Source organism: Bradyrhizobium sp. Leo78, from assembly GCF_059512425.1.
The window spans coordinates 1-55,157 of the sequence record NZ_JCAMOT010000047.1 but is presented as its reverse complement, the minus strand read 5'-3'; the positions used below and the strand labels follow the sequence as shown (position 1 = coordinate 55,157).

Here is a 55,157-nt window from a genome sequence, read left to right as displayed (position 1 = left end):
GACGCCGCGCATGCGATGTCGCCGGTCGGCGGCGTCGGCGTCAACCTGGCGGTGCAGGATGCGGTCGCGACCGCCAATCTGCTGGCGGCAAAGCTTGCGGGCGGCTGCCCGACCGAGGATGAACTCGACGCGGTACGCAAGCGGCGCGAATTTCCGATGAAGATGACGCAGACGATGCAGACCATCGTGCAGAACAGGATCATCAGCACGGCGCTGGGACCCGCCAATCAGCCAGTCAAGGTTCCGCTGGCGGTGCGGCTGGTCACGGTGATGCCCTGGTTGCAGGGCATCACCGCGCGCTTCGTCGGGATCGGCGTGCGTCCCGAACATGTGCAGTCGCCCGCGCTCTCCTGAATCAGCCCATGATCGAATAGCCGCCGTCGACGGGGATTGCGGTGCCGGTGATGAAATCGGAAGCCGGCGACGCGAGGAACACCGCGATCCCCGAGAGATCGTCGATATCGCCCCAGCGCGCCGCCGGCGTGCGCGCCAGCACCCGCTCATGCAGCCCGGCGATCTCGCTGCGGCCGCGCCGGGTCAGGTCGGTGTCGATCCAGCCGGGCAGGATCGCGTTGATCTGGATGTTATCGGCCGCCCAGGCGCAGGCACAGGAGCGCGTGAACTGCACGATGCCGCCTTTGCTCGCGGCATAGGCCGGCGTGAAGCTGGCGCCGAAGATCGACATCATCGAGCCGATATTGATGATCTTGCCGCCGCCGGCTTCTTTCATCGCCGGATGGACCGCCTGCGAGCATAGGAAGGCGCTGGTGAGGTTGGTCGCGATCACGCTGTCCCATTCGCCGATATCGAGCTCATGCGGCGGCTTGCGGATATTGATGCCGGCGTTGTTGACGAGGATATCGATTCGCCCGAACTCGGCTTTGACGCGCGCCACCATGTCGGCGACGGCTTTGCTGTCGGTGACATCGGCGGCGATCGCAACGGCCTTGCCGCCGCGCTGCTTAAGTTCGGCGACCGCGGCCGCCGACTTCTCTTCGTTGCGGCCGACGACGGCAATCGCAGCGCCGGCATCCGCCAGCCCGCGCGCCATCCCAAGCCCGATTCCACCATTGCCGCCGGTGACGATCGCAACCTTGCCAGTAAGGTCGAAGAGGGGCGTTCCCATTGTTGTTTTCCGCTTCTGTTGTCGAGATTGAGGGAAGATGCCGACTGGGGCGAGGCTTTGCCAGCCCCGGATGTCGCAGACGTGCCGGTCTTGCAACGAACCCCAGGCGCAAACGCAAAAAAAGCCCCGGGCGATGCCGGGGCTTCTGCCTGCCAGTTCAGCAGAGATCAGTACCTGCCGACGACCGGGGTACCCCAGTTGAAACGGTAGACGATCGAGGTGCTGATGGTCTGCACCCAAGGCTTGAAGGTCGTCGAAATTCCCGTCGGTGTGCCATCAAGGAACGATGAGGGCAGAGAGATGCGGTCGTAGAACGCGGAGCGATATTCGGTCTTCATGAACCAACCAGGTGCGCTGATGCCGAAGATATCGAGGTTGTTCTCAACGCCGCCACCGACGAACCAGCCGTCACGACGGAACGAAGGAGTGGTCGCACCGACCGGGTTTCCGGCGAGATCGGAAAGGGTCGTGCCCGACCATTCCGAACCCGAATAGCCGCCGTTGACATAGGAGTAGACATTCGGCGCAACCAGATAGCCGAGGCGCACACCGGCCGCATAGCTAGTCCGAAGCTTCACACGCCCCTCGACCTGGTCGATCGGGTCGGTCAACGAACCACGAAGGCTGCCGAACTGGCCGTCGGCGAACACGCCGGCAACCCACCGGCCGTTGAACTGCCAATCGTAGCCGATACCAACGGTACCGAACCAGCCGTCGCCGCCGAGCCGCGTGTCGCGCGACAGCGGAATCGCGCCAACGGTGGTTTGAACGTTGCTGTCAGCATCCCACAGACCGCCGCCGCCACCGCCGAAGACATAGAAGCCGGTCCAGTTATAGACGGGGGCCACCGGCGGCGGCGCCTTCGTATACGGCCGAGCGCCAAGATCAGCCGCCGAGGCCGACCCCGTCAGTGCTGCAACCGCCGCCACAGCGAGTGCCAATTTCTTCATGTTCAAATCCCCAACTTGCATGACGAGCGCCTGACGGCTGCGTCGATTCCATTCCGTAGCTGCACAAACTATAGCTATTTCAACCAGGAATGCTGTTGCGGGACAGGCACACTTGCCTGAAAACGCTTCGGTTCGTCTTCGGCCCGGAGCGGTGGGCGTGCCGCGGCAGGTTAAAAATCTGCCGCGCGTACAGAGGGTTATTCTGGAAAGCGATGGTTAGACGTCAAGCAGGTCGTCGCTGGCAAATTCAGCCTTGTCCGAAATGAAGGCGAACCGCGCCTCGGCCTTGGTGCCCATCAATCGCTCAACCGAATCGGCGGTGCCCTCGCGGTCATCGGCAAGCAGAACGACCCGCAGCAGGGTGCGCTTGGCCGGGTCCATCGTGGTTTCCTTGAGCTGCGCCGGCATCATCTCGCCCAGGCCTTTGAAGCGGTTGACCTCGACCTTGGCGTTGGCATTGAACTCGCTCTTGATCAGCGCATCCTTGTGCGCGTCATCGCGGGCATAGACCGATTTGGAGCCGTGAGTGAGCTTGTAGAGCGGCGGTACCGCCAGATAGAGGTGCCCTTCGTCGATCAGCCGCGGCATCTGGCGGTAAAAGAAGGTGATCAGCAGCGACGCGATATGGGCGCCGTCGACGTCGGCGTCGGTCATGATGACGATGCGCTGATACCGCAGGTCCTCTTCGCGATAATGCGCACCGGTGCCACAGCCGATCGCCTGCACAAGGTCGCTGAGTTGGACATTGCCCATCAGCTTGTCCTTGCCGGCAGAGGCGACGTTGAGGATCTTGCCGCGCAGCGGCAGCACGGCCTGCGTCTTGCGATCGCGCGCCTGCTTGGCGCTGCCGCCGGCTGAGTCGCCCTCGACGATGAAGAGTTCGGAACCTGCAAGTCCGGCGTCGGTACAATCGGCGAGCTTGCCGGGCAGGCGAGCCTTTTTGCCGGCGGTCTTGCGTGCAACCTCTTTCTCCTGGCGGCGGCGCAGCCGTTCCTCGGCGCGTTCGACCACAAAATCAAGCAACCTGTTGGCCTGCACCGGATTGCCCGACAGCCAGTGATCGAACGGATCCTTGATGGCCTGCTCAACGATGCGCTGGGCCTCCGCGGTGGCCAGCCGGTCCTTGGTCTGGCCCTGGAACTCCGGCTCGCGCACGAACACGCTGAGCATCACCGCGGCGCCGACCATGACGTCTTCCGAGGTGACCGATGCAGCCCGCTTGCCCTGGCCGACGCGCTCGGCGTGATCCTTCAGGCCGCGCAGCAGCGCGCTCCGCATGCCGGATTCATGGGTGCCGCCATCGGGGGTCGGAACGGTGTTGCAGTAGGAGGACAGGAAGCCGTCGGCGTCCGCCGTCCAGGCCACCGCCCATTCGCAGGCGCCGTGGGCGCCGTTGCGGCCCGACTTGCCGGAGAAGATGTCCGGATGCACCAGCGTGTCGGCATGGATCGCGGCGGCGAGGTAATCCTTCAGGCCGCCGGGGAAGTGGAAGGTTGCCTCCGCCGGCACATCCTCGACGCCCTTCAGGAGTTCCTGGTCGCAATGCCAACGGATCTCGACGCCGCCGAACAGATACGCTTTGGAGCGCGTCATCTTGAACAGGCGCTGCGGTTTGAATGTGGCCTTGGCGCCAAAGATGTCGGTATCGGGCTTGAAGCGGATGCGCGTGCCGCGGCGGTTGCTGACCTTGCCGAGGTCTTCGAGCTTGCCCTTCGGATGGCCGCGCTCAAACGTCATGCGGTGGAGCTTCTGGCCGCGCGCCACCTCGACCTCAAGCCGCGAGGAGAGGGCGTTGACCACGGAAACGCCGACGCCGTGCAGGCCGCCCGAGGTCTCGTAGACCTTGGAGTCGAACTTGCCGCCCGAATGCAGCGTGCACATGATGACTTCGAGCGCGGATTTCTTCGGGAATTTCGGGTGCGGATCGACCGGAATGCCGCGGCCGTTGTCGGTGACCGTCAGGAAACCATCCGCGGTCAACTCCACCTCGATGAAGGTGGCGTGCCCCGCCAGCGCCTCGTCCATGGAGTTGTCGATGATTTCGGCGAACAGATGGTGGAGCGCCTTTTCGTCGGTGCCGCCGATATACATGCCGGGCCGCCGGCGGACCGGTTCCAGCCCTTCGAGCACCTCGATATCAGCAGCGGTATAGTCAGCCTCAGCGGAACCCGACCGCGCAGCGACCTTCAGCGGCGCCCGGCCCTTGGGTTCGGCACCGGCGAACAGGTCGTCATTGGATTTGGTTTTTGCAACGGGTTTCAGCGATTTGGACATGGCTCTTCATAGATTGCGCAAACAGCGCGCAGCGAATCAGTCACTCTGACTATGACACGGATAGGCTTAAAAAGTGACCGCCGGGCAGCGGCAATCGATGCCTCGCCCGGCGGTCACAGAATAGATAGGGACTCTCGATCAGGCGCGCGAGGTGCGGAACACGATCAGAGCAAACAGGGCCATGGAGCCGACCACCAGCAATGAGCCCACGACCGGAGCGATCTCGAAAGAGGATCCCTTAAGGAGCACGATGGCCACGCCCGCGGGGAACAAGATCGCGCCCAGAATGTGCATCCAGCCCTGGATCCGGGCCAGCATCGTCGCCCCCGCGGCCGGAATCAGGTGGTAATAGAGCCCAAACAGGAACAAAAGCACGCCGCCGACGAGATTGAGATGGGCATGCGCCGGCGCCAAAGTGAAGTTTTGCTGGATACCCATGGCGATGCCGCCCAGCATTCCGAGCAGCAGAACGACAGCACTCACGCACATCATCAACGATCCAATCATCAAAAACCCTCATCTTGTGGGAAAACGCCGCGGCCATGGGGCCGGGAACTGAAATCACGCCGCTTCCTTCGGCTTTGTGACTTGATTGTCACGCAAGGGGCTGGCTTACCTGTCCTTAGGCTATGAGCCCGCAGAAAGGTTCAAGCCACCTGAGCGGGGCGGGGAAGGCGTTCATTATATGGAAGAATTTGCGCGTGCCGTGGCCGATTTCGTGCGCGACCACCAGGCTTGGGCCGCGCCAATCGTCCTCGTGCTGGCGTTCGGCGAGTCGCTCGCCTTTGTTTCGTTGCTGATCCCAGCCTGGGGTGCGCTTGTCGCGATCGGTGCGCTGATCGGGGTGAGCGGTATTAGTTTCTGGCCGGTCTGGATCGCCGGCGGCATCGGCGCGGCGCTCGGCGACTGGGTCTCCTATTGGTTCGGCTACCGCTACAAGGAAAAGGTCGCGCAGATGTGGCCGCTATCGCGCTACCCGGAGATCCTGCCGCGCGGCGAAGCCTTCGTACGCAAATGGGGCGTGCCCAGCATCTTCATTGGCCGCTTCTTTGGACCCTTGCGTGCCTCGGTTCCGCTCGCGGCCGGTATCTTCGAGATGTCATATTGGCCATTCCAGATCGCCAATTTCATCTCCGCGCTGGTGTGGTCGGCGGTGCTGCTGCTGTTCGGGGACGTGATGGCGCGCATCGCCGAGTGGTTGTGGCGAACGGTGTGAGACGTGGAATAAGCGCCTCAGGCGGGGGTTAGCTCCGTCGATACTGGGCGCTCCATTTTCCGGTAGATTGGGTCCTTGCAGGAAGCCAACGCGGAAATACCGCGACCATCGTTTCAGTGGGAGAGCATCATGGAAATCACACGTCGTCATGCCCTCGCGGGCGCAGCCGCTATTGCTGCTGCGCCACTGTTGCCGAACGTTTCCGCACAGGCCGCGGCGCCACTCGCGGACAAACAGGCGCCGAGCTTCTACCGCTACAAGGTCGGTGACATCCAGGTCACCGTGGTGTCCGACGGCAAGAACGTCTTCAAGCTGGAAGACTCCTTCATCACCAATGCGAAGAAGGAGGAAGTGAACGCGGCACTGGAAAAGGCGTTCCTGCCGCGTGACGTCTTCACGATCCATTTCGCCCCGCTCGTGATCAACAGCGGCGGCAAGCTCATCGTTCTCGACACCGGCAACGGCCCTACTGCCAAGGTCAACAGCAAGGGCGCCAACGGATTGTTCATCGACAACATGACGGCTGCGGGATTCGATCCCAAGGCGGTCGACATGGTCGTGATCTCCCACTTCCACGGCGATCATGTGAATGGCCTCTTGACGGCGGACGGCACGCCGGCGTTTCCGAACGCCGAGGTGCTGGTGCCTGCGGTGGAATGGAAGTTCTGGATGGACGATGGCGAGATGAGCCGCGCTCCGGCCGGTCGCATGCAGGGTCTTTTCAAGAACAACCGCAGCATCTTCGAGGCGAGCCTTCAGAAGAAGGTGACGCCCTACGAATGGGGCAAGGAGGTCGCGCCGGGACTGCTCGCGGTCGAGACCGCTGGCCACACTACGGGCCACACCTCCTACGTGTTGTCGTCCGGCTCGGGTAAGGTGTTCATCCAGTCCGACGTCACCAACAATCCGAATCCGTTCGCGACCAATCCGGGCTGGCACGCCTTCTTCGATCAGGACGCCGACATGGCCGAGAAGACCCGTCGCCGGGTCTACGACATGGTGGCCGCCGAGAAGCTGCAATTGCAGGGCTTCCACTATCCGTTCCCCGGCCTCGCCAATATCGAGAAGGACGGCAATGGCTACCGGGTGATCCCGGCGCCGTGGAATCCGGTGATCTGAATTGGTCCCACGCTCGTCATTCCGGGGCGCGCGCCTTTAGCGCGCGAACCTGGAAGCTGGAGGTTGCGGCGCGCGATTCCGGGTTGGACGCTACCGCGTCGCCCCGGAATGACGGCGTTGCGCCTTGACGATCAGGCCCCACGCCCCTATAGCCTCACGCATGATCCACGTTGCGACCAATTCCATCGCCCGCCGCCGCCGCGCTTGCGCGGTGTGGGCGGTCGTCTGCGTTTAAGATCATCGCCTCTGCCGCCGGATCACCTCCCGCGGCATCTTTCCTCAAAAAAGAAACGCGGTCGGTCTGGCGGCTCCTAGCCATCTCCGGAGTTCGACATGTATACGCCACCGCCGTTCAAGCCCGACCGCGCCGCAAGTCTCGCCTTTGCGGAAGCGCGCGGGTTCGGCCTTGTCTGCGCCTGGGACGGCGCCAAGCCGATCGCTTCGTCGCTGCCGTTCTATCTGTCCTATGCTGCCGACGGGACGCCGCGCGCGGTGTTTCATCTTGCCCGTCACAATCCGCTGATAAAGCTTGCGGGGACTTCGTCCTGGCTGCTGGCCGTCACTGGAGCGGATGCCTATGTGTCGGCGGATTGGTACGTCTCGCGGGATCAGGTGCCGACCTGGCTCTATCAGGCTGTGCACCTGAGCGGTCCGGTGCGGCCGCTATCGGATGATGAGCTTGCGGTGCAGATCGATACGCTCAGCGCCAAGTTCGAGAACAGGCTGTTGCCGAAGAAGCCGTGGACGTCGGCGAAGATGACTGCCGCGCGGCTGGAGGCAATGAAGAAGGCAATCGTGGGCCTTGAGATGACGGTTGAAGAGGTCGAGGGTAGCTTCAAGCTCAACCAGCACAAATCCGAAACCGACTATGCAGCGGTGGCGGGCGCGCTCGCCTCGCAGACCGATGCCGGCGCGCAGCAGATTGCGCATCTGATGCGGAAAGCGCGGCCGCAAGCCTTTGCAAATGAACCGAACACGCTCGAAAGGAGCGAGCCATGAGCCTCTCTGACGTCAAGCCATCCCCGACCGTCGGCAGCTCCGCAAAGCCCGCCGTCTTCGTCGACGGTGCCAGCGGAACAACGGGCCTCGGCATCAATGAGCGGCTTCGGCTGCAAAACGACGTGGTGGTGAAGAGCATTGCCGAAGAAAAGCGCAAGGACGCAGGTGCCAAGCGCGCGCTGATGGAGGAGGTGGATCTGGTGATCCTCTGCCTGCCGGACGACGCCGCGAAGGAGACCGTAGCGCTGATCGACAGTATGGGCACAGCGGCCCCCCGCGTGCTCGACGCGTCGACGGCGTTCCGCGTCGCCAGCGACTGGGCGTACGGCTTTCCGGAGCTCGCCCCGGATCAGGCGGACAAGATCCGCACCGCCCGGAAGGTCTCCAACCCCGGCTGCTATCCGACTGGCGCGATCGCGCTGCTCCGCCCGCTGGTGGATGCTGGCGTCCTGCCGGCAGACTATCCGATCACCGTCAACGCCGTCAGCGGCTATTCCGGCGGCGGAAAGTCGATGATCGCAAGCTTCGAGGATGGCACCGCGCCAGCCTTCGAACTTTATGGTCTCGGCTTCGAGCACAAGCACGTGCCGGAGATGCAGCTCTACTCGCGGCTGACGCGCCGGCCGATCTTTGTGCCGTCGGTGGGCAACTACCGGCAGGGTATGCTGGTGTCAGTGCCGTTGCAGCTCGAGACGCTGCCGGGCAAGCCCGGCGCGGCCGACCTTCACGACGCGCTGGCGAAACGCTACGCCGGAAGCCGCTATGTCTCGGTCATGCCGCTTGAGAATGAGGCTGCCAAGAGCGGGCGGATCGAGCCCGAGGCGCTGAATGAGACCAATAGGCTCGAACTGTATGTCTTTGCCAGCGACAAGCACCATCAGGCGGTGCTGGTCGCGCGGCTCGACAACCTGGGCAAAGGTGCCTCGGGCGCGGCGGTGCAGAACATGCGGCTGATGCTGGGGCTCGCTGAGGCCTAAGCCTGAAGCGGGCGACACTGTTCCCGTCAGCGTGACCGCGTTGCGCACAGCGATGCGGTCACGATTCTGCCGGAGCGACATTGGACGATCGGCACAATAGGGACGCGCTCAAAGGCTCACCAGAAAACTGGATGAGGTCAGTTGCCGCAGATGAGGGCGCGCGCCCGCGATCCGATGGCTGTCGCGCACAGGACGCATCCTGTCTGCGTACGCTTTTTGCGAACACAATGCGCAAAAAATGATGCTCGTACGCAACGCTTTGCAGTGCAAGACTTCCTATTGCCTTGCAATCCAGTGGTCGCGAGCGCTCCGCAAACACGGAGATGAAGCTGGCTCGCAGGCTCAGCTTGCCGTTGTGGTGACGACGATGGCTACCCGACGGTCGGCTGAATCATTTCCAGTCCAAAGGGGCAGGCATGCGGACCGCTACACTCATGAAACAGTGCCTTGCTATCTGTGTGATGGCCTTGTCGGTCATGGGTTCGCCAGCCCAGGCGCTCGATAAGGTTGTTTACGGCCTAAACTGGGTGCCACAAGGGGAGCACTGCGGGTTCTTCCAGGCCCAGGCCAAGGGCTACTACAAGGACGCAGGCCTCGACGTCGAACTTCGTCCCGGCAATCCAAACGTCAATATGCCCCTCATGGTCGCTGCCGGCGAAATCGACATGGGCATGGGGTCGAGTTTCACAACGCTCAATCTGGTCAATCGGGGCGTTAAGGCCCGTACGGTCGCGGCATTTTTCCAGAAGGACCCGCAGACGCTGGTGGCTCATGCGGGCCAGGGCGTTTCCACCCTGCAGGACGTGAAGGACCGGCGGATCATGATCGGCCAGTTCTCACGAAACGAATTCTGGCAATTCCTGAAAGCCAAGTTCGGCTTCTCGGATGATCAACTGGCGGCCTACAGCTATTCGGCTGCGCCGTTTCTTGCCGATCCCAAGGCCGTGCAGCAAGGCTATATCACCGAAGACGCCTTGCTGCTCGGCAAGGCCTTGCCTGCACCGCCCGTATCGATCCTGCTTGCCGACTATGGCTACGACAATTATGCGACCACGATCTTCGCCACCGACGCCTATATTGAAGGTCATTCCAACACCGTTCAGGCCTTCGTCGATGCAACCCGAAAGGGGTTCGAAGAATGTATGACGGGTGACGCCGCACCGGCCATGAAAGCTATCCTCGCCGTCAATCCAACCGGGGGAGAGGAACTGTTCCGCTTCAAGCTCGATCAGATGCGCAAGCGCGAGCTTGTCCTTGGGGGCGATGCCGACAGGCTGGGGATTGGCGCCATGACCGACGAACGCTGGACCCGCTTCTTCGACACGCTCGCCACGGCAGGAGTCTATCCGAGAACGCTCGACGTGAGATCCGCCTACACGCTGCGATTCAGCAACACCAAATGACCGCTCGACCACCTGATCTGTTTGCCGAGAGATTTCGATGCCTCAGATGACTCTTCCCATCGTCGATATAGCCCCCTTCGTCCACGGTGACGATGCGGCCCGCCAGAAGGTCGGACTGGCGTTTGGTCATGCGTTCGAAAGTATCGGTTTCGCCGTTGTGGTCGGGCACGGGGTGCCGGAACAGCTCGCGAGCGACACCTATGGCGCTGTGAAGGATTATTTCGCGCAGTCCATGGCGACGAAGCTGCAGAATACGGCACCCGAGAAGACCAAGGGGCGCGGCTATCTGCCGATCGGAATCGAGAGTGTCGCCAAGACCCTGTCGGGCGAAACGCCGCCTGACCTGTGCGAGGCCCTGGTGTTTGCGGCTCCGCACCGGGAAGCCCACAGCGGCCGGCCGAATATATGGCCCGCCAGTCCGGTCGGGCTTCGAGACTTGGTTGAAGCCTGGTCGGCCGAGATTATGACGCTCGCCGCCCATCTCACGCGTCTTTCGGCGTTGGCCCTCGATCTGCCAGAAGACTATTTCGCGTCCTCGTATGCCGATCCATCGATCACGCTGCGCTTTGTGCATTATCCCGATCAGCCGCAACCGCCTGCGCCGGGTCAATTGCGCTATGGCGCCCATCATGACTACGGTGGCCTGACCATCCTGCGGCAGGACGAGGCGCCGGGCGGTCTCGAGGTCTGTGATCGCGACGGGACATGGAGCGAGGTTGGCGTCGTCCCGAACTCCTTCGTGATCAATGTCGGCGATCTGATGTCGCGATGGACCAATGGCCGCTGGCGCTCGACGCTGCATCGGGTATCCAACCCCGATCGCAGCCTCACAGGCTCGACCGCGCGCCTCTCCATGGTGGCCTTCACGGGACCGAACGAGTCGGCCGAAGTCGCCTGCCTCCCGACTTGCGTCGATGCGGAGCATCCCGCGCTGTACCAGCCCGTGTTGGCTGGCGACTACATTCGCGCCAAGCTGACGGCATCGATGGATTTGAGCGTGAAGCCCGAGGCCAGGCCACAGCCGTGAAGCACTGTAATCAGAACGCCCTGAAGATCGCCAGCGCGAGCACGGCTTGCGCGAGGAAGCCGATGACGAAGGCGAGGGTGCGGAACACCGGCAGGCCGAGCGTATAGACGATCAGGTGCGCGACGCGGGACCAGAAATAGACGGCGCAAGCGAGCACGGTCCATTTGGTCGAGTAGTCGATTGCGTTGAGGATCAAGACCAGCGGCGCGAAAATGATGAGGTTCTCGACCGCGTTGTCATGCGCGAACATCAGCCGGTTCGCCCAGTCGGCGTGAGGCTTGTCGTTGCGCGACGGATTGGCCATCGCGCCGGCGAGGCCGCGGACCTGGCAGCGGTTGATGGCGTAGGGAATCCACAATATTCCGGTCAGGATTACCGTCAGCGTCAGCCAGAACAGTTCGCGCGTCATTGGTTTCCCCTCGGTTGAGCTGCGTCCCGTCTGGAGCCTGATGGTTTTTCTGCTCCGATGGACGCTTGATTATACCGAAGCGGCGCGCCTCGCGCTATGCGCGAACCCGGACATAGCTGCCGGGAGCTTCTTCGATCGGTGGCAGTGCCTCCGAGCCGACCGCGCGCGCAGGCACTGTCTCGGCATCGATGCTTTCCAGCCATTCGCGCCAATCGGGCCACCACGATCCCGTGTGCTCTTTGGCGCTCTTCAGCCAGTCGGAAAGCTTGGCGTCCTTGATGTTGTCGTTGGTCCAGTACTGGTACTTGTTGGCCGCAGGCGGGTTGACCACGCCGGCGATATGGCCGGAGCCGGACAGCACATATTTCACCGGCCCGCCGAAGAATTGCGATCCGTACAGCACCGATTCGGCCGGCGCGATGTGATCCTCGCGGGTCGCGAGGTTGTAGACCGGCACCTTCACCTTGGAGAGATCGAGCAGCGTGTTGTCCAGCACCATGGTGCCGGAGGAAAGCCGGTTCTCCAGATAGCAGTTGCGCAGGTAATAGGAATGGTTCGCCGCCGGCATCCGCGTCGCGTCGGAGTTCCAGTGCAGCAGGTCGAACGAGGAGGGCGGCTGCCCCTTCAGGTAGTTGCTGACGACATAATTCCAGATCAGGTCGTTCGAGCGCAGCATGTTGAAGGCGATCGCCATCTTGCTGCCCTCGAGCACGCCACGCTGCTCCATGTCGCGCTCGAGCGCGGAAATCTGGTCCTCGTCGACGAACACTAGGAGGTCGCCGGCATGAGTGAAGTCGACCTGCGCGGCGAAGAACGTGGCCGAGGTGACCCGCACCCGGCGCTTCTCGGCGAGCCAGGCGAGCGTCGCGGCCAGCAGGGTGCCGCCGACGCAATAGCCGACGGTGTGAACCTTCATCTCGCCCGTCACCTTCTCGATGACGTCCATCGCGGTCAGCGGTCCTTCGGTCATGTAGTCGGAAAAGGTCTTCTTGCCGAGATCGCGATCGGGATTGACCCAGGAGATCACGAACACGGTCAGTCCCTGGTCGACGCACCATTTGATGAAGGACTTCTCGGGCCTGAGATCGAGGATGTAGTACTTGTTGATCCATGGCGGCACGATCAGGAGCGGTGTGCGCAGCACCGTCTCCGTGGTCGGCGAGTACTGGATCAACTGCATCAACTCGTTTTGATAGATCACCTTGCCCGGCGTGGTTGCCATGTTGACGCCGACCGCGAGGTTGGTCGGGTCGGACTGGCGGATCCGCAGCGTGCCGTGGCCGGCCTCGATGTCCTCCGCCAGCATCTTCATGCCGCGAACGAGGTTGTCGCCGTTGGTCTCCATCGTGGTGCGCAGCACTTCCGGATTGGTCAAAACGAAATTCGACGGCGCCAGCGCGTTGGTGATCTGCTGGACGTAGAACTCGGCCTTTTTGCGGGTGTGCGGGTCGATGCCCTCGGCGTTGCGTACCAGCTCCTGCGCCCATTGCGTGGTGAGCAGATAGAGCTGCAGGATGAAGTCGAAGAACTGGTTCGACCGCCATTCCGGGTCGGCGAAGCGCTTGTCGCGCGGTGCGGGATCAATCGCGGCCTTGGCTTCCTGGCCGGCCATGCGGCGGGCGGCTGAGCCGAACAGGTCGAGATAGGCCTTGCCAAGCTTGGTCTGCAGGTCAGCGGCCCGATCCTGGTCCGAGAGCCAGTATTCGGCGACCGCGGTGAAGGTCTTGATCACCTCCGCAAACTCGCCTCCCGCCTTGTCCTTGATGTCAGCGTTTTCGCGCGGCTTCAGATAGGCCGCAAGCGCCTGGCCGGAGCTCTCCAGCGCACGCGCAATGTTCATTGCGAAGGCTTCGCCGTCGAACTTCTTTGTGGCCTGGGTTTCGAGGGTAACGTCGCTCATGCAGTGGACACTATCGCTTCAATTGAGCCGCGTCATCGCGCGGTGCGGCAAGCAAGATGTAGGATTTCTCTAGGTTTTCGCATTGTTGCACTGCGACAAATTCCTCCCAGTTCCGACACATTGAAGCCGCATCAATCGGATTTGTTGTTCACGACTTAATCGTTTCGGGCGACAATGGTTTGAACGGTTAGGGCAGAGCCGAAGCGATTAGACGATTTGTCGCTGCAAAGCTCGTACCAGTGATTGGTTACCGGCAAGTGGGGACTTCCGGACGTATGCGTATCGATCGAATGAAAAGGCTGCTCGCGGTCGGCGCGCTGCTCGGGTGCGCGGTTGCGCTTGGCGGCTGCTCCACGTCGATCGCGGATCTTCCCGGCGTCGGGGTGCCAGCCGATGCCCCGGCGCGTCCGAAGGAGGCCAGCGGCTATCTTCCGGTGCACGATATGCCGCCGGATCGTGAGGAGGCGCCGATGAAGCCGGCGGAGCAGGCCAAGATCGAGGCCGAGCTGAAGGCCGCACGCGACCGCCAAGCCACGGCCGCACAAAGCGCCGGCAAGTGAAGCGGCAGCAAGCTAATCGCTGGCGCTGCCACCGCTACATGCTAAAAGAACCTCAATTCAACCGCATATCCGGTCGCCGAGCCCAGATTTTGCGTCTGGAAACGCTCTAAGTCATTGATTGGGCGTAATTTCCGGGCCAAACCGGGCTTGGTCTCGGCAAACCGCGTAAACGCGCGCGATTCTGCCGTGCCGGTCGTCGGAGCAAAGGGCCCATGGAAGAGTTCTATCGCATTCGCCGTCTGCCGCCTTACGTGTTCGAGAAGGTCAACCAGGCCAAGGCAGCGGCGCGTAATGCCGGGGCCGACATCATCGACATGGGCATGGGCAACCCGGACCTGTCGACGCCGCCCCATGTGCTCGAGAAGTTGAAGGAAACCCTCGGCAAGCCGCGGACCGACCGCTATTCGGCCTCGCGGGGCATCAACGGCCTTCGCAAGGCGCAGGCTGCGTATTACGCGCGGCGATTCGGCGTGAAGCTCAATCCGGACACCCAGGTGGTGGCGACGCTGGGCTCGAAGGAGGGCTTTGCCAATGTGGCGCAGGCGATCACCGCGCCCGGCGACGTCATCCTGTGCCCGAATCCGAGCTATCCGATCCATGCCTTCGGCTTCCTGATGGCGGGCGGGGTGATCCGCTCGGTGCCGTCGGAGCCGACGCCGCAATTCTTCGAGGCGGTGGAACGGGCGATCATCCATTCGATCCCGAAACCGCTCGCGCTCGTGGTCTGCTATCCCTCCAACCCGACGGCCTATGTCGCCGATCTCGACTTCTACAAAGACCTCGTCGCCTTTGCGAAGAAGCACGAGATATTCATCCTGTCGGATCTCGCTTACGCCGAAGTTTATTTCGACGACAACAATCCGCCGCCTTCGGTGCTGCAGGTGCCGGGCGCGATGGATGTCACCGTCGAATTCACCTCGATGTCGAAGACCTATTCGATGGCCGGCTGGCGCATGGGCTTTGCGGTCGGCAATGAGCGTATCATCGCGGCGCTGGCGCGGGTGAAATCCTATCTCGATTACGGCGCCTTCACGCCGATCCAGGTGGCCGCGACCGCGGCGCTGAACGGGCCGGACGACTGTATCCGCGAAATGCGCGAGACCTACCGCCGCCGGCGCGACACGCTGGTAGAGGCGTTCGGCCGCGCCGGCTGGGATATCCCGCCGCCGCAAGCTTCGATGTTCGCCTGGGCGCCGCTGCCGAAAGCGTTCGAGGATGTTGGCAGCATGCAGTTCGCAACCCTCTTGGTGGAGAAGTCCGGCGTGGTGGTGTCGCCTGGCGTTGCCTTCGGCGAGCACGGCGAAGGCTTTGTCCGCATCGCGATGGTGGAAAACGAGCAACGTATTCGCCAGGCCGCGCGCGGTGTGCGCCGCTTCCTTGAAAGCGGCATCGAAACGTTGCACAACGTGGTTCCTCTCGCCAACCGGCGTTAATCTCCTCCGGCAGGTCTGTTTGCAATGGTCGCACCGCTGAAAGTGGGCATAGCGGGGCTCGGCACCGTTGGCGCCGAAGTCGTCCGTCTTATTGAGCAGCAGGGTGCCGCCTTGGCGGCGCGCAGCGGCCGCGGCGTGCGCGTCGTCGCGGTCACCGCGCGTTCGAAGAAGAAGCGCGGACTCGATTTGCGCGGCATCGACTGGGCCGAAAGCCCGCAGGCGCTGGCCGAGGATTCCAATGTCGATTGCTTCGTCGAATTGATGGGGGGCGCCGATGATCCCGCCTTCTCGGCGATCGAGACTGCGCTGAAGGCCGGCAAGTCGGTGGTGACAGCCAACAAGGCGCTGATCGCCAAGCATGGGCTGCGGCTCGCCAAGGCCGCGGAGCAGCATGGCAGCGCACTGAATTACGAGGCCGCGGTCGGCGCGGCCATTCCCGTGATCAAGACGCTGCGCGAGGGGCTCTCCGGCACCAGCGTCAATCGCGTTTACGGCATCCTCAACGGCACCTGCAATTACATCCTGACGCGGATGGAGCATGAGGGACTGTCGTTTGAGGAATGTTTGAAGGACGCGCAGCGGCTCGGTTATGCCGAAGCCAATCCGTCCTTTGACGTCGACGGACACGACACCGCGCAAAAGCTCGCGATCCTGGCGAGCCTCGCCTTCGGGACCAAGGTCGCGCAAACCGCCGTCTATGTCGAAGGCATTTCCTCGATCACGCCCGAAGACCTGCGTGCGGCGGAGGAACTCGGATATCGCGTCAAGCTGCTCGGCGTTGCGGTGCGAACTGCAAAGGGCATCGAGCAGCGCGTGCATCCCACCATGGTGCCGAAATCTTCGTCGATTGCCCAAGTGATGGGCGTCACCAATGCGGTGACGATCGACGGTGAGGGCATTCCGCCGATCACACTGGTCGGGCCGGGCGCCGGCGGGGCGGCGACCGCGTCCGCCGTCGTTGCCGATATCGCCGACGTCGCGCGCGGTATCCGCGCAACGCCGTTTGGCCGGCCGGTCGACAGCCTGCGCGCGACGACAAAGGCGCCGATGGAGCGCCATGAGGGCGGGTATTACATCCGCCTTCTGGCCCGCGACCACGCCGGCACCGCCGCGACCATCGCAACGCGGCTTGCGGAACAGAAGATTTCGCTGGAATCGATCGTGCAGCGCCACCGCAATGACGGTGATGTTAACGGTTCGGCCAAAAAAGCTTCACCGGTTCCTGTCATTCTGATTACCTATGCGACCAGTGAAGATGCGGTTCACCGGGCGCTCAAGGCCGTGCAGCGCGACAGGGTCATCAGCGGTCGCCCGCAGGTGATCCGAATTGAGAAAAATTAGTGTGCGATAGCGAACGCCTTCTACGTTAGATGATTGAATGCGGGCGAGGGGCCCGAAGGCTGAAGGAGTGCAGAGATGTCGACCCATATTTCCGTCCCGCCGCAACTTTTGCTCGAGCGCATTCTCACGCTCGAAATCGTGCGGGTGACGGAGCGGGCGGCGGTGTCGGCCGCGCGGCTGCGCGGCCACGGCCAGGAGAAGGCGGCCGACCAGGCCGCGGTCGACGCGATGCGCCGCGAACTCAACAAATTGCCGATCGAGGGCACCATCGTGATCGGCGAGGGCGAGCGCGATGAGGCGCCGATGCTGTTCATCGGAGAAAAGGTCGGGCTCAATGCCGGGCCGAAGGTCGATATCGCCGTCGATCCGCTGGAAGGCACCACGCTCTGCGCGAAGAACATGCCGGGCGCGATCGCCACGATGGCGATGGCCGATGGCGGCACGCTGCTGCACGCGCCCGACGTCTACATGGAGAAGATCGCGATCGGTCCGGGCTACGACAAGAACGTGATCGAGCTTGACGCGTCGCCGGCCGACAACATCCAGCGGCTCGCCAGGGCCAAGGGCGTGCCGGCATCGGCGATCACAGCTCTGGTGCTCGACCGTCCGCGCCATGCCGACATCATCGCGAGCATCCGCTCGACTGGCGCCGCCGTGCGCCTGATCACCGACGGCGACGTGGCCGGCGTGATCCACACCACCAACCCGGACGAGACCGGCGTTGACATCTATATGGGCACCGGCGGTGCCCCCGAGGGCGTGCTGGCCGCGGCAGCGCTGCGCTGCATCGGCGGCCAGATGCAGTGCCGCCTGATCCTTGACAGCGAGGAGAAGCGCGAGCGTGCGCACAAGATGGGCATCACCGATCCGAAGATGATTTACGGCATCGAGGACATGGCGCGCGGCGACTGCTTGTTCGCCGCCACCGGCGTCACCACGGGCTCGCTGCTGACGGGCGTCAAGTTCAAGAAGGACACGATCGAGACCGAGACGGTGGTGATGCGCTCGGTCACCGGCACCGTGCGCTACATCAAGGCGGAGCACCGCCAGCTCGAGAAGTTCCATCTCGATTGAGGATACTCCTTCGTCATTCCGGGGCGATGCGAAGCATCGGACCCGGAATGACGGCGTCAGAAACAAACGGGAGGCGAGCATGGCCGATCTTTCGGCGGTGAAGGCGCTGGTGTTCGACGTGTTCGGCACCGTCGTCGACTGGCGCACCAGCCTGATCAACGACTTCACGAAGTGGGCGAAGACGCGCGGCATCGAAGCCAACTGGTCCGCGCTGGTTGACGGCTGGCGCGCGGTCTATGTCGCCTCGATGGACGAGGTGCGCAAACATCCCGAACGCGGCTATGTCATCCTCGACGTGCTGCACCGCCGCTCACTGGAGAAGCTGGTCGAGCAGCAGGGCATCAAGGGATTGACGGACGTCGACCTGCATTACCTCACCACGGGATGGCACCGCCTGCATCCCTGGCCCGACAGCGTAGCGGGGCTGGCGCGGCTGAAGGCGAAATACATCATCTCGCCGCTCTCGAACGGCAATGTCGCACTGCTGACCAACATGGCGAAGTTCGCAGGGCTGCCCTGGGACCTCGTTATGTCGGCAGAACTGTTCGAGCACTACAAGCCTGATCCCGAGACATATCTTGGCGCCGCGAAATTGCTGTGCCTGCCGCCGGAGCAGGTGATGATGGTGGCCGCGCACAACGGCGATCTCAAGCATGCGCAGCAGAACGGCCTGAAGACCGCCTTTGTGGCGCGTCCGACCGAATACGGCCCGCTGCAGAAGGTCGACTTCGAAGCAACCGGCGACTGGGATATCGTCGCCAAGGATTTCGGCGCGATCGCCGATCGGATGGGTTGCTAGCTGAGCAGCTCGTCGCGAAAAGCCAAGAAGAGCGCCACGCAGAAAGCCCTCAGCCTGAGGAGGCCGCGCAGCGGCCCTCTCGAGGGATGGGCCGCGGGCGAGATCGGGGCCTCATGGTTCGAGACGCGCTGGCGCTCCTCACCATGAGGGGACACCACACCGATCTAGGCCTAGGAAGCCGCCCCGCAGAGAATGACGCCGTACCAGCCGAGACCCTTGTAGGTCTCGTAGCCCGGCGTGGCGTGGAAGGCGACCAACGCGCCGGAGCGGTCGTGGTAGAAGCCGCTGCGCTGGCCGCCGAGTGACAGCGAGACGTGCTCGGTCAGAAGGCCCTTGCCGTCGGATGCCGCGATCACCCGGAAATGGGAATCGACCAGCAGCACGCGCGCTTTATCGGCGGCGCCGACGCGCACGCCCTGCACGATGGCGCGTGCCTGCGGCTCCCAGTCGAAATGGATCGCGAGCACGCCGGTCGGCTTGCCATGGGCCTTGCCGCCTTCGCGGACGCTGGCGCAATAGGTCGCGACTTGCGCGTTGCCGAGCAGCGGCTGGCACTCGACGTCGCCAGCGACATAGTCGTCGCCCGAGCGCAGGTCGCGCGCCTGGCGAAACCATTTTGTGGCCGCGACGTTCTGGCCGATCACCTTGAAGCGATCGGCGCGCCCGTTGGCGAGCACGTTGCCTTCGAGATCGCAAAGCCAGAGATCGAGGTAGACGGTGTACGCGGAAAGGATCACGCCCAGCCGCTCGGACGTGTGCGCGACCACCGCCGGTTGCGGTGACGCAGCGCAGTCGACGACGGCAGAATCGGTCGCCCACCAGCGCACATCGCAGGTGCGTTCATAGAGGTTGCGGTCGATCAGCTCGATCGCGTTCAGCGACAGGTCCACCATGCGCTCGCCGCGCGAGCGGTCGGTCATGCGCTCGATCGAGCTCATGAGACTGCCGGTGCGCCGCGTTAGTTGCGTCTCGAGCTCGCGCGCGATGGTCTCGACCTGCTGGCCGACGCCGCGCACTTCCTGCGCCACCACGGCAAAGCCCGCGCCTTGCGCGCCGGCGCGCGAGCTTTCGATCAGCGCATTCAGCGCCAGCATCTTCATCTGGTTGGTGATCTTCTGGATCGACCTGGTCTTCTCGCAGGCGATCTGATTGACCTCCGCGGTCAGCCGCGCGATCAGCGCCGAAATGTCGGATTCATCGTCGATGTCAGGCGAGACCGCCGATTCGCTCGCGATTGATTTCGCGCGCGGGAGCGCGATGGACATAGCCGGACTTCCCTTGCATTAAGCCTTTGACCGCTTCCTGCGGACGGAACGGAACCAAAAAATCGCACATCAAACACGCGTCCTTTTTCGGGGATTTCGGCTAACATCGGCTTAATTTTCCGAAATTGCCACCTATGTGGGACTGCACTTTATTTGGGCACTCCGCCGTTTCCCGTTGTGAATCCCTCTCCTGACACCGCCCGACGAAGGCCTCGACACCCCCGCAAGCCAATTCCGCAACGTCCGTCTCCTGCGAAAAGCGGGCAAAACCGCCTGGCAGCGCTTCGCGATCGCCCGCTCAGGGTCGAGGATGGCAGCTCTGATTCGCTCTCATGCGAGCGCCACTCGTCGTCGGGATCGTTATGACGCTGCAGACCGCCATCCTGCCCGTGGAGATGCCGCCGGCCTTTCTCGGCGTGGCGCGCTCGCTCACGGGCAAATTCTGGCGCGACCGTTTGGACGCGCGGGGAGCGGCGCGCGCGCTCGCGATCGCGCAGCGCCACCAACTGCCGGAAATGCTGGCGCGGGTGCTCGCGGGTCGCGACGTCGCGATCGATGATGTGCCGGATTTCCTCGATCCCACCATCCGCAAATTGATGCCGGATCCCTTCACCGTGACCGAGATGGAGGCCGCGGCAAGGCGGATCGCGGATGCGGCGATGCGTAATGAGAAGGTCGCGGTCTTCGGCGACTACGACGTCGACGGAGCAACCTCGGCGGCGCTGCTCACCTGGCACTTGCGGCATTGCGGGCTCGATCCGCTGATCCACATTCCCGACCGCCTGTTCGAGGGCTACGGCCCCAACAGGGAGGCCGTGCGCGCGCTTGCCGCCAAGGGCGCGACGTTGCTGGTCACCGTCGATTGCGGCACCACGAGCCTGGAGCCGCTGGCGGAGGCGCGGCGGCTCGGCATGTCCGTGGTCGTGATCGATCACCATCAATGCGGCGAGGTGCTGCCCGAGGTGGACGCACTGGTGAATCCCAACCGGCTCGACGATCTCTCCGGCCTTGGTCATCTCGCGGCCGTTGGCCTCGTGCTGGTGACGCTGGTCGCGGTGAACCGGGAATTGCGCCAGCGCGATTTCTGGACTTCGGAAATGCCGGAGCCGGATCTCTTGGGCATGCTGCATCACGTCGCGCTTGGAACGGTGGCTGACGTCGCGCCGCTGATTGGGCTCAACCGCGCTCTGGTCGCCAAGGGGCTGATCGCGCTGCGCCGGCGCGACCATGTCGGGCACACTGCGCTGATGGATGTGGCCCGGCTCAACGGCCCGCCGGAGGCCTGGCACCTCGGCTTCATGCTGGGACCGCGCATCAATGCGGGCGGGCGGATCGGGCGCGCCGACCTCGGCGTGCGGCTACTTCTGGAATCCGACCCCTCGGAGGCGGCACGGATCGCGGCCGAACTCGACCGCCTCAACAGCGAGCGGCGCGTCATTGAGCAGGCGGCCGAAGCGCAGGCCGAGGCGGAGGCGCTGGCCTCGCTCGGATTGGAGGACAAGGGCGCCGTCATCGTCACGGCCGCCGAGGGCTGGCATCCCGGCGTCGTCGGCCTCGTGGCCTCGCGCCTGAAGGAGAAATTTGGCAGGCCGGCCTTCGCCATCGCGCTCGAGCCGGGCGGCATCGGCACCGGCTCGGGTCGCTCGATCGGCGGCGTCGATCTCGGCAAGGCGGTGCGGCAGGCGGTGGCGGACGGCCTGCTGCTCAAGGGCGGCGGCCATGCGATGGCCGCAGGCGTAACGCTGCGAAAGGAGAAGCTCGCCGAGTTCCGCGCCTATCTGGAAAGCGTGCTCGCCGCCGACGTCGCCAATTCGCGTCACGAGAATGAATTGTTCATCGACGGCGCGGTGAGCGCTCGCGCCGTAGCGGTGGAATTTGCCGCGATGCTGAACCGCGCCGGCCCGTTCGGCAGCGGCAATCCGGAGCCGGTGATCGCGCTGCCGTCGCACCAGCTCGTCTATGCCGATGAAGTCGGACAGGCGCATCTGCGACTGCGCTTCAAATCGGGCGACGGCGCGATCGTGAACGGCATGGCCTTCCGTTCCGTCGGCCAAAAGCTCGGCAATGCGCTGATTCAAAATCGCGGCCAGCCGCTCCATGTCGCGGGCTCCCTTGCGATCGACCGTTGGCAAGGCAGCGAACGTGTGCAATTGCGTGTGCTCGACGTAGCGGTCCCCGATCAGGGGCCCGCGGTGATCAGATAAGAAAACAGTCGGGGAGAGCACATGGCAGGACAGGTGGAAGGCAAGGTGGCGCTGGTCACCGGCGGCGCCTCGGGCATTGGCGCGGCGGTCGCGGAATTGCTGGCGCAGGAGGGCGCCACGGTCGTAGCGACCGATATCGACGAGCTCAGGGGACCGGAGCTCGTTACCGGCGTCAACAAGGCCGGCGGCAAAACGGTGTTTCTGCAACAGGACGTCACCAGCGAGGCACGCTGGGCGGAGATTATCTCGGAGATCGAGAAACGGTTTGGCCGGCTCGATGTGCTGGTCTCCAATGCCGGTATCGGCATCTCCGTGCCGTCGATCACCGACATGACGCTCGCCGACTGGCGCCGGCAGACCGCGATCAATCTCGACGGCGTTTTCCTCTCGGTGAAATATTCTCTGCCGCTGATGCGCAGGAGCGGTGGCGGATCCGTCATCATGATGTCCTCGCTCGCGGGCCTGCGCGGCGCGGCGGGCCTTGCCGGATACTCCGCGACCAAAGGCGGCGTGCGGCTGCTTGCGAAGTCTGTCGCGATGGAATGCGCCGCTGCGGGAGACGGCATCCGCGTCAACTCGGTCCATCCCGGCATCATCGACACTCCGATCTGGAGCAAGATCCCGACGGAGGCGACGGGGAACCGTGCGAACGCGCCGATTGATCCCGAAGAACGTGCGAAGATTGCAACCCCGCTCGGCCGCGCCGGTCGGGCTGCGGAGATCGCCAGCGGCGTGCTGTATCTGGCCTCCGATGCGTCGCGCTACGTGACCGGGACTGAGCTTGTCATCGACGGCGGCATGAACGCGGGTGCGGTCGCGCGGCGACCATGACACCTGCGTCATTGCGAGCGCAGCGAAGCAATCCATCTCTCAACTCGCGGCGACGTGGATTGCTTCGCTGTGCTCGCAATGACGGTTGCGCTAATTCCCCTGCCGCAACCGCGCCAGCACCTTCAGGCCGCCATAACCGTCGGCCGGCAACAGGCTCATCTTGGTCTGATAATCCCGGATCGCCTTCATGGTGTCATTGCCGACGCGGCCGTCGGTGCCGCCGGTATCGAAGCCGGCCTTTGTCAGTCGCGTCTGCATTTCCTGCACCTCGGCGAGCGTCAGCGCCCGCTCGGAGCCGGGGAAGGGATGGATGAAGGGCGGCCCGCCGAGGATGCGGTCGCCGAGATGGCAGATCGCCAACGCATAGTTCATTGAGGGATTGTAGCTGCGCACGGCATAGAAATTCGGACCCAGCAGGAAGGCGGGGCCGCCCACGACCGGAATCCATAGCTGCGCCGATGCATTCGGCTGCGGGAACGGCTGGCCGTCCGCGCGGGTCACGCCGGCGCTGGCCCAGGCCGCGTAGGTGCGGCTGCCGCTCATGTTGCCATTGGCCCGCACTTCATAGCCCCAATGTTGCCCGCGGTGATATTTGCCGCGGTTGACGAGGTATTTCGCGGTCGATCCGAGTGCATCGTCCGGCCGGCCGAATGGCGAGACCTTGCCATCGCCGTCATAGTCGAAGCCGACATTGAGCCACACTTCCGGCATCCATTGCGAATGCCCCATGGCGCCGGCCCAGGAGCCGCGCATCTCCTCCGGCGTGCTCCAGCCGCGGTCGACGATCCTGAGCGCGTTGATCAGCTCGGTCTCCCAATAAGCCTTGCGACGCGGTTCGTTCCAGGCGAGCGCGGCAAGTGAAGGGAATACCGGCTTCATGTGGTTCTGCTGCACCAGCGGATCGCCGTAGGCGGATTCAACGCCCCACAGTGCCAACAGCGTGCCGCGCTCGACGCCAAAATCCTTCTCGATCCGCGCGAACAGCGCCTCGTTCTTCGTGAGCGCCTCACGGCCATTGATGATGCGCCAGTCGGAGACGCGACGGTTGATGTATTGCCAGATCTGTTCGTTGAATTCCGGCTGCTTCTGCATCTGCCGGAACACGCTCATGTCAGGCTCGATGCGGCCCATCACGCGGGTCCAGGTCGCCGCCGAGATTCCCTTGGCGAGCGCGCGGGCGCGGAAATTGTCGCGCCATTGGTCAAAGCCGGGTGGCGCGGCGAGCGCAGTGAACGGGCCGGCAAGTAGGGTGCCGGCCGCGATGCTGCCCTGCAGGAAAGCTCGGCGGGCGGGGGATTTCAAAGAATCAAGTTGCTTCATGCTGCCAATCTAGCGGCGCCATCCAAGGACACAAAAAGTCACATCGCCGCGGGAACCTAGCTATCCTGCAGCTCTGTGGCGATTTTGGACAGCCAGCGCCGCACGATCAGTTCTGCCCTGGGGTTGAGCCCCTTGGTCAGCCGCCGGTCCACGGCATGGGCGTGACGCCGGCATTTTTCCAGGAGCGCGGTTCCGCGCCTGGTCAGCGTCCATTGCAGGACGCGGCCGTGAACCGGATGCGGTGTCTTCCGGATCGCGCCATCGCGCTCGAGATTGCGGATGATGACGCCGACGGTCTGCGGCGTCAGCAGCGCCACCCGCGCGAGATCGGCGCCGGACAGCCCGGGATAGGCGCGCAGCATCGTCAGCACGACGAACTGTGGCGGGGTAACGCCGAGCTTTCCCAGCGCCCGCTCCATCGTCAGCCGCGTCGCCGCCTGGGCCTGCCGCAGGAGATAAGCGAGATAGCCTTGCTCGCCGCGCTTGCCTTGGCCGGGTGGTGGTGGGCGGATGATTGCAAGTGCCGGATCTGTCTCGGCGGGCGCTTTCCGGCTCCGAGTGGGATTTTTCGATTTTTCGATTTTTGATGTCTTACGAACCGTGCCGGTGGACCGTGCAGTCTTGCGCGCCATATCAGTGCTCTTATAATCTATCAGCATACTGATAACATGAGGCGAAACTGATGTCACACGCGAGAGCCGAATACGCTGACTTTCAGAAGCTTGCACCCGATGTCTACGATGCGGTGCGGGCGCTGGGTCAGATGGCGGCCAAGGCCGGGCTCGACAAGCAGCTACTTGAACTGGTCAAGCTGCGCGCCTCGCAGATCAACGGCTGTGCCTTCTGCGTGCAGTTTCATATCCTGCAGGCCGAGAGCCTCGGCATATCGGCCGACAAGCTCAACCTCGTCGTGGTCTGGCGCGAGGCCCCGCAATTTTCCGCGCGAGAACGCGCTGCGCTGGCATGGACCGAAGCGCTGACGAAACTCGGCGACGGCGTGAGCGACGAGGTTTATGCTGAAGCGCGCGCGGAATTCTCCGAGCCGGAACTGAGCTATCTCACCTCGGCGATCGCGGCGATCAACGTCTGGAACAGGTATGGCGTCGCCTATCGCTGGACGCCGCCGACACGGAAGCCGCCCGCGGTCAGCGCGTCGTGAATCCGAAGGCAAAGGGGGCGAATAACGTCTTTCTCCAAAGGAGAACAACATGGCATCAATGCTCGCGACAATCCCTCCCGCACCGACGCGGCCGACTTCGCTCGCGGTCATTGCCGGTCTTGCCTGTGCCCTGGTCACCGCAAAGACATTGCCTGCGATGATGGACACGGTATCCAGCGCCATCGCGCCGCTTTGCGCGAATGCCGCCGAGGGATCGCCGCTCGACAAGGTCGAGCCGATCGGCTCGTACGCCCTGCCAAACGTGCCGGGCAAACGTGTCACCATCGTGCGCGTGTTCTACGGCCCCGGCGGTTTCACGCGCCCGCATCGGCATGCCGGCTCGGTGACGGCCTATATCACAAAGGGCGAAATCCGCTCGCAACTCGGCGGCGGAGCGCTTGAGACGTTCAAGGTCGGTCAATCCTTCTTCGAGCCGCCGGGCTCGACGCACCTGGTCTCAGCCAATGCGAGCAACACGGAGCCGGCGGAGTTGATCGCCGTGTTCGTGGCCGACGAGGGCGCGCAGCTCACGACACTCATTGAGTAACGGAGGCCTAACGCCGTCATTGCGAGCGAAGCGAAGCAATCCACGCCTCCACAAGTGGCGAAATGGATTGCTTCGCTTCGCTCGCAATGACGTGGAAAGAGCGTGCCCCGCACGCGAAATCTTCCAGCGCCCTTGTCCGCCTACGATTCGAGTCTAGTTGCCGCCGCCTTCCTGCGGATCGAGACGCTGGATCACGTCCTCCGGCTGCGCATGTGCTACTGCGGCTGCTGCCGGCGGTTCGGGGCCGATCTCGCGACCGCGGCCACGGACCAAGCGTTCATAGGCTGAGACCAGCGTGGTGTAGGGATTGACCCAGAGCCAACCGTCGCGCGTGAACACCTGCACGTCGAAATGCAGGTGGCGCGTGGTGCCGTTGGGATGATCGAGATAATTCGAGACCACGCCGATCTTTTCGCCTTCCATGACGCGGCGCCCGTTGAGAAGGCTGTCCGCATCCATCGCCGACGGGGTCATATGCATGTATCGGAAGCGAATATGCTCGGTCTGGGTGTTGACCTGCAGCGTCGCCCCCTGTTGGCCTCGCGAACGGATCACGACGCCATCGCGCACAGCAACGATCGCCTGTCGCTTGGGATCGCAGGGTTCTCCGCTTTCGTTGTCGCGCGGGCAGGGGCCCGGGCGGATATCCTGCCCCTGGTGGCCAAAGCCGTTGGCGCACTGGCCGACTTCGAAACTGCGCGCCTCGCAAAAGCTGTCCTGCCAGGGATATTGGTCGGCGCGCCTGCCGAACGATTGCGAATGGATGAAGGCCGGCGCTTTCGCCAATGGGAAGCGGATCTGCGAATAGACGGTCAGGTCGGTGCGGCCACCCTGCTTGTGGTAACCGCTGTTGGCGACGATGTCGCCGCTTGGCCGATAGGTGAACTCAGGTGAAACAGCGGCCGGCCGTTCGGCGCTCACGGAGGCGATGTCCCGCCGCAGCCGCGAGGGTTGGCCGCCGGCGATGCGCAGCGCCTTCAGGAAGCGTTCGGCGACCGGATAGGCCTCGCGGCAGGCCAGCCGTCGCAGCCGCGGCGTGCTATCGAGGCAGTGGATCGAAACCACATAGGGTACGCCGAAGCGGGTGAAGGCATAGCGCACATAGCCTTCGCGGATGAAGCGTCGGATATCAGGATATTGCGCCGAAAGCGATTTGACCGGTTCGCCTTTGCCGCCGAGCCGATCGTTGAGATCATAGAGCAGCAGCGAACCGGTGATATGCACCTCGATCGGTCTTGCATAAGTCCGCTCCGGCATTGCGTTGCCTGCGCCCGGCTCAAGTGTGAACATCGCATCATAACCGGCCGCTCCTGCATGGAAGAGATCGGCCGGACGGAAGTCCGCCTGATAGCGCGACACGGACAAGCTCTCCGGCGTGCCGCTCCGCCGCGCTTCGAGATAGGTTGCGGTATCGAACGGCAAGAGCACCGGGATCGGGCTGCGGCCGATGCCGGGGAATAGCTGCGAGATGATCGCGTTCAATTGCACCAGCGCGGGCCGTGAGCGCGGATCGTATGAAGGCACGCGGCGCTGGCTCGCAAATGTGAAGTTCGCAGCGATCGAAGGCTGGCTATTGATCTCGGCGCGAAGCTGATCGAGCACCGCGCGCCATTCGACGCGCACGGCCGAGATCGAAGGGGTACGGAATTCGTCGGCAGAAGCGGCGAGGGGGTTGGCGAGAAGCGACGCGAAAGCTGCCAGCCAAGGTGCCACAAAGCAGACAGCTTTCACTTTCAACGCGTCGTCCCCCGGCGCGGTACCCCCTTAGCTCGATTGGCTAATCCTTCGCGCGTTCGACGTATGAGCCGTCTTCGGTCATCACCACAATGCGCGTGCCGGTCGAGATATGCGGCGGCACAGCGGTGCGAATGCCGTTCGACAGCACGGCCGGCTTGTAGGAGGAGGAGGCGGTCTGGCCCTTCGTCACCGGCTCGGTCTCGACGACCTCCAGGGTGGCGCGCTGCGGCAATTGGATCGCGACCGGATTGCCCTCATGCATCGAGAGCTTCACGGTCATGTTTTCCTGCAGATACGGCGCGGATGACCCGACGATGTCCTTCGACACCTGGACCTGGTCGTAGGTCTCGCCATTCATGAAATGGAAGCCGTCGGCGTCCTCATAGAGGTAGTTGAAGTTGCGATCCTCGACGGTCGCCTTCTCCACCTGGTCGGTGGTCTTGTAGCGTTCGGAGACTTTCACCCCGTCGCCGATGCGACGCATTTCGATCTGACTGACCGGGGTTCCCTTACCGGGATGGATGTTTTCGGCGGAAAGGACAACGTAAAGCTTGCCATCCTGCTCGATGATGTTGCCCTTGCGGATGGAACTGGCGATGACTCTCAAAGTGGTTTTCCTGAATGGTTCGGCCGCCGGCTCGGCTCGGCTGATGCGCTCGGCGGCCTGGCGGCAGTTTCGGGCTGCAACATACTGATTTGCCCCCGAGATGCCAGCCTTTTGCGGCCGGTTTCGGCAGGTTGCTGACAGGTGTGGCGTCCTCTACGAGGTGTCAACCGCGCGAACGGCGGGCCGGAACGTGGTGCCGCCCCGCTCTATGGACAACACATTCACCGTCAGGCATCAAGGGGTCGCCGGACGTCGAGGAAATCGAGCGATTTCAATGAGATTTACCGATTTTCTCAACTTGTTAATGGATAACCCGACGCATCGCGTGAAGCGTCCTTTGGCAGGAGCGCAGCCATGAGCGGCGTCGACCGCCCGTCCGCCTGGTGGAATCCAGCCCGGCACGCCGACAGAAAACCGTTTCTCGAGGCGCGGAGCGCCGTGACGAAGGCGGTGCGGGCTTGGTTTGAGGGGCGGGGATTCCTGGAAGTCGAGACCGGCATCCTGCAGATTTCGCCTGGCAACGAGACCCATCTGCATGCGCCGCGCACGGAGTTGACGCGGGCCGATTGCAGCCGCGTGCCCCGCTACTTGCGCACGTCACCCGAATTCGCCTGCAAGAAGCTACTCGCGGCGGGTGAAACAAAGATCTTCGAGTTCGCGCGCGTGTTCCGCGACCGTGAACGCGGTGACCTCCATTTGCCCGAGTTCACCATGCTGGAATGGTACCGCGCCAATGATGATATCGACGCCGTGGTGACCGACACCCTCTCGATCATCGCCGAGGCCGCGCACGCGACGGGCATCAAACAATTCTCGTTTCGTGGCAAGACCGCAGAGATCGGCGGGGTGCCTGAACTGCTGACGGTCTCGTCCGCCTTCGAGTGCTTTGCCGGGATCGATCTCCTGGCGACCGTCGTTGACAGCGAGGGTGACCGCGCGGCGCTAGCGGATGCGGCGCGGGAACGGGTACGGATTGCCGAGGATGACACTTGGTCGGATATTTTCAGCAAGGTCCTGGTCGAACACGTCGAGCCGCATCTCGGTCTGGGGCGCCTGACCGTGCTGTCCGACTATCCGATTCCGGAAGCTGCGCTGGCGCGCGCGGAACCGTCCAATCCGCGCGTCGCCGAGCGCTTCGAGGTCTATGCCTGCGGCGTCGAACTCGCCAACGGGTTTGGCGAACTGACCGATGCCGCCGAGCAGCGCCGCCGCTTCGCTGCGGCCATGGACGAGAAAGAGCGTCGCTACGGCGAGCGTTATCCGCTGGATGAGGATTTTATTGCCGCCGTCGGCGAGATGCCTGAGGCGAGCGGCGTCGCGCTCGGCTTCGACCGGCTGGTGATGCTGGCAAGCGGCGCGCTAAGGATCGACCAGGTGGTGTGGACGCCGCCGGCAGGAGAGACATGAACCGGATCGACCGAAAGCTGGCCGCAACCCTGCGCCAGCCCGCCGAACTGATCGAGCGCGGCCTTGCGCGGCAGGAGGCGCTTGCCGATCTGGAGCAGGTCGCCGCGCGCTACGCGATCGCGGTGACGCCTGACATTGCGGCGCTGATCGACCCGAATGATACGAACGATCCGATCGCGCGGCAATTCATCCCCGCCGCGGATGAACTCGTGACGCATCCCGGCGAGAACGCCGATCCGATCGGCGATGATGCGCATGCGCCTGTTCCCGGCATCGTGCACCGTTATCCGGACCGGGTGTTATTCAAGCTCGTGCACGTCTGCGCGGTCTATTGCCGGTTCTGCTTCCGCCGCGAGATGGTCGGGCCGGGGAAGGCGACGGCGCTGTCGGAGGACGCCTACCGCAATGCGCTCTCCTACATCCGCTCGCAGCCGGAGATCTGGGAGGTGATCCTGACCGGCGGCGATCCGTTGATGCTGTCGCCGCGGCGGCTCGCGGAGATCATGGCCGATCTCGCTGCCATCGATCACGTCAAGATCATCCGCCTGCACACGCGCGTGCCGGTGGCTGATCCGGCCCGTCTCAATCCAGAGATGGTCCGCGCGCTGCGTGTGGAGGGCGCGACGACCTGGGTTGCGATCCACGCCAATCATCCGCGCGAACTGACGCCAGAAGCGCGCGCCGCCTGTGCGCGGCTGGCGGATGCCGGCATTCCCCTGGTGAGCCAGACCGTGCTGCTCAAGGGCGTCAACGATGATGCCGCCACATTGGAAGGCTTGATGCGGGCCTTCGTCGAATGCCGGATCAAGCCCTACTACCTGCACCACGGCGATCTCGCGCCCGGCACTGCGCATCTGCGCACGACCATCGAGGAGGGGCAGGAACTGATGCGATCGTTGCGGGGCCGCGTCTCGGGCCTGTGCCAGCCCGACTACGTGCTCGACATTCCCGGCGGCCACGGCAAAGCGCCGATCGGGCCGGGCTATTTGACGCAGGACAATCTCTCGCAGCGTGAAGGAGTTAATGAAACACGCTACCGTGTCGTCGATTATTGCGGTGACGTGCATCTCTATCCACCTAAGGTGTGAGCGCAGATGCAGTAATATCGACGCGCCTGAACGGGCGCGATAAAGTGTGTCGAGAGGCAGGAGAATCAGGATGCGGAAAACAATCTTGTCGATGGCACTTGTGACCCTGATCGGTGCGCCTGCCTTTGCGCAGGGTGGAACCACGACAGTGCCGAAAAGCACTCCCGAGACCAGGCCGATTCCGGAAGCGCCGGTCGGCCACCGTCAGCCGCGCCGCGGCGATGTGCCGAGCGAGAACAATATCAACGACCCGAACAATCCGGTGAACAAGGAAGACGCCGCCCTTGATCGCAAGATCAAGAGCATCTGCAGGGGTTGCTGAGGCGAGCCGCCGGGTGTTGCGTCGCCCAGCGGCCCGTAGCCACAAGCGTCTAGGCCAACCGTTCCCGGACATCGCGGCGCTCTGCCTTGCGGCGTGCCTCGACCGCATCGGCAAGCACGTTGAGCGAGGAAACCGTCGTCTCCCAATCGATGCAGCCGTCAGTGATGCTCTGACCGTAGGTGAGCGCGACCCCCGGCACCACGTCCTGCCGCCCGGCGACCAGGTTGCTTTCGATCATCGCGCCCATGATGCGCGTCTCGCCGCCGGAAACCTGGCCGGCGATGTCGGCAACGACCAGCGGCTGGTTCTCCGGCTTCTTGCTGCTGTTGGCGTGGCTGGCGTCGATCATCATGCGCTGGTTGACGCCTGAGCGCGCCAGCTCGCTTGCTGCGGCATCGACGCTTGCCGCATCATAGTTCGGCGCGCGGCCACCGCGCAGGATGATGTGGCAGTCTTCATTGCCGCTGGTCGCCGCGATCGCCGAGCGTCCGCCTTTCGTCACCGCCATGAAATGGTGCGGGTGGGAGGCCGATTTCACGGCGTCAGAGGCGATGCGCACATTGCCGTCGGTGCCGTTCTTGAAGCCGACGGGGCAGGACAGGCCGGAGGCGAGCTCGCGGTGGATCTGGCTCTCGGTGGTGCGCGCGCCGATCGCGGCCCAGCTCACGAGATCGGCGATATATTGCGGCGTCGTCATATCAAGGAATTCGGCGCCCGCGGGCAGGCCGAGATTGTTGACGGCGGAGAGCACGCTGCGGGCGAGCCGCAGGCCCTTGTTGATGTCGAAACTGCCGTCGAGGTTGGGATCGTTGATCAGCCCCTTCCATCCGACAATCGTGCGCGGCTTCTCGAAATAGACCCGCATCACGATCTCGAGCCGGTCAGACAGCGTCTCGCGCAAGGTGGCGAGGCGCTCGGCGTAATCGATGGCCGCTTCGGGATCGTGGACGGAGCAGGGGCCGACGACAACCAGGAGGCGGTCGTCCTTGCCGTTCAGGATGGCATGGATGGCGTTGCGCGCCGCCATCACCACCCGCGTCGCCGTCAAGGTGCGCGGGATCTCGCGCATCACCTCTTCGGGCGTACTCAGCTCTTTCAGTTCTCTAATGCGAAGATCGTCAGTGGTACTCAACACGGCGGGCTCCTTTTGATTTTTGAACCTGCCGGCCAACAAAAAAGCCGCCAGGTCTGGCGGCTGTTCGGACGTCTTGCTGCAATTTCACTAAATTGAGCGCGATCCTCCCGCCGCCAGCGAGCTGTCGTAGCTAAAGTACCAAAAATAGCTGGTGGCAGCGTTGATCATGGGTGGGTCTATAGCGGAAGGATTCCGCCTTGTCACCTCCAAAGATTCGGTTCTGATTCAATCAGAACCGATCTTCAGTTTCTTATTTTGACGCGTTTTCTTCACGCGAACCGGTATCCACTTCGCTCGAAAACGCTCTAAATCACGGGTCGGTGCTGTGGGCGGCGAGCGCCATGCCGATCAGGCTGGCGCCGCCGAATAACAGATTGAGGCCGACCAGGAGCCCAAGCGCCCATTCCGCCGAGCCGGGCAGGCCGGCGACGATGATGAAGGCGATCAGGATGTCCATCAGCCCTGCGATCAGGAGCCACGACCAGCGCCCGGTCAATTCGCGCCGGTGCTCCAGCGCATACATGATGGTGGCGACGCCCTCGGCGACGAAATAGGCTCCGACCACGATGGTCAGCGTCAGCACGCCCTGCATCGGCCGCGCCAGCAGGATCAGGCCGGCGAGCACGGCCAGCGCCGCCGAGATCAGCGACCACCAGAAGCCCGGCATCTCGCGCGCCCAGTAGGTGACGATCAATCCGCCGATCCCGGAGATCAGGAACAGCCAGCCGAGGAAGATGGTCACGGCGAGGCTCGCGAAGGCCGGCACGATCAACGCGGCGAGGCCAAGAACCACGAGCAGGATGCCTTCGAACAGGAAGGCCTTCCAATGCGCCTTCACCGTGGCGTTCACTTCGGACTGCAGCTTGTCGAGGTTATCTGGAAGGGTCATCGCAGCTCTCCCGGCGGGTGCCTGATTGCACGCGATCCTAGAGCGTGTCCGGTTCTGATTATATCAGATTAGCCCGGCCCCGGCGCCGACGAAAAGCCCTCCGATGTCGTGCGAATTCGATTTCGCCCGAAGATGTAAATCGCGGTGGTCGCGATCAGCAGCGCTATACCGATCACAATGGAGATCGCCGCGACCGGGACCAGGATCGCCGCCGCATTGTGCTCGGGATTGATCAGCCAGCGACGGATCGACGTCAGCACGAAGGCCAGCCCGAGAAAGCCGGCGCCGCTGCCGAGGACGAGCACGGCCCACATCCGCCGCAACTGGCTCAGCCGTTCACGCGCGAGCGCGGTGCGCGGGGCATGATGGCGGCCGACCCGGTAGATCAGGCGGATGGCGAAGCCGATCGAGCTGAACCCGATCAGGACGCTCGCCGAGCCCAGGACCATCCGCAGCGTGGAGCCGAGATCGCCGCCCCGCTGCAGGGTCAGGAGCGGGAAGTCGAACGCGGCATGCAGCAAGACCGGGGCGAGCAGCACCATGCCCCAACTCGACAAGCGCGCCCAGGCGCGGTTCTTGCGGTGCGCGCCGAGCGCGGTGCCGGAGCGTGCGATCGCGACATAGGCGCCGGCGATGATGCCGAGCGCGCCGTGAAACGGCACCGTGAGCACGCTGCGCAGCACGGCGAGCGCGCGCCACATCTCGGCGTGCTGGACCAGGTAGGCGAGATTCTCATAGGCGGCGAAACCGAGCCCTACGGCGGCGCCATAGACCACCGGGTCCATCGGGTCGGCGGAGGCGCGGCGCCGCCGGGACGACACGGCGATGATCACCGCGATCTTCACGATCTCTTCAGGGAGGGCGACGCCGAACAGCGAGCGCACCACCAACGTCATCCAGGGGTTTTCCGGTATCGCCAGCAATGCGTTGAACGGCGCCCGCACCAGCCCAAGCAGCGAGATGCTGGCCGCGCCGAGCACGAAAGCGAGCCAGACCTGTCCCGGCGGGCCCGGGCGCTCGTCGGCGGCGATGACGAGCCAGAGCATCAGAAGCGCCGGCGCAATGGCGGCGGCACCGATGACGGTTGGGAGAGACTCGAGCAATAGCATCTGCGGGTAATCAAAACCGGGTACGAGTAAGGAAAATGGCCACAAAGCCAGCGCTTGGCAAGGCAACGTAACCGCTTTGCGATGGGTTCGGCGCGCCACATTCACGGCTTTTTGTCGCATGGCACGGTCGGTCGTTTCCGGTGTCGAGCCGGGATCCCGCAGTCCGTAGGATGGGTAGAGCGGTTGACAGGACGCCGGATACTGGATGCCCCGCCGGAGCCTGTCATCGGGCTCGCCAAAGGCGAGACCCGGTGGCGGGGCATGACGGTAGAGTTTGGTGAGAGGATGTGAGTTCGCATTCTCGCGGCGCCATGCGTCCGAGCTTTGGTTTACTTTCCACCCTCCTCGAAACACAGAGGGCGCAGGGAAAGCCGGGTGCCGGCTGCACCCATGGGTCCCGTGCAACAAAAAGCACGGGGGTAGGACCACAGGTTTAACCGAAGCATTCCGGCTTTCCCTGCGCGATGGTGTTACGGTTTCCTTCGTGCTCTCCTCGGTGACCGGGCTTTCTTGCCACCGTGGTCCTTAGGGATGTTTCCATCCCCCAGGACTTAGCGCCAGCGTCGGGGCGCCAGGACCACACGACTTCGCCGTCCGCGAGTGCCACGCTCGTCAGTCGTGATACTCTCGTCCACCGCATCTCACCGCAACGTTCGTGACGATCGCGAGCCGCCCCTCATCCGCCGTGAGACGCGCGGAGTTAAATCACTGATTTGCCCGACGGGTTAAGTGATTTATTTTTCGCGTGACGGGTGGACAGACTTTTGGTGATTTGCCCGTCGGGTTGCTATGTCGCGCTCAAGCCAACCACATCGTTATTGCGAGCGGAGCGAAGCAATCCATAGCACCGCAAGCAGAAGCATGGATTGCTTCGCTCCGCTCGCAATGACGGGGGCTGTCATTCCGGGGCGATGCGAAGCATCGAGCCCGGAATCCATTTCTCCGCCACCGCCTGCGGCTCAATGGATTCCGGGTTCGCGCTGCGCGCGCCCCGGAATGACGGAGAGTGGGAAGTCCGTGGCGGGCTCTCACCGTGCGAGCAATCGGCGGCACGTCTCGACAAATACTTTCGCGCCGATGACGATGTCGGCGTCGTCGGTGTTCTCGCTCCAGTGATGGCTGATGCCGCCGATCGAGGGCACGAACAGCATGGCTGATGGCATGATGGTGGCGAGGACCTGGGCGTCATGGCCGGCGCCGCTCGGAATCCGGATCGACTTGCCATCGGCAAAGCGTGCGCTCGCGGCTTCGATCGCGTCCTGGAACGCGGCATCCATCGTCGCCGGCGCGCCGGTGCGGATGCGCTCGACCTCGACGCTGCAGCGGCCTGCCGCCGTGACCTCGGCGGCCATGCGGCGCAAATGCGCTTCCAGACGTTCGATCATGCTCGGATCGTCGTCGCGCATCTGGAACAGCATTTCGGCGCCGCCGGGAATGATGCTGGGCGCGCCGGGATCGAGCGTGATGCGGCCGGTGGTCCATACCGTGCGCCGTCCGCACAGGGCAGGGAAGCTATCGTCGATCGCAACGCAGAACTTGGCGAGCGCAAGGCCGGCATCGCGGCGGATCGACATCCGCGTGGTGCCGGCATGGTTCTGCTCGCCGGTGAAGGTGATGCGATATTGCCAGATGCCGACGATGGAGGTGACGACGCCGATCTTGAGGCCGCTGTCTTCGAGTGTCCTGCCTTGCTCGATATGGGCTTCGAGATATCCGACGTGCCGTCCGCGCTCGGCGGTGACGCGCGGGCGCCCGCCAAGCCCGACGTTCGCCAGCGCATCACGCATGGGACGGCCATTGCTGCGGTCGCAGGCGGCGTCGATCTCGGCGTCCGTGACGGCGCCAACATAGGAGCGGCTGCCGAGGAAATGGCCGAAATGTCCTTCCTCGTCGCACCAGGCGGCAACCTCGACGGCACCTTGGAGGCTCGCGTCGGGATTGATGACGCGGGCGGCTTCGAGCGCATAGACGACGCCGAGCGGTCCATCGAGCCAACCGGCGAAATTCTGGCTTTCGAGATGCGAGCCGGCCAGGAGCCTCAAGCCAGGTTTTGCGCTGGTGCCGAGAACGTTGCCGATGCCGTCGATCGTGGGAGCGAGGCGGGCTTCCGGGAGCTTTGCGGCAAGCCACGCGATCGAGCGCATATGCGGCTCCGAAAAAGTCGGCTTGTGCACGCCGGTCTTGTATGCGCCGATGGCGCGCAGCGCATTGAGATCGGCGAGAACGCGGGCGCCGTCGACAGGCAGGTCTGGATCGGGCATGGCGGATGCACCCGTTGATGGTTTCTTTCCACGCAGGCTCGCATACGCCGCGCGCCAGGGAAAGCCGGCACTGCCGGGGCGTGTCTCCCGTCGGACAGGCGATAGGGCCGACCTCTGGTCTGCGCGGACCAAACGGCATAAATGACGGAGTGGCGAGGCCATATTGATTTGGCGCAAGCCAGGAAGACCCAAACTTGCTTTCAATGCGCGATCAGCCCCATCAGACGGGCAGCGAAATAATCGGGGAGACGGCCATGGGCGAGATCACTCTCTTTGTCGCCATGCCATTCGACCTGACCGACGATGGTCTCGTCGCCGGCGAGCCTTTCAAATGCGCGAGCCCTGCGGCGGCGATCGAGCGCGCGAAAGGGTTTTGGCAGATCCTGGGCCATGCCGGAGCCGTCGCGTTCGTCCGCGTCGGCTATCCGGAATCGACGACGACCGTGCTGCGCGCGTTCGGCAACGTGCCGGACGATCTACTGGGCGGCTACCATGACCCCAAGCGGACCTCCTCGGTCCGCTGAAGCAAGACTTCGCCGCCGCTTCCGCTGCGGCTCGGCCCCACGCCCGATCACAAAAACGGCATCGCAGCGGCGCGCAATTGCCCCGCCTTCACCATGATTTGGGGGCGTAAATCCCGGGAATGCCGGGCAAAGCATGGGCAAGACAGCGCCAATGACGGCTCATCTCCCCAAGACAGCAGAGGAGGAGCACGAGGAGCAGCTCCGCAACCTGGTCCGCGTTGTTTCAGCCTGCACCTTGGGACTTTGGTCCTTTGCTGCAGGCATCCTGATCGGGACCTTTCTTCTGTTTTGAATCGTGTGGCAGGGGTCGTCAGACGCGACCTATCGCGCAGCTAACACGCGAACCTTCCTGAATTTGCTAACCTTCCTGAATTGAACGTGAACGTCTTCGTGGCTCCGACGCTGCAAATCACGCCGTCAGCCACCCAAACGCACGGCGCAGGTACGCTCGCGCATCCTCTTCTATCGGTGTGCCGTGGGCCATCAGCACCTTTTCGGCTGGCCACGCGAGAATGTAATCCAGAGACTTTCGCGCGGCGCGGCGGTTGGTGAAGGCGACACGAAATTTGCGCGGCACCGACGGCTCGGGCCCCACCATGAGATCCAGCTTCGCGACCATGGCTCGCCAGCCGGAATTGCGGTCGGCCGGAATCTGCTGGAGCAGATCGGTAAACAGCACGGTCCCGCTCTTGATGTGAAAAAACACCACCTCCGTCGTGATCAGGTTGCCGTGCATCAGGACCTGGTCGATCTCCTCGATCCAATCCGGGCTCGGCACACTTTCGAGGTCAGCATCAAAGACGATGTCCTCGCGCTTCTTTCGCAATCCTGGCGGGGCGTAGACCTTGGCGTCAGGGTAGGCGCGCTTCCACTCTGGAAGAAACAGGTGATGAAGTGAATTGGGAGCAACGATGTGCCGCACCTGACCGATGGCATCGACATCCGCCCGCAGGCTATCGCTGAGCTCTATCGGCGACCAGATGAAGAGACCTCCGTCTGACAGTCTGATGACGGCCATCCGGGTGGGATAATGAAAATCCGGCTACGGATACGTCGGGTCCATCTGCAGTCCAGATCTCGCGATCGAATTCCTTCAACATGGCCGGTCCAACTGGTGCCGTTCGAGAGGTGATTACCTGCTTCCCAAATCCTGTGCGAAACGCAGGAGGTAGCCGTCAGGGTCTTGCACCAGGAATTGCCTGTTGCCGCGCTCTTCTCCTGCGATCCGATACCAGGCGTCATGACACTCTCTGAAGAGAGGCCATTTCTCTCGCTTCAGTGCATCGAGAAGAGGGGCCACGGAATCGACGAAGATCTGAAAGTTGATCCCGCGTCCCAGCGGTCGTTCGAGAGCTCCAGTCTTCCAGTTACCATTTTGTTGCTTCAGCATCACCTGAGCGCCTTGCAGCTCAAGATACATGAAGCGATTTTCGAGGCGCTGATACGCAATCTGGAAACCGAGTATCTTGCACCAAAATGTCTTGCTCTGTTCCAGGTCAAGCACGTCCAGCTCCGGGACGAGGCGAGCAAAGCCGCCAGTTGGTAATCTATCTGCTGGTATTCCCATGGCTCACCGGTCCTCGGAATTTGAAGCCCTGACAACATGACGGGTCGATTTACCGTATCGAATCGATGCGAGAAAGTCGGGAGCAACCATGCACTCGGATTTGAGTCGCTTCCGAGCAGCCGGACGTCTATGTTACGCTCATGTCGCGCCTGATGTGTCTGTCGATTGCCATCGTCCTGTCGCTGCTGCCGGTCGTAGCGCCGGCTGCGCCGGTTCATAAACGAACGCCGCCACGCTGGCACGGCTACGGTTTCCTTCCGGGCTATCAGCAGCCACCGAACAACAGCCTTCCGCTTTTCAAGCAGAAAGCTTTGGCTTCGCGCATGGCGCGCCGTGACCGGCGCCATTGGTACATCGATCCGGTGCCACGCTATTACGGGTGGGACGGCGACTGGCATTATTTCGGTCGGCCCGGATTCTACGGCGGCCGCTACAATGGCGGCAGCTTCGGCCCTTGCTGGACGCGGACGCCGATCGGGCCGGTCTGGAATTGCGGCTGATCAGCCGATTGCTCAAAGATCGCACGTGTGCAGCCACGCCAGAGCGCTTCGGTCAGAAGCGGGGGGTGCGTGGAAATGTAATCCAAATTTAAGGTGACGCGCCGCTGCAGCGGGTTACTTTCGCTGTACGCCGTTCGATGACCTCGATGATTGGGCCCGCGGAATGGGACGTTTTGCAACGACGGTCGATCTCTATGAACAATTCCGGCCGCCTTATCCCCCTACGTTCTTCCGTGAGGTCGCCCAGCGCCTGGCGCTCACCAAGCAACATGCGCTGATCGATATCGGCACCGGGCCCGGCCTGCTCGCGCTCGGCTTTGCGGACTATGTCGGACGCATTGTCGCCGTCGATCCCGAGCCGAACATGCTGGCGGCCGCGCGACAGGCGGCCAAGCAGGCCGGACGGGACGTGACGCTGGTCGAGGGCAGGGCGGAGGACTTGCCGGAGAGCATCGGGCGCTTCGATCTCGTCACCATCGGACGAGCGCTCCACTGGCTGGACGAGAGCACCTTGGGCCCGCTGTTCGAACGGCTGGTGGCGCCGGGTGGCGTCGTCGCCATATGCGCGTCCTCCTCTGTGAGGGACGGGCGCAATGTGTGGCTCGAGGAATACACTGCCGCGCGGCGTCACTGGTCGGACAAAGACCTATGGTCCGAGTCGCGTTCGGGGAAGCGCGTGCATCGCGAGCTTTCCTCGCTGCTGCAAGGCACCACATTTCAGGCCACTGAAGAGATCCGGGTCGAGAGCGTGAAGGAGACCGGCGTGGCTGACCTGGCGCAACGCATGTTGACCTTCTCGTCGTCCTCGCCGGCCGTCTTGGGCGCGAAGGTCGAGCCGATGCTGCGCGATGTCGAGGCGCGCTTGATGCCGATGAGCCGGGACGGTGTGCTCACCGAGTATGTTGTATCAACCGCGGAGATCGCGCGCCGTCGGTAGGAAGAGCAGGGAGCTCAAAGGCTGCTCCTCACTGGCTTGCGCATTCTTTCTTCTCAGCGATCTCTATCGCTTTAGCGATCTCCATCGCCCTCAGCGATGTCGATCGCCGCTTCGGCCATCTTTTCGCTCTGATCAATGGGCATCTAGCTAAAACGATTTGTTAGCCATTCTGCACTTAGCTCGCAGCATCAGTTGTATCAGAGTATCGCCATGCGTCATGTTCGGAACCCGGCCTGCCGGATTGCCATCCTGCTTCTTCCGCTCGCGCTTGGTGCCTGCGCGCAATATGGCGTGACGAATACGGCTTCGACCGGACCGAGAACGTTCGCCTGGGATGGGGCGGGCGAGGATCCGAACGCGCCGCGGCGAGCGCCCGGGCATTCAGCCAGCGTGGCTCAGGCGATCGAGCCTGCGGCGGATGAGCGCGAGCAGGTTTCTGACGAAGATGCCGATCGTAAGCTCGCCAGCAAGCTCGTGATCTGCAAAGGCTGCATCAAGCCGCAGGAGACCGCAGAGCGGCCTGACGGATCGCGCGTCGCCAGTCGCTAATCCGGGTGTGATGCACACATGCGCATTGCGCGCTGCAGTTCGTTTTCGATCCGTTAATTTTCATCGCGCTCACGTTGTATCGAAAGCACACCGCGCGTTGTTCGCTTCGAACAACACGCAGCGTTGTTGCCGGATAAATGAGAGTCACTTAGCGTAACAGTCGATAACATTTCGCAATCCGCGAACACGGGCGGTACTGCAACCTGCCGTTGGCAGAGCGCGTCGTAGGGGCTGAGGGACGATGCGCGAATGCATTGGGGCTATGCTGGCCGCAATCGGACCGCACGGAGAGAATGAGAAGGTCGACTTCGATGCCTTCGCCGATCGCTTCGGCGCGCTCGTCTCGCTGGGCAATGCCGACAGCCTGCTCGGCGGCGTCAGGCTATCACTCAATCATCAAAATGTCTGGAACGACGGCGCGGGCATCGTGCGCTCCGACGTCTACGCGATCGGCAATTTGCACTACGAGTTCCTCAGCGGCACCAGGATCGATGTCGCCGGCGCGGGCTTTGCCAATGCGAACGACCGGCTGTGGGGCAGCATCGGCGGTGGCGGCACCTATAGCTGGGCGAGCGGCCGCTACGCCGTGTTCGGCGAAATCACCTATCGCGCGAGCCTCGAAGACGCCGGCGAGAACCACAGCTACAAGGGCACCGGCGGCTTCCGCATCACCTGGTGACGGCGGCTTCAGATCCGCTCGGGCCGTGCCGTTCCGGACGCAGCTCGCGGCAGCACGCCGCAGCCTCAGGCAAGCAAACCGCGCTAATTGTGAACCGACTGTAATCCTTGTCTCTCTGGTGTTGGCCGCACGTCGCGACCATATCTTGATCAGGTCCAATGAGCGGAATGGCGGAGGATCGATGGCCGACGCTATGGAACTGCGGAAACGAGCGGAAATGTTCGAGCGGCGCGCCGAGGAGGCGAAGGATCCGATCTCGCGGGCGCACTACCGCGAGATGGCGGCGCATTACCGAACACTGGCCGTCGAGCACCAGCCTGTCCGCAACGAGGAATCGGCCGATCATTAGGTGATCGCCCGCCTGGCAGCCTCAGCCTTCGAAACCGAAGCGTAGCGCGCGGGTTCGCGGCAGCGCAACCCGACCCAAGCAGGTCGAGAACAGGACTCGCTAACCCCGGCGAGGAGGGGTAGGCTTTTGGTCTTAGCGCTGAGGGGGCAAAAGTGCGACAGCTCTCGCGCCTTGTTGCAATTGCACCTGCCTTTGGTTTGGACAATGCCCAGCGAAATGATGATCCGCAGGCTGCGGGTCAATTCCAAATTGAGCGAGGATGATGTCTCGGCGCTCCGCTCCTTGCGTGTTCAGGTAAAGGAATTTCCGGAAGAGACAGTCGTCATTAGCGAAGGCGAACACGCGACGCACTGCTGCGTGATCCTGAGCGGGTTTGCCTATCGTGCCAAGGTGGCGGAGAACGGCAAGCGACAGATCCTGTCGTTCCACCCCGCAGGCGACTTGCCGGACCTGCAGGGGCTTTTCCTTGATCGCATGGACCATGATCTGGTGACGCTGTCGCGCGCTCGGGTCGGCTTCATCGAGCATCGTTCCATCCATCAGCTCATCGAGGCGCGGCCGTCGATCGCGCAGGCGCTCTGGCGTGAAACGCTGGTGGACGCGGCTGTCTTCAGGGAGTGGATCGTGAGCCTGGGCACGAGAACGGCCGCGGGACGCATGGCCCATCTCATTGCCGAACTCCGCCAGCGGCTGACCGCAATGGGGCTGGCCGCCGATGACGAGTTCGAATTTCCGATCACCCAATCGCGGCTGGCGGAGGCGCTGGGGCTAAGCGCTGTCCATGTCAACCGGGTTCTCCAGTCCTTTCGCGCGGAAGGCGTGCTCGACATTCAGAAGAACATGGTGAAGCTGAGCGACATCGAGAAGCTCGTGGAGATCGGAGGATTCAACGACACCTATCTGCATCAGCAATGAAGCTTTTGCGGAACGAGCGGGAGCGCCTCGCGTTGGCGCAAAATGCATACCTATCAGTTTCACATTGCCGGGCTCAGGCCTTTCCACGACGAGGAGGGCATGGAACTACCGGATGCCGAAACCGCCTGGGCGGAAGCGCTGCGGCTGGTGCGCGACATCGAGGGATCGCTGCAACCGAGTGAAAGCTGGTCTCTGGAGGTCGTCGAAGACGGCGCGACAATTTTCCGCATCAATCTCGCGACCGAAGACATGCGGATCCGGCGCAGCAGCCGTCCCGCCATGACGATGAAGCGCTCGAAAACGCTTTAGAGACCCGCTCCCGTACCGCTTGTGTTCAAAAGTGCACACACCGGGCGTTGTGCACGTCGTAGGATATGTGCTTAGAGGGTGCGATCTCCGGGAATCTGGAATCACATGGGTTATTTGCAAAGGCCCTGCCTCATGGGAAAAGCGAGCAGCATTTCGCAGCGGAGGCGTAGCCAATGCGACGACCATGCGGGCCTCTCATGTCGGAGGCACATTTTTATCTCAACACAACCAGCCTGTTCGATCTTCAGCGCGAAGTGACGGCGCTGTTTGCGCTTCGCAAACGCGTCGCGGATGCCGAGTTGGAAGCCACGCGTCGCGCACGCGAGGTCCGCGCCTCAGTCGAACGGCACGCCCCCTCCCGCGGCAGACGAAAGGCTCATTAATTTCCGGGACTACGCGGCGGTTCGCCAGCGAAGCCTTGCTGTGCCGAGCTTGCGAGGTGGCGACGTGTGAGATCGCTGCGGAGAGGGACATGCCTGCATCCGCTACAACCTGTCCGAGCGTCCACTACTGTGCGGACGGCGGGGGCAGCCGGTCACTTCCAGGCACGGGCCATCTGAGCAAAAGGCCGAGGATCGGCCGGCAATGCCTCCGGCGGAGGCGACGGCGTCGGTCGCGTGAGCAGCGAGACCAACCGTCAGCACACTGCAATCGTCCGTCAGGCAAGGGATTGCTGCGACCGGCTAGATGAATGGCGGCTGAACGAACGCGAGAGAAATCTCGCGTTCGTCTAACACAGGTAAGTGGACTCCATCGTCAGAGGAGGCAATGCTCCTTTTTCGGAAGGGAGGCGCCTATGGCTGTTTCGATCGAAGCTGGCTCGAAGAAAGATTTTCAAACTTTGATTGTCGACGTTGACAGGTTGGAACAGCAGAGAGCTGAACTGCTTGCACTTCGAGAAAAGGTGTCTATTGCGGAGCGTGCTACAGCTTCGTTGGCATCGCGTCCTCAGGAAAATCCCTCCAAAATTGGCTTACTGACACCGCGGCAATTGATCGGTCCTCAGGAAAAACATGATGCCCGACGGTTAGGTCGAACCGGTTTTTCGAGACGTCATAGCGGGTGCGATCGCTTCCGGCCTTGACGTGCGTCTGGCGCGGATGCTTTCCGCCGCGCATGAGATGAAAGACGACCTCGTGTGCCTGCAGTGCGGCGCCAGTCTGCAAAGCTTTCCGCGTTGGCAAGCTGTCTGCACCAAAAGGGCAGGGTCGCTCACTCAGTGCGGAGGTTGTTACGCTCCAGGCTGGAACCTAATTGCGACATAGACGTTCGCTTTCGCGAATGAGCAGCGCCGTCGCCCCGGCGCAGCAAGCGTCGTGGCCGAGGCGTTGAGCTGTGCTGCTGGGAGGGGATGCTCATGAGACTTACTCTTTCGGTCATCAAGGCTGACATTGGGTCCGTAGGCGGGCACACGAAACCGTCTTCCCGCATGATCGCAACTGTCGAGGGCGAAGTCGCCAAGGCGATCTGCAATGGGCTCTTGATCGATGCCTTCATCTGCCACACCGGCGATGACATCGCGATCATCATGACGCACACACGGGGCGAGGGGAGCTCCGAGGTCCATCAACTCGCCTGGAAGGCGTTTCTCGCCGCCACTTCGGTTGCCAAGACTGCCGGTCTCTACGGTGCCGGCCAGGATCTTCTCGCAGACGCACCTTCCGGAAACATTCGCGGTGCCGGCCCTGGCGTCGCCGAGCTCAGCTTCGACCACAGCCTCTCGGCTCCGAGACCGGCGGAATCATTCATGGTGTTTGCCGCCGACAAATGCGGCCCCGGCGCCTACAATTTGCCGCTCTACCTTGCCTTTGCTGATCCAATGTATTGCGCGGGGCTGATGCTACCCCCGATGATCAAGGGATTCCGTTTCCATATCATCGACATGGACAACACGGCCGGCGACAGCGTGATCGAACTCAACGCGCCCGCGGACAACTACCACATTGCTGCGCTGCTCCGCGACAACGAGCGTTTTGGCATTGATCGCATCGTTTCTCAAACCCATGGCGAGGTCGCCGCCGCAGTGTCGGCGCAGCGTCTTCACGCGATCGCAGGCAAGTACACCGGCAAGGATGATCCGGTCGCGATCATCAGGAACCAGGGAATTTTCCCGGCGCCCGAGGAAATCGTCTCGCCCTTCGCCAAGGCGCACTTCGTGGGTGGCGACGCGCGCGGCTCGCACGTGATGCCGCTCATGCCCGTGCCGCTTAATACCCCGGTGACTGGTATGTACTGCCTGCCGATCGTTTCCTGCGCAGGCTTTTCGATCGACAGGGAGGGCCGCTTTTCGGAGTCCTACACCGACTTCTTCGACAATCCGGCGTGGGACGAGGTGCGCCGGAGCGCACAGCGCAAGGCAATCGAGATGCGCAGCCAAGGCTGGTCCGGCGCTGCGATGCTGCCCTATTCCGAGCTGGAGTATGGCGGCTTCCGCGACACCGTGTCCGGATTGCTGAAGCGTTTTCGGCTGCGAGAGGAGCGCAAGCCGGAAGCGGCCGAGTAGGCTGCGCCAGGCGGCAGCAGTGGAAGCGTCGAGTTGCGGCGAGAGCGCATTTGCGAGTCCTGATCTTGGGAGGCGAGCGTGGCGAAAAAGCGCATCGGTGTTCTCACGGGCGGCGGCGACGTTCCCGGCCTCAACGCAATCATCAAGACGGTGACCTATCGCGGCAGCGAGGACGACATCGAAGTCGTCGGTCTCCGCCGCGGTTGGGAAGCCCTGACGCACCTGAACCTCGACGACCCCGCCAGCAAATCGCACTACCTCATTCCGCTCAGCCGTGAGAACACCCGCATCATCGACCGACGCGGCGGCACCGTGCTGCACTCGAGCCGCACCAATCCCTCCAAAATGAAAAAGCTCCCCGATCATCTCGTCGGCAGCGACCCTCCGGTCTCGGAGAGCACCAAGGGCGGGATCGCAACCAAGACCTGGGACCTCAGCGGCCAGGTGTTGGCGAACCTGTCGGCGCTCGGCATCGAACATTTGATCGCAATCGGCGGAGACGACACGCTCAGCTATGCGGACAAGCTGAACGGACTCGGCGTCAAGATCATCGCCATCCCGAAGACGATGGATAACGACGTCCGCAATACGGAGTACTGCATCGGCTTCTCGACGGCGATCACCCGCGCCAGCGATGCGATCCAGCGGCAGCGCACCACAGTCGGCTCGCACGAGCGCGTTGGCATTTTCCGCATCTTTGGCCGCGATGCCGGCTTTACGGCACTCTATACAGCATACGCGACCTCGATCCGATGCTTGATACCAGAGTACAAGGTCGATCTCGACAAGCTGATCCAGTTGCTGATCGAGGACAAGCGCGGCAACCCAAGCAACTATGCGCTGATCGTGTTGAGCGAAGGCGCGGAATGGGAGGGCTACAAAGCGCACGAATACGGCGAACCGGACGCCTACGGTCACCGCAAGAAGGCGAGCGTGGCCGAAGCGCTTGCCGACGAGATCAAGCGGCGCGCCGGCGAGGAGACCATCGTCTCCGATCTCACCTACGACCTGCGTTCGGGCGATCCTGACTTCATCGACAAGCTGGTCGCCCTGACTTTTGGAAACATGGCCTACGATGCTATCCTGGAAGGCAAGACCGGCCTCATGTCGGCGCTGGTCGAGGGCCGCTATGACCTCGTGCCGATCCCTGACGCCAGGCTCGGACCGCGCAAACTGGACGTCGCCAGCACATACAACACGCAGCGCTATCGTCCTCTCTATTCCAACAAGCGTGGGCTGCCGATCTTTCTCACCCGCGCCTCTTAGGGTGGCAGCAGAGAATGCTCGAGAACGCGGTATCCAGGATTTCGATCCGTCGTTGCTGGAACGATCATGGCCTTGATACAGCCGCGACCTCGATCACGAGGCCGCGATCTGCCGAACATGCATAGGCAGGCACGCCAGTTCCGACATCCACTTGCGAGGCGGATGCGCGCGCTGCGTACGCCGTCCTAGACGGGGGGCGCATTGAATTTGCTAACCCAAGGGAGAACGATCATGAAACTTGCGACGATAGCACTGGCTTCTGTGTTCGCGCTCTCAAGTACGTTCGCACTTGCATACACGAAGCATCATAAGTCAGGCGCCAGGACGCATTCCGGTAGCTACGCCCGGACGCAGCCCTCTATGAACTATAATGGGAGCAACTACGGCTGGAGCAACCCCGGTTGGAACAACTACGGTGGGAGCAGCTACGGTTGGAGCCGCGGTGCAGGCGGCGGCCCGAACAACCGGGGCGGATTGGTCGGCGGCGACGACTCCGGCACCTACAGACCGTAGGAAGTGAAGGCGCCGGCGCACGGCTGACCGGGTCGTCGGCGTTTGATCGCGGCAAGCTTCTGCTCGAGGCGATCGAGCAGCGGCGCATATTTTGATGATCTCGGCAGCTTATGGATATGCGCGGGCACGACAACATCGAGCACGCCGAGGTCTATTCGTGCGAGGTGGAACAGAGCCGGATGGCAGCCGCTGCGACGGAGGCGAGAGCGATAGAAGCGTCCTAGTCATGAAATCGCGCCACAGCAGTTGTGGCCGTAGTTTCCAATTTGAAAGGCGGTTACCCGGTGGCCGTTCCTCGTGTCCGAATTGCCACTCGACAATCTAAGCCGATTCCGTGAAAGCACGCTGCTCCTCATCGCGTCACCGATCGCAGTTTCTTGGCGCCGGCTCAGCGGGCGGTCGAGAGCAGGTCTGCCCAGGCTCTCGCGACCTTCTGCTCTCCCAAAGAGCCGAAATGGCAATCGTCGTACCGATCCAGATCACCAAGCAAGGCGTCTAAGTTAACTCCCCTTCTCAGATCAGCGCTGCCATCGGGAAGGCCCAACTGAGCGCGCGCCACCGGGTTTTCGGCAGAGTGGAAGCGTGTTCCTCCGTTGCTTGCTGATAAACACTTGGTCGCAATGGCAACGTATACCGGCGCACCGACGCCGTGAGATCTCAACGAGGTGACGCGGCCGCATAGCATTGTCCATCGAAGAAATTGACGACCCTCTCCCCGTGTTCCGAGCGGAACCGCTGCCCCGCGTGATTCCCGGCGTTGGACTGTCCGACTAGCAACAGCACGGCCGTACGTTCCGTCTGCTGCGGGCAGGCAATAGCTTTCTTTTGATCGCCGGATGCCAGCCGTCCCGCCTGGTCAAATGTGTAGCGGTCGGGAGCCGTCCGAGATTTCATCGCGTGAAGAACCGGAAAGGGAAAAAAGTCATGGCGACCGCTGTACGCTCCAAGCAGATACGTCGCGGTCAAGACAAGAATTGCCAACAAAAAGCTCGCGCGCGACATGTGCATTCGAACACCTGCGGACCTAGCCCCGCCGCGGTTGGTAAATTAGCGCAACCATTGAAGGCGCGAAACGGCACTTGCGAGAGGGCCATGACCCTCCACGAATGTGGATAGTCTTCGACCTGCACCTCATCTCTTGTGCCCATTCGATCCTGCGAGATTCCTGCAGGCCTCCGCAACGTCCTCATCGCTCAGCGGCTGGTGCACTCGCAGCCAAGTCGCCTTGAAAACTGCCTTGGCCCTCTCGAGGTCCGCACAGCTACCGCGATGGTCTGGCTGCTGCGGTACGTTCCTGTAGATACGCCGGATCGAGAAGCCATCCCAGATGACCACATGGTCGCCGCCGACTACGGTGGGCGGAGGAAGAGATCGGCGGGCGCGGTCGGCATGTCCGCTAAAGATCGTGGCTTGTTATCATTGGGCGCTTGCCCGAGGGAGCGGAGCCCTTCGCCCTTTCGAGCGCATCCAACCTTCTTCTGCGATCCAACCTGTCAAGCAGCCCAGCCTCGAACACCGTGCCGGAGACATCATAGTCGCCGCAGAAGCCGCAACAGATCGTCCGTCCATCGAACGTCGCAACGGTAATGTCTTGGGCCTCAGCCCCGCAAAGGGGGCAACTGATCGGTTTCAAATTGGCCATATTCCGCCTTCCGCGCATTTCTGCGAACATTCGGTTTATTGCAACCAACAAATTTAATAAACTAACATATTTAATTGTTAAATGTCATATTTAATTACACAGTTTGAATTGGTCAGAATGCAGGAGGTATCTGTGAAGGTTGTATCTGCGATTCCCGCTGCTTTTTTTGCCCTAGCTTTGATCATGACTGCCCCGCCTGCGAATGCCTGCAACGGCGGCGGGAATTGCGAGAACGCCCCCGGCCGAGACCCGCCCGGTCACCGCGTCGACGGAGCCCCTGGTCCAATCGCCGGCGCCGGTCTCCCGATGCTCGCTGTCGGCTATGGCGTCTATTGGTTGGTCAAGCGGCGGCGCAAGCATGCGTGAAGTTCTGAAGCTCAGCGCCATGCCGGCGACGGGGAGTGCCCGCGGCCGCTTGCACCGACATGTGTGACGGCCTCGTGTCATGTCCCGAGAGGAGCGGTCTCAGCATTGCCCCCAGCCGGGACCGCTCCTTTTCCATGCCGCTAGTCTGTCCAATGTACCGATTGATTGCCCGGAATAATGCGCGGATCGCTTCCTGATAGGTCGTGACACAATAGCGTCCGTAGTTCTTCGACCGTGTACAAGGTTCCTGTGCTTCCCCCGGCGGGGCTTGGGCGGTGAGAATTGGCCATCTATCGACTGTTGCAAAGCTCCGTCGTGGAGCCAGAAAAGTTCAGCCGCATCACAGCGGCTTATGAGCGCGCCTTGCAGACGCTAAACGTCAAAGATCGCGATGACCCTCTAACGGAAATGATCGCGAGGAACATCATCAAGATCGCGCAATCCGGCATCAAGGACCCCGCACAAATTTCGGCTCTGGCAATCAAAGAGCTCGAAATGCGATAGGTCTGCCGCTCGCATCTTCCATGTCTGGAACCGAAACCTTTGTAGCCCATGCGCATTGATGGGGGGCTTCGCCGGATGCGAGGTGATAATGAATCCTTTCTCAGCCGGCGATGTGTTCCTGACAGTTGCCATCACGTCGACCACGTTTTTAATCGGGTCGGCGTCTTCATCCTGATCGGAATGTTCTGATGGCAGCAAGGAAATTGTCGGCGCGTTTGTCGTATCGGTTTGCGGCCTAGGCGACACCTTCTAGATTGGCCACATGGCGCTCAAACGGATGGACAACGTAGGAATCCTCGTCGATGACCTCGGGGGGACGATTGATTTCTTTCGCGAGCTCGGGCTTCAGCTCGAAGGGCGAGCCACGAGCGAAGGAGAATGGGCCGGACGTGTCACTGGACTGGGCGATCAGCGCGTCGAGATCGCCATGATGCGCACGCCGGACGGCCTCGGCCGGCTCGAGCTATCCCGCTTCCTCACGCCGCCTCCCGCTGCGGATCACCGTAACGCCGGTTAACGCTCTAGGCTACCTCCGCGTCATGTTCGCCGTGGACGACGTCGACGAGACGCTTGAAAGGCTCCGCAATCGCGGCGCGCAGCTTATGGGCGAAGTCGTTCAGTATAAAGATGCGTATCGGCTCTACTACATCCGCGGGCCCGAAGGGCTTCTCATCGGGCTCGCCGAAGAACTCAGCCGAGCGCAATGCGAGGACAATGACGAAGGCGACAATGTCAGCGAGCGCGTCCCACAAAGGGCCGTTGTTAGACTAGTCTTCCGGGAATTTGATGGTTGAGACGGGCCATTTCCCATCATGGCCTTTGATGGAAATCCGCAGCCCGTGCAACTCATCTAACCAAACGTTCTCGACCTCGCCGGCCTTTCCGTTCGTGAGGACGACGGCGATGCCGATCAGTTCGGATTGTGCCTCACCGAATTCATTCAAAATTTTTGATGCACGAAGCTTAACCGATGGCATTGCTGGCCCCGTTCCGCCGAGTCGTTGGTGCTGCCCCAACGCAGCTTAACGGCCCGGCTTGCCCCAATGCTCGGCGGCTGGAATGATCGATGGTGCCCGATCTTCCAATTGTCTGAGCCGGTTGATTTGCGTTCTGACGCTCGGTGGCAATTCAGGCTCTGGTTTTAGCAACGTACGCAATCTCTCGCCGATCTCTCGAACAATGGCGCGGCTGTGTTTGTGGTCGAGGTCGATGGGGTTGCGCATGGCGAAGCTCGGCATAAGAAAACCAACAAAAACCCGGCACCAACTAGCCCTCCGCTAGCGAGTACCGCTGGCAATTCCGAATGGAACCGGAGACCGCCGCTTTTGGCTATCCTGCGCGAGCGCTTGTTCTGAAACAGCGGGTCTTTGTGACCTTTGGCTATCCGCGATATGCGCCGTGTAGTTTAACGGCGAGTGGCGGTCTCACACCTTCTAAAATCGTGACGCGAGCGTTCGTTCCCAATTTCTTCTCGCAGTAATTCGGCCGAGCGGTGCCATTCTCACGACGTGGCCAACAGAAAGGGAGCTTGAGAGTCCACTCTTGCCAACCGGGTGACCATAGGACTTTCCGATCGTTCAGCGTTCACCCGGCCAGCAGGTCGACGGCGGATCCTGCGCGGATATCTTCGTCGGCCGCAGCGCCGCGAGGTGGCTGCGCTTGTAGGGATAGCCTCGCTCCTCGGAGCACAGCTTGCAGCGCATGTAGCGCTCAAGCTCATGGATCGGCGTCGTCTTCGGCCGGCGCACGATATCGAGGGCGACCGTCTGGTGCGTCTCGCAGCCGAGACACTTCACCTCGAGATAGGTGTAGCCGGCGTTGAGTGCGTCGCCGAGGGCGGGCGAAGGCTGCGCCGGGCCCTGGAACGCCAGCATGCGCTTGTTCCAGGCTTCACAGGCGAGCCGATTCGGCGCGCTGGCGTGCTTCGGCGGCCTGCTCAGCGGCGGCGCGCACGGACGCGCCGAAGATGGTCTCGCGTGACTTGGTGCCCATCAGCTGAAAGTGAGCTTCGCGGCTACCGGCGGCAAGCCGCTAGCGCTTGCGGTGTGACGTGCTGAGCAGACTAGGAACTGGAGCCGCGCTTCCGAGACCGGGGGTCGCGGCTAACCGCCTTGGCTAACCTGTCCGGCTATCTCTTTGATTTTATTGGCTTTTGGCGCTCCCTAGCGGAATCGAACCGCTCTCTCCACCGTGAAAGGGTGGCGTCCTGACCGATAGACGAAGGGAGCAAAACAATCGGCAAATCAATGCGTCAGCCGCGGGATATGCCAGATCGGCCGCCGACGGTTACTGGCGGCGACGGAGCGAACGTATAGTGGTGATTGGATGGGGGGGCAAGCCGCAGGACGGCCCTTTTTGCAGCCATCCCCGGATCGATCAGCACAGGCGCCGATACCCGAAAAACCGCGGGTGTTTCGCAACGCTTTGTAAAGCCTGGTGCCGTAGGCGTCGGCCATGGCGTTCGGCCGCAAGAAGCGCGAGGCGCGCAAATCGATGCACCAGCCCGGGTGGATCACGCTGGAGGGCGGGTTCGCCGCGCGGCCCTGCGTGGTGCAGGACATGTCGTCCACCGGCGCCAAGATCACGATCGACGATCCCAACACGCTGCCTGGAAAATTGCGCCTGGCGTTCTCGCGCGACACCCGCACCGGACGGCCCTGCGAGGTGGTGTGGCGCCGCGGCAGGACGGTGGGCGTCAAGTTCGTGAGCTAGCAGTTCCCGCCTTCGCGCGTTAAAAGGCCCGATGCGAAAGACGCTGATCCTCGTCCTCGCGCTGCTGCCGGCAATCGCACTCGCGGAGCAGCCTCATCGAACCAAGTCCGGCAAAGCAACGGCTTCCGCAAAGCCGCTCCCGCTGAAGAGAGGCGCACGGCCCAATGCGTGCGCAGAATACGGCGCGGGCTTCGTCAGGATCGAGGGTTCCGACACCTGCATCAAGATCGGCGGCGCCATCGACATTGGCGGTGGCGTGTCGATCGGCGGGCGTTAGAGCTTCGGTTCTGATTGAATCGAAAACGAAGCTCTAGATTCTTTGTTTGTTTTCTTCACGCGAACCGGTGCCCACCCTCGGATCAAGTCCGAGGGCATGCTTCGCTCGAAAACGCTCTGTGAAATCAGCTCACGACAACGGCGGCGCCAGGAACTGGACGAAGCCCGGGCGTGCGGAAATCTCGGCAAACCAGCGCTCCAGATTGGACAGGCTCGGCTTGGTGATGCCCTCGACGCCGAACCAGCGCCGTGCAAAGGCACCGATCGCGATGTCGGCGATGGTGAACCCGTCGCCGTCGATGAAGCGCCGGCTCGCCAACTGCGCATCGGCAATCTGCCACACCTCGGCTTCGGCATCGGCGTCCTTCTGGATCGCGGCCATGTCGCGCTTTTCCGGCGGCGTGCGCACCAGCGCCCAGAACACCGGACGGTCGACCGGCTGCAGCGTCGATAGCGTCCAGTCGAGCCAGCGATCGACGCTGGCGCGCTGGCGCGGCGCGGCCGGATAGATCGGTGAGCCCTCGCCATAGGCGAGGCAGAGATAGCGCATGATCGAATTGGATTCCCACAGCGTGTAGCTGCCGTCGACCAGCGTCGGCACGCGGCCGTTGGGGTTCATTGCGAGATAGTCCGGCTGGTCGTTCTTGCCGAACTCCATGCCGGCATCGATGCGGTGATAGGGCAGCTCGAGCTCGCTGAGGCACCACAGCACTTTCTTCACGTTGACCGAGTTGGCCCGGCCCCAAACCGTGAGTTGATATTTTTCCGCCACGCGTCTTTCTCCCATGCCTTCTTGCGTTGACGGCGGAATAGCAGAAAGCGCGATCCCGATCATCCCGCACCAACAAAAAATCAGGCCCGCTGAGCGGCACCTGATTTTGTTGGGTTGGGTGGGCTGCGTGCGATCAGTGTCCGAAGAACAGCCACAACAGGATGATCACCGGGATTGGCACGCCAAGCAGCCACAGCAAGAGTCCTCTTGCCATCGTTTCCTCCTCCATTCGTATCGGTGAGGAAACGCGCGATCCACACGCTCGTTCCGTTATGGATCGCAGCGCTCATGCTGTGACCTGACGTGCGCGCAGTGTTTGCGCGAGGGCTACCAGTGGCCGGTGTTCGGCATCGACAGCCACGGCTCGGCCGGGGGCTTCGGATCGCCCTTCTGCAGCAGCTCGATCGAGTGCAGATCCGGCGAGCGCACGAACGCCATGTTGCCGTCGCGCGGCGGGCGGTTGATGGTGATGCCGAGCTTCATCAGCCGATCGCAGGTCGCGTAGATGTCGTCGACCTCGTAGGCGAGATGGCCGAAATGGCGGTCCTCGCCGTATTTCTCCTCGTCCCAGTTATAGGTGAGCTCGACCAGCGGCGCGCCGCGCGTGCTCGGCAGCTTCTTCAACTGGTCGACATCCTCGGGCGCACACAGGAACACCAGCGTGAAGCGACCCTTCTCGTTGTCGATCCGGCGCACTTCCTTCAGCCCCAGCGCGTCCTGGTAGAATTTCATCGCGATGTCGAGATTGCGCACGCGCAGCATGGTGTGGAGATAACGCATGGTGTTGGCTCCCTCTGGGTTTGTAGCGTCTGGTTTGGGCGGTTCGCGAGACCAAGGTGTGATGATTAATCATCCCGCTCGATCTTTTTGCTTGAGAATGACCCTTTCGGAAAAACGGCATCCAATTTTCCGGATCACGCCCTAGATATCAGAAAAGGCTGTGAAGGGCAGGGTGTCGAACGGGCTCCCGTGTAACAAAGTGGAAGCACTGGCTGTGCCAAGGTGAGGCCATGGATGGCGTTGTCCCGTATCTGTTCGAACTGGTCGCTGGGTTGATGGGGCGTGCCCTGGATTGGACGGGGCGTCGATTGGGCCGCATGCCTGACCGGGACTTCTCGCAGGTGACCACGCTGCAGAAGATCGGCCGCCTCACGCTCTGTTTCGCCATTCTCGTCGGACTCGGTGGTCCCCTGATCTGGTGGGTATTTGGATAGCGAGGCGGGCAAGCGATCTCCGCCCGAATTCATTGAAACCCGCAACGACACATGGTCGTGAGTCTCGGGCTTGTGAGTGGCAGGCAACAGCGCTCCGACTATCTTGCCGCGCGGGGAGGACGCTATGCCATACAGTCCTGAACTCATCGAGACCATGCGGGCCGCGCTGGAAGCGGTCATGGCGAAAATTCCCGCCGATCAATCGGTGTTTGGCGTCAAGGCGGCGGTGGCCGAACGTATTCTGAAGGCGGCAGCTCACGGCCAAACGTCCTTCGATGGCCTCGTCGCGTCAGCGTCTGACCAGGTGCAGACGATCATCGCGACGCTGTCGTGAGCGGCGCCGGTGAATTGCCCAAGAGTCAGAACAAGTCCGAAAAAGAAAACCCCGCGCGTGGGGGCACGGGGCTTTCGGGCTGACGGTCTGGGGATTCAGGGCGCGAGCCGCCAGCTTCAGTCGATAACTTAAGGTTGAATTTTCAAAAAGCAACAGCGCCGCCTAGGCTGTGTGGACTCTTGGGATTCTCAAATCAGACGGAACGTGATTCAAGGCTTTCTTTTAGGAGGAAGCCTTG

General features: G+C 62.6%; 57 protein-coding genes, 1 tRNA gene and 3 pseudogenes (1 of these 61 running past the window's edge). 37 read left to right on the top strand and 24 right to left on the bottom strand.

The genetic code is table 11. The features are described 5' to 3' along the window. A protein-coding gene (locus tag AC5ZG1_RS37015) for an FAD-dependent oxidoreductase (protein ID WP_496135836.1) crosses the window boundary here: on the top strand, positions 1-354 show its 3' end. Its footprint begins 897 nt before the window's first position; only the last 354 of its 1,251 coding nucleotides appear in the window; the start codon falls outside the window, past its left edge; its stop codon occupies positions 352-354. Position 355: 1 nt separating this feature from the next. On the opposite strand, the gene AC5ZG1_RS37010 is transcribed toward AC5ZG1_RS37015, so the two are convergent. The 4 genes from AC5ZG1_RS37010 to AC5ZG1_RS36995 form a co-directional block, all read right to left on the bottom strand. Continuing rightward, positions 356-1,126 (bottom strand): SDR family NAD(P)-dependent oxidoreductase, encoded by a 771-nt coding sequence (locus AC5ZG1_RS37010; RefSeq protein ID WP_496135835.1) that lies wholly within the window; start codon positions 1,124-1,126, stop codon positions 356-358. A 167-nt stretch (positions 1,127-1,293) separates the two neighbouring features. After that, positions 1,294-2,076 carry an outer membrane protein gene (locus tag AC5ZG1_RS37005; protein WP_130228027.1) on the bottom strand — a complete coding sequence of 261 codons (783 nt, stop codon included), beginning with the start codon at positions 2,074-2,076 and terminating at the stop codon, positions 1,294-1,296. 216 nt (positions 2,077-2,292) lie between these two features. Further along, positions 2,293-4,350: a DNA topoisomerase IV subunit B gene (gene parE / locus AC5ZG1_RS37000; RefSeq protein ID WP_496135834.1), complete on the bottom strand. Its 2,058-nt coding sequence runs from the start codon at positions 4,348-4,350 to the stop codon at positions 2,293-2,295. Between the two features lie 138 nt (positions 4,351-4,488). Continuing rightward, positions 4,489-4,857: a hypothetical protein gene (locus AC5ZG1_RS36995; protein ID WP_130228042.1), complete on the bottom strand. Its 369-nt coding sequence runs from the start codon at positions 4,855-4,857 to the stop codon at positions 4,489-4,491. 178 nt (positions 4,858-5,035) lie between these two features. Here AC5ZG1_RS36995 and AC5ZG1_RS36990 point away from each other — a divergent pair, with 178 nt between their 5' ends. The 6 genes from AC5ZG1_RS36990 to AC5ZG1_RS36965 all read left to right on the top strand — a co-directional run bounded on the left by AC5ZG1_RS36990 (position 5,036) and on the right by AC5ZG1_RS36965 (position 11,091). Next, on the top strand, positions 5,036-5,566 hold the full coding sequence (locus AC5ZG1_RS36990) for a DedA family protein (protein ID WP_130228029.1): 531 nt from the start codon (positions 5,036-5,038) through the stop codon (positions 5,564-5,566). Between the two features lie 129 nt (positions 5,567-5,695). Beyond that, a complete protein-coding gene (locus AC5ZG1_RS36985; RefSeq protein WP_496135833.1) occupies positions 5,696-6,685 on the top strand; it encodes an MBL fold metallo-hydrolase in 990 nt (329 codons plus the stop codon). Between the two features lie 333 nt (positions 6,686-7,018). Next, a complete protein-coding gene (locus AC5ZG1_RS36980) occupies positions 7,019-7,684 on the top strand; it encodes an FMN-binding negative transcriptional regulator (RefSeq protein ID WP_496135832.1) in 666 nt (221 codons plus the stop codon). After that, positions 7,681-8,661: an N-acetyl-gamma-glutamyl-phosphate reductase gene (argC, locus tag AC5ZG1_RS36975; protein ID WP_496135831.1), complete on the top strand. Its 981-nt coding sequence runs from the start codon at positions 7,681-7,683 to the stop codon at positions 8,659-8,661. Before AC5ZG1_RS36980 ends, argC begins: the two co-directional genes overlap by 4 nt. A 434-nt stretch (positions 8,662-9,095) precedes the next feature. Then, a complete protein-coding gene (locus AC5ZG1_RS36970; RefSeq protein WP_496135830.1) occupies positions 9,096-10,064 on the top strand; it encodes an ABC transporter substrate-binding protein in 969 nt (322 codons plus the stop codon). Between the two features lie 37 nt (positions 10,065-10,101). Further along, positions 10,102-11,091, top strand: a complete 990-nt coding sequence (locus AC5ZG1_RS36965; protein WP_496135829.1) for an isopenicillin N synthase family dioxygenase — start codon at positions 10,102-10,104, stop codon at positions 11,089-11,091. A gap of 10 nt (positions 11,092-11,101) precedes the next feature. Here AC5ZG1_RS36965 and AC5ZG1_RS36960 read toward each other — a convergent pair whose 3' ends face one another. Then, positions 11,102-11,500 carry an MAPEG family protein gene (locus AC5ZG1_RS36960; RefSeq protein ID WP_456641546.1) on the bottom strand — a complete coding sequence of 133 codons (399 nt, stop codon included), beginning with the start codon at positions 11,498-11,500 and terminating at the stop codon, positions 11,102-11,104. Between the two features lie 94 nt (positions 11,501-11,594). Then, a complete protein-coding gene (locus tag AC5ZG1_RS36955) occupies positions 11,595-13,400 on the bottom strand; it encodes a PHA/PHB synthase family protein (protein WP_496135828.1) in 1,806 nt (601 codons plus the stop codon). 275 nt (positions 13,401-13,675) lie between these two features. Here AC5ZG1_RS36955 and AC5ZG1_RS36950 point away from each other — a divergent pair, with 275 nt between their 5' ends. From AC5ZG1_RS36950 to AC5ZG1_RS36930, 5 genes are all read left to right on the top strand, one after another. Then, complete coding sequence (locus AC5ZG1_RS36950; RefSeq protein ID WP_496135827.1) at positions 13,676-13,960, top strand: hypothetical protein; 285 nt, start codon at positions 13,676-13,678, stop codon at positions 13,958-13,960. A 212-nt stretch (positions 13,961-14,172) separates the two neighbouring features. Next, positions 14,173-15,393 (top strand): LL-diaminopimelate aminotransferase, encoded by a 1,221-nt coding sequence (locus tag AC5ZG1_RS36945; protein ID WP_130228036.1) that lies wholly within the window; start codon positions 14,173-14,175, stop codon positions 15,391-15,393. A gap of 24 nt (positions 15,394-15,417) precedes the next feature. After that, complete coding sequence (locus tag AC5ZG1_RS36940) at positions 15,418-16,734, top strand: homoserine dehydrogenase (protein ID WP_456641549.1); 1,317 nt, start codon at positions 15,418-15,420, stop codon at positions 16,732-16,734. 75 nt (positions 16,735-16,809) lie between these two features. Further along, entirely contained in the window at positions 16,810-17,808 is a 999-nt protein-coding gene (glpX, locus tag AC5ZG1_RS36935) for a class II fructose-bisphosphatase (RefSeq protein ID WP_456641550.1), read from the top strand. 79 nt (positions 17,809-17,887) lie between these two features. After that, complete coding sequence (locus AC5ZG1_RS36930) at positions 17,888-18,607, top strand: haloacid dehalogenase type II (protein ID WP_456641551.1); 720 nt, start codon at positions 17,888-17,890, stop codon at positions 18,605-18,607. A gap of 170 nt (positions 18,608-18,777) precedes the next feature. On the opposite strand, the gene AC5ZG1_RS36925 is transcribed toward AC5ZG1_RS36930, so the two are convergent. Beyond that, the gene (locus AC5ZG1_RS36925; RefSeq protein WP_028167851.1) at positions 18,778-19,872 is read right to left on the bottom strand and encodes a methyl-accepting chemotaxis protein; all 1,095 of its coding nucleotides are present in this window, start codon (positions 19,870-19,872) and stop codon (positions 18,778-18,780) included. A 362-nt stretch (positions 19,873-20,234) separates the two neighbouring features. Between AC5ZG1_RS36925 and recJ the strand changes: the two genes are divergently transcribed. Beyond that, positions 20,235-22,076: a single-stranded-DNA-specific exonuclease RecJ gene (gene recJ / locus AC5ZG1_RS36920; protein ID WP_496135839.1), complete on the top strand. Its 1,842-nt coding sequence runs from the start codon at positions 20,235-20,237 to the stop codon at positions 22,074-22,076. A gap of 21 nt (positions 22,077-22,097) precedes the next feature. After that, positions 22,098-22,907: an SDR family NAD(P)-dependent oxidoreductase gene (locus tag AC5ZG1_RS36915; RefSeq protein WP_496135826.1), complete on the top strand. Its 810-nt coding sequence runs from the start codon at positions 22,098-22,100 to the stop codon at positions 22,905-22,907. 90 nt (positions 22,908-22,997) lie between these two features. On the opposite strand, the gene AC5ZG1_RS36910 is transcribed toward AC5ZG1_RS36915, so the two are convergent. Further along, entirely contained in the window at positions 22,998-24,227 is a 1,230-nt protein-coding gene (locus AC5ZG1_RS36910) for a lytic murein transglycosylase (protein ID WP_496135825.1), read from the bottom strand. 56 nt (positions 24,228-24,283) lie between these two features. Continuing rightward, positions 24,284-24,859: a MarR family winged helix-turn-helix transcriptional regulator gene (locus AC5ZG1_RS36905; protein WP_496135824.1), complete on the bottom strand. Its 576-nt coding sequence runs from the start codon at positions 24,857-24,859 to the stop codon at positions 24,284-24,286. A 50-nt stretch (positions 24,860-24,909) separates the two neighbouring features. On the opposite strand from AC5ZG1_RS36905, the gene AC5ZG1_RS36900 reads away from it, so the two are divergent. After that, positions 24,910-25,386 (top strand): carboxymuconolactone decarboxylase family protein, encoded by a 477-nt coding sequence (locus AC5ZG1_RS36900; RefSeq protein WP_496135823.1) that lies wholly within the window; start codon positions 24,910-24,912, stop codon positions 25,384-25,386. A 49-nt stretch (positions 25,387-25,435) separates the two neighbouring features. Beyond that, positions 25,436-25,933, top strand: a complete 498-nt coding sequence (locus AC5ZG1_RS36895) for a cupin domain-containing protein (protein ID WP_496135822.1) — start codon at positions 25,436-25,438, stop codon at positions 25,931-25,933. Between the two features lie 153 nt (positions 25,934-26,086). On the opposite strand, the gene AC5ZG1_RS36890 is transcribed toward AC5ZG1_RS36895, so the two are convergent. Beyond that, positions 26,087-27,664 carry a M23 family metallopeptidase gene (locus AC5ZG1_RS36890; protein WP_496135838.1) on the bottom strand — a complete coding sequence of 526 codons (1,578 nt, stop codon included), beginning with the start codon at positions 27,662-27,664 and terminating at the stop codon, positions 26,087-26,089. 46 nt (positions 27,665-27,710) lie between these two features. Further along, complete coding sequence (gene efp, locus AC5ZG1_RS36885; protein ID WP_027578243.1) at positions 27,711-28,277, bottom strand: elongation factor P; 567 nt, start codon at positions 28,275-28,277, stop codon at positions 27,711-27,713. A 354-nt stretch (positions 28,278-28,631) separates the two neighbouring features. Between efp and epmA the strand changes: the two genes are divergently transcribed. The 3 genes from epmA (at position 28,632) to AC5ZG1_RS36870 (ending at position 31,094) form a co-directional block, all read left to right on the top strand. Beyond that, on the top strand, positions 28,632-29,684 hold the full coding sequence (gene epmA, locus AC5ZG1_RS36880) for an EF-P lysine aminoacylase EpmA (protein ID WP_496135821.1): 1,053 nt from the start codon (positions 28,632-28,634) through the stop codon (positions 29,682-29,684). Beyond that, on the top strand, positions 29,681-30,772 hold the full coding sequence (locus AC5ZG1_RS36875; protein WP_496135820.1) for a lysine-2,3-aminomutase-like protein: 1,092 nt from the start codon (positions 29,681-29,683) through the stop codon (positions 30,770-30,772). Before epmA ends, AC5ZG1_RS36875 begins: the two co-directional genes overlap by 4 nt. A 70-nt stretch (positions 30,773-30,842) precedes the next feature. Next, positions 30,843-31,094 (top strand): hypothetical protein, encoded by a 252-nt coding sequence (locus AC5ZG1_RS36870; RefSeq protein WP_496135819.1) that lies wholly within the window; start codon positions 30,843-30,845, stop codon positions 31,092-31,094. A 49-nt stretch (positions 31,095-31,143) separates the two neighbouring features. Here AC5ZG1_RS36870 and AC5ZG1_RS36865 read toward each other — a convergent pair whose 3' ends face one another. The 4 genes from AC5ZG1_RS36865 to AC5ZG1_RS36850 form a co-directional block, all read right to left on the bottom strand. Beyond that, positions 31,144-32,229: a 3-deoxy-7-phosphoheptulonate synthase gene (locus tag AC5ZG1_RS36865; protein WP_496135818.1), complete on the bottom strand. Its 1,086-nt coding sequence runs from the start codon at positions 32,227-32,229 to the stop codon at positions 31,144-31,146. 310 nt (positions 32,230-32,539) lie between these two features. Beyond that, positions 32,540-33,118 carry an HdeD family acid-resistance protein gene (locus AC5ZG1_RS36860; protein ID WP_028167863.1) on the bottom strand — a complete coding sequence of 193 codons (579 nt, stop codon included), beginning with the start codon at positions 33,116-33,118 and terminating at the stop codon, positions 32,540-32,542. A gap of 68 nt (positions 33,119-33,186) precedes the next feature. Continuing rightward, positions 33,187-34,227, bottom strand: coding sequence for a PrsW family intramembrane metalloprotease (locus tag AC5ZG1_RS36855; protein ID WP_130229830.1), 1,041 nt, complete (start codon positions 34,225-34,227; stop codon positions 33,187-33,189). A 1,028-nt stretch (positions 34,228-35,255) separates the two neighbouring features. Then, entirely contained in the window at positions 35,256-36,488 is a 1,233-nt protein-coding gene (locus AC5ZG1_RS36850) for a Zn-dependent hydrolase (RefSeq protein ID WP_496135817.1), read from the bottom strand. Positions 36,489-36,691: 203 nt separating this feature from the next. Here AC5ZG1_RS36850 and AC5ZG1_RS36845 point away from each other — a divergent pair, with 203 nt between their 5' ends. Both AC5ZG1_RS36845 and AC5ZG1_RS36840 read left to right on the top strand, forming a co-directional pair. Continuing rightward, entirely contained in the window at positions 36,692-37,012 is a 321-nt protein-coding gene (locus AC5ZG1_RS36845; protein ID WP_496135837.1) for a hypothetical protein, read from the top strand. A gap of 151 nt (positions 37,013-37,163) precedes the next feature. Further along, positions 37,164-37,304: a hypothetical protein gene (locus AC5ZG1_RS36840; protein ID WP_496135816.1), complete on the top strand. Its 141-nt coding sequence runs from the start codon at positions 37,164-37,166 to the stop codon at positions 37,302-37,304. 117 nt (positions 37,305-37,421) lie between these two features. Here the strand turns inward: AC5ZG1_RS36840 and AC5ZG1_RS36835 are convergent. Both AC5ZG1_RS36835 and AC5ZG1_RS36830 read right to left on the bottom strand, forming a co-directional pair. Then, positions 37,422-38,112, bottom strand: a pseudogene (locus tag AC5ZG1_RS36835) (DUF4336 domain-containing protein). Positions 38,113-38,144: 32 nt separating this feature from the next. Next, positions 38,145-38,516, bottom strand: a complete 372-nt coding sequence (locus AC5ZG1_RS36830) for a bleomycin resistance protein (protein ID WP_496135815.1) — start codon at positions 38,514-38,516, stop codon at positions 38,145-38,147. 203 nt (positions 38,517-38,719) lie between these two features. Here AC5ZG1_RS36830 and AC5ZG1_RS36825 point away from each other — a divergent pair, with 203 nt between their 5' ends. The 10 genes from AC5ZG1_RS36825 to AC5ZG1_RS36780 all read left to right on the top strand — a co-directional run bounded on the left by AC5ZG1_RS36825 (position 38,720) and on the right by AC5ZG1_RS36780 (position 46,586). Then, a complete protein-coding gene (locus AC5ZG1_RS36825; protein ID WP_028168594.1) occupies positions 38,720-39,079 on the top strand; it encodes a hypothetical protein in 360 nt (119 codons plus the stop codon). Positions 39,080-39,242: 163 nt separating this feature from the next. Beyond that, positions 39,243-40,016: a class I SAM-dependent methyltransferase gene (locus AC5ZG1_RS36820; protein WP_496135814.1), complete on the top strand. Its 774-nt coding sequence runs from the start codon at positions 39,243-39,245 to the stop codon at positions 40,014-40,016. 210 nt (positions 40,017-40,226) lie between these two features. Beyond that, positions 40,227-40,565 carry a hypothetical protein gene (locus tag AC5ZG1_RS36815; RefSeq protein WP_496135813.1) on the top strand — a complete coding sequence of 113 codons (339 nt, stop codon included), beginning with the start codon at positions 40,227-40,229 and terminating at the stop codon, positions 40,563-40,565. Between the two features lie 262 nt (positions 40,566-40,827). Then, on the top strand, positions 40,828-41,244 hold the full coding sequence (locus AC5ZG1_RS36810; RefSeq protein WP_496135812.1) for an autotransporter outer membrane beta-barrel domain-containing protein: 417 nt from the start codon (positions 40,828-40,830) through the stop codon (positions 41,242-41,244). A gap of 181 nt (positions 41,245-41,425) precedes the next feature. Beyond that, positions 41,426-41,593, top strand: a complete 168-nt coding sequence (locus AC5ZG1_RS36805; RefSeq protein ID WP_155255580.1) for a hypothetical protein — start codon at positions 41,426-41,428, stop codon at positions 41,591-41,593. Positions 41,594-41,797: 204 nt separating this feature from the next. Then, entirely contained in the window at positions 41,798-42,508 is a 711-nt protein-coding gene (locus tag AC5ZG1_RS36800; RefSeq protein WP_130225679.1) for a Crp/Fnr family transcriptional regulator, read from the top strand. 42 nt (positions 42,509-42,550) lie between these two features. Then, positions 42,551-42,817 carry a DUF6894 family protein gene (locus tag AC5ZG1_RS36795; RefSeq protein ID WP_456641567.1) on the top strand — a complete coding sequence of 89 codons (267 nt, stop codon included), beginning with the start codon at positions 42,551-42,553 and terminating at the stop codon, positions 42,815-42,817. 796 nt (positions 42,818-43,613) lie between these two features. After that, complete coding sequence (locus AC5ZG1_RS36790; protein ID WP_456641568.1) at positions 43,614-43,901, top strand: hypothetical protein; 288 nt, start codon at positions 43,614-43,616, stop codon at positions 43,899-43,901. A gap of 267 nt (positions 43,902-44,168) precedes the next feature. Next, positions 44,169-45,320: a fructose-1,6-bisphosphatase gene (locus tag AC5ZG1_RS36785; protein WP_496135811.1), complete on the top strand. Its 1,152-nt coding sequence runs from the start codon at positions 44,169-44,171 to the stop codon at positions 45,318-45,320. Between the two features lie 78 nt (positions 45,321-45,398). Further along, on the top strand, positions 45,399-46,586 hold the full coding sequence (locus AC5ZG1_RS36780) for a 6-phosphofructokinase (protein ID WP_130225683.1): 1,188 nt from the start codon (positions 45,399-45,401) through the stop codon (positions 46,584-46,586). Between the two features lie 1,170 nt (positions 46,587-47,756). On the opposite strand, the gene AC5ZG1_RS36775 is transcribed toward AC5ZG1_RS36780, so the two are convergent. Continuing rightward, positions 47,757-48,107 carry a hypothetical protein gene (locus tag AC5ZG1_RS36775; RefSeq protein ID WP_496135810.1) on the bottom strand — a complete coding sequence of 117 codons (351 nt, stop codon included), beginning with the start codon at positions 48,105-48,107 and terminating at the stop codon, positions 47,757-47,759. Positions 48,108-49,389: 1,282 nt separating this feature from the next. On the opposite strand from AC5ZG1_RS36775, the gene AC5ZG1_RS36770 reads away from it, so the two are divergent. Both AC5ZG1_RS36770 and AC5ZG1_RS36765 read left to right on the top strand, forming a co-directional pair. Continuing rightward, positions 49,390-49,611: a hypothetical protein gene (locus AC5ZG1_RS36770; protein ID WP_456641571.1), complete on the top strand. Its 222-nt coding sequence runs from the start codon at positions 49,390-49,392 to the stop codon at positions 49,609-49,611. Positions 49,612-49,873: 262 nt separating this feature from the next. Further along, a pseudogene (locus AC5ZG1_RS36765) lies at positions 49,874-50,306 on the top strand (VOC family protein); the annotation flags it as partial. Positions 50,307-50,378: 72 nt separating this feature from the next. On the opposite strand, the gene AC5ZG1_RS36760 reads toward AC5ZG1_RS36765, so the two are convergent. From AC5ZG1_RS36760 to AC5ZG1_RS36745, 4 genes and pseudogenes are all read right to left on the bottom strand, one after another. Continuing rightward, the gene (locus AC5ZG1_RS36760) at positions 50,379-50,588 is read right to left on the bottom strand and encodes a PRC-barrel domain containing protein (RefSeq protein WP_130225686.1); all 210 of its coding nucleotides are present in this window, start codon (positions 50,586-50,588) and stop codon (positions 50,379-50,381) included. Between the two features lie 45 nt (positions 50,589-50,633). Then, positions 50,634-50,834: a hypothetical protein gene (locus AC5ZG1_RS36755; RefSeq protein WP_496135809.1), complete on the bottom strand. Its 201-nt coding sequence runs from the start codon at positions 50,832-50,834 to the stop codon at positions 50,634-50,636. A 354-nt stretch (positions 50,835-51,188) separates the two neighbouring features. Next, a pseudogene (locus AC5ZG1_RS36750) lies at positions 51,189-51,603 on the bottom strand (hypothetical protein). A 161-nt stretch (positions 51,604-51,764) separates the two neighbouring features. Then, positions 51,765-51,839, bottom strand: a tRNA-Glu gene (locus AC5ZG1_RS36745). Positions 51,840-52,065: 226 nt separating this feature from the next. Here AC5ZG1_RS36745 and AC5ZG1_RS36740 point away from each other — a divergent pair. Further along, a complete protein-coding gene (locus tag AC5ZG1_RS36740) occupies positions 52,066-52,323 on the top strand; it encodes a PilZ domain-containing protein (RefSeq protein WP_496135808.1) in 258 nt (85 codons plus the stop codon). A gap of 31 nt (positions 52,324-52,354) precedes the next feature. Then, complete coding sequence (locus AC5ZG1_RS36735; protein WP_130225689.1) at positions 52,355-52,600, top strand: porin; 246 nt, start codon at positions 52,355-52,357, stop codon at positions 52,598-52,600. 129 nt (positions 52,601-52,729) lie between these two features. Here AC5ZG1_RS36735 and AC5ZG1_RS36730 read toward each other — a convergent pair whose 3' ends face one another. Beyond that, positions 52,730-53,386, bottom strand: a complete 657-nt coding sequence (locus AC5ZG1_RS36730) for a glutathione S-transferase family protein (protein ID WP_496135807.1) — start codon at positions 53,384-53,386, stop codon at positions 52,730-52,732. Between the two features lie 312 nt (positions 53,387-53,698). Next, complete coding sequence (locus AC5ZG1_RS36725; protein WP_130225691.1) at positions 53,699-54,151, bottom strand: VOC family protein; 453 nt, start codon at positions 54,149-54,151, stop codon at positions 53,699-53,701. 230 nt (positions 54,152-54,381) lie between these two features. Here AC5ZG1_RS36725 and AC5ZG1_RS36720 point away from each other — a divergent pair, with 230 nt between their 5' ends. Further along, entirely contained in the window at positions 54,382-54,585 is a 204-nt protein-coding gene (locus AC5ZG1_RS36720) for a hypothetical protein (RefSeq protein WP_130225692.1), read from the top strand. A gap of 124 nt (positions 54,586-54,709) precedes the next feature. Beyond that, entirely contained in the window at positions 54,710-54,919 is a 210-nt protein-coding gene (locus AC5ZG1_RS36715; protein WP_496135806.1) for a hypothetical protein, read from the top strand. Positions 54,920-55,157 lie beyond the last annotated feature (238 nt).

Coding starts and splice junctions, on each gene's coding strand:
- AC5ZG1_RS37010 (WP_496135835.1), bottom strand. CDS start 1,126: ATGGGAACGCCCCTCTTCGACCTTACTGGCAAGGTTGCGATCGTCACC.
- AC5ZG1_RS37005 (WP_130228027.1), bottom strand. CDS start 2,076: ATGAAGAAATTGGCACTCGCTGTGGCGGCGGTTGCAGCACTGACGGGG.
- parE (WP_496135834.1), bottom strand. CDS start 4,350: ATGTCCAAATCGCTGAAACCCGTTGCAAAAACCAAATCCAATGACGAC.
- AC5ZG1_RS36995 (WP_130228042.1), bottom strand. CDS start 4,857: ATGATTGGATCGTTGATGATGTGCGTGAGTGCTGTCGTTCTGCTGCTC.
- AC5ZG1_RS36990 (WP_130228029.1), top strand. CDS start 5,036: ATGGAAGAATTTGCGCGTGCCGTGGCCGATTTCGTGCGCGACCACCAG.
- AC5ZG1_RS36985 (WP_496135833.1), top strand. CDS start 5,696: ATGGAAATCACACGTCGTCATGCCCTCGCGGGCGCAGCCGCTATTGCT.
- AC5ZG1_RS36980 (WP_496135832.1), top strand. CDS start 7,019: ATGTATACGCCACCGCCGTTCAAGCCCGACCGCGCCGCAAGTCTCGCC.
- argC (WP_496135831.1), top strand. CDS start 7,681: ATGAGCCTCTCTGACGTCAAGCCATCCCCGACCGTCGGCAGCTCCGCA.
- AC5ZG1_RS36970 (WP_496135830.1), top strand. CDS start 9,096: ATGAAACAGTGCCTTGCTATCTGTGTGATGGCCTTGTCGGTCATGGGT.
- AC5ZG1_RS36965 (WP_496135829.1), top strand. CDS start 10,102: ATGCCTCAGATGACTCTTCCCATCGTCGATATAGCCCCCTTCGTCCAC.
- AC5ZG1_RS36960 (WP_456641546.1), bottom strand. CDS start 11,500: ATGACGCGCGAACTGTTCTGGCTGACGCTGACGGTAATCCTGACCGGA.
- AC5ZG1_RS36955 (WP_496135828.1), bottom strand. CDS start 13,400: ATGAGCGACGTTACCCTCGAAACCCAGGCCACAAAGAAGTTCGACGGC.
- AC5ZG1_RS36950 (WP_496135827.1), top strand. CDS start 13,676: ATGCGTATCGATCGAATGAAAAGGCTGCTCGCGGTCGGCGCGCTGCTC.
- AC5ZG1_RS36945 (WP_130228036.1), top strand. CDS start 14,173: ATGGAAGAGTTCTATCGCATTCGCCGTCTGCCGCCTTACGTGTTCGAG.
- AC5ZG1_RS36940 (WP_456641549.1), top strand. CDS start 15,418: ATGGTCGCACCGCTGAAAGTGGGCATAGCGGGGCTCGGCACCGTTGGC.
- glpX (WP_456641550.1), top strand. CDS start 16,810: ATGTCGACCCATATTTCCGTCCCGCCGCAACTTTTGCTCGAGCGCATT.
- AC5ZG1_RS36930 (WP_456641551.1), top strand. CDS start 17,888: ATGGCCGATCTTTCGGCGGTGAAGGCGCTGGTGTTCGACGTGTTCGGC.
- AC5ZG1_RS36925 (WP_028167851.1), bottom strand. CDS start 19,872: ATGTCCATCGCGCTCCCGCGCGCGAAATCAATCGCGAGCGAATCGGCG.
- recJ (WP_496135839.1), top strand. CDS start 20,235: ATGACGCTGCAGACCGCCATCCTGCCCGTGGAGATGCCGCCGGCCTTT.
- AC5ZG1_RS36915 (WP_496135826.1), top strand. CDS start 22,098: ATGGCAGGACAGGTGGAAGGCAAGGTGGCGCTGGTCACCGGCGGCGCC.
- AC5ZG1_RS36910 (WP_496135825.1), bottom strand. CDS start 24,227: ATGAAGCAACTTGATTCTTTGAAATCCCCCGCCCGCCGAGCTTTCCTG.
- AC5ZG1_RS36905 (WP_496135824.1), bottom strand. CDS start 24,859: ATGGCGCGCAAGACTGCACGGTCCACCGGCACGGTTCGTAAGACATCA.
- AC5ZG1_RS36900 (WP_496135823.1), top strand. CDS start 24,910: ATGTCACACGCGAGAGCCGAATACGCTGACTTTCAGAAGCTTGCACCC.
- AC5ZG1_RS36895 (WP_496135822.1), top strand. CDS start 25,436: ATGGCATCAATGCTCGCGACAATCCCTCCCGCACCGACGCGGCCGACT.
- epmA (WP_496135821.1), top strand. CDS start 28,632: ATGAGCGGCGTCGACCGCCCGTCCGCCTGGTGGAATCCAGCCCGGCAC.
- AC5ZG1_RS36875 (WP_496135820.1), top strand. CDS start 29,681: ATGAACCGGATCGACCGAAAGCTGGCCGCAACCCTGCGCCAGCCCGCC.
- AC5ZG1_RS36870 (WP_496135819.1), top strand. CDS start 30,843: ATGCGGAAAACAATCTTGTCGATGGCACTTGTGACCCTGATCGGTGCG.
- AC5ZG1_RS36860 (WP_028167863.1), bottom strand. CDS start 33,118: ATGACCCTTCCAGATAACCTCGACAAGCTGCAGTCCGAAGTGAACGCC.
- AC5ZG1_RS36855 (WP_130229830.1), bottom strand. CDS start 34,227: ATGCTATTGCTCGAGTCTCTCCCAACCGTCATCGGTGCCGCCGCCATT.
- AC5ZG1_RS36850 (WP_496135817.1), bottom strand. CDS start 36,488: ATGCCCGATCCAGACCTGCCTGTCGACGGCGCCCGCGTTCTCGCCGAT.
- AC5ZG1_RS36845 (WP_496135837.1), top strand. CDS start 36,692: ATGCGCGATCAGCCCCATCAGACGGGCAGCGAAATAATCGGGGAGACG.
- AC5ZG1_RS36840 (WP_496135816.1), top strand. CDS start 37,164: ATGACGGCTCATCTCCCCAAGACAGCAGAGGAGGAGCACGAGGAGCAG.
- AC5ZG1_RS36825 (WP_028168594.1), top strand. CDS start 38,720: ATGTCGCGCCTGATGTGTCTGTCGATTGCCATCGTCCTGTCGCTGCTG.
- AC5ZG1_RS36820 (WP_496135814.1), top strand. CDS start 39,243: ATGGGACGTTTTGCAACGACGGTCGATCTCTATGAACAATTCCGGCCG.
- AC5ZG1_RS36815 (WP_496135813.1), top strand. CDS start 40,227: ATGCGTCATGTTCGGAACCCGGCCTGCCGGATTGCCATCCTGCTTCTT.
- AC5ZG1_RS36810 (WP_496135812.1), top strand. CDS start 40,828: ATGCTGGCCGCAATCGGACCGCACGGAGAGAATGAGAAGGTCGACTTC.
- AC5ZG1_RS36805 (WP_155255580.1), top strand. CDS start 41,426: ATGGCCGACGCTATGGAACTGCGGAAACGAGCGGAAATGTTCGAGCGG.
- AC5ZG1_RS36800 (WP_130225679.1), top strand. CDS start 41,798: ATGCCCAGCGAAATGATGATCCGCAGGCTGCGGGTCAATTCCAAATTG.
- AC5ZG1_RS36795 (WP_456641567.1), top strand. CDS start 42,551: ATGCATACCTATCAGTTTCACATTGCCGGGCTCAGGCCTTTCCACGAC.
- AC5ZG1_RS36790 (WP_456641568.1), top strand. CDS start 43,614: ATGGCTGTTTCGATCGAAGCTGGCTCGAAGAAAGATTTTCAAACTTTG.
- AC5ZG1_RS36785 (WP_496135811.1), top strand. CDS start 44,169: ATGCTCATGAGACTTACTCTTTCGGTCATCAAGGCTGACATTGGGTCC.
- AC5ZG1_RS36775 (WP_496135810.1), bottom strand. CDS start 48,107: ATGCACATGTCGCGCGCGAGCTTTTTGTTGGCAATTCTTGTCTTGACC.
- AC5ZG1_RS36760 (WP_130225686.1), bottom strand. CDS start 50,588: ATGCCATCGGTTAAGCTTCGTGCATCAAAAATTTTGAATGAATTCGGT.
- AC5ZG1_RS36755 (WP_496135809.1), bottom strand. CDS start 50,834: ATGCGCAACCCCATCGACCTCGACCACAAACACAGCCGCGCCATTGTT.
- AC5ZG1_RS36740 (WP_496135808.1), top strand. CDS start 52,066: ATGGCGTTCGGCCGCAAGAAGCGCGAGGCGCGCAAATCGATGCACCAG.
- AC5ZG1_RS36735 (WP_130225689.1), top strand. CDS start 52,355: ATGCGAAAGACGCTGATCCTCGTCCTCGCGCTGCTGCCGGCAATCGCA.
- AC5ZG1_RS36730 (WP_496135807.1), bottom strand. CDS start 53,386: ATGGGAGAAAGACGCGTGGCGGAAAAATATCAACTCACGGTTTGGGGC.
- AC5ZG1_RS36725 (WP_130225691.1), bottom strand. CDS start 54,151: ATGCGTTATCTCCACACCATGCTGCGCGTGCGCAATCTCGACATCGCG.
- AC5ZG1_RS36720 (WP_130225692.1), top strand. CDS start 54,382: ATGGATGGCGTTGTCCCGTATCTGTTCGAACTGGTCGCTGGGTTGATG.
- AC5ZG1_RS36715 (WP_496135806.1), top strand. CDS start 54,710: ATGCCATACAGTCCTGAACTCATCGAGACCATGCGGGCCGCGCTGGAA.